The sequence below is a fragment of the Bradyrhizobium sp. CCBAU 51753 genome (assembly GCF_015291565.1).
GTDB classification, from domain to species: Bacteria; Pseudomonadota; Alphaproteobacteria; order Rhizobiales; family Xanthobacteraceae; genus Bradyrhizobium; species Bradyrhizobium ivorense.
Genome location: NZ_CP030037.1, coordinates 3,606,218 through 3,663,888, shown reverse-complemented (window position 1 = coordinate 3,663,888; position 57,671 = coordinate 3,606,218). Strand labels below are relative to the sequence as shown.

Annotated in this window: 46 protein-coding genes (1 of these 46 cut by a window edge); 15 read left to right on the top strand and 31 right to left on the bottom strand. The window is 65.3% G+C overall.

Going from position 1 to position 57,671, the window contains the following annotated elements; translation table 11 throughout:
- A protein-coding gene (locus XH93_RS16145; RefSeq protein WP_194474277.1) for a glycosyltransferase family 87 protein crosses the window boundary here: on the top strand, window positions 1-356 show its final stretch. It extends 916 nt beyond the left edge of the window; 356 of the gene's 1,272 nt are visible here — the last part of the coding sequence; its start codon lies off the left edge, out of view; the stop codon is at window positions 354-356.
- A 399-nt stretch (window positions 357-755) separates the two neighbouring features.
- Here XH93_RS16145 and XH93_RS16140 read toward each other — a convergent pair whose 3' ends face one another.
- Window positions 756-1,589 carry an inositol monophosphatase gene (locus XH93_RS16140; protein ID WP_246799635.1) on the bottom strand — a complete coding sequence of 278 codons (834 nt, stop codon included), beginning with the start codon at window positions 1,587-1,589 and terminating at the stop codon, window positions 756-758.
- 256 nt (window positions 1,590-1,845) lie between these two features.
- Here XH93_RS16140 and XH93_RS16135 point away from each other — a divergent pair, with 256 nt between their 5' ends.
- Window positions 1,846-4,107 (top strand): TonB-dependent siderophore receptor, encoded by a 2,262-nt coding sequence (locus XH93_RS16135; RefSeq protein WP_246799634.1) that lies wholly within the window; start codon window positions 1,846-1,848, stop codon window positions 4,105-4,107.
- 63 nt (window positions 4,108-4,170) lie between these two features.
- Here the strand turns inward: XH93_RS16135 and mmsB are convergent, their stop codons facing one another.
- From mmsB to XH93_RS16080, 11 genes are all read right to left on the bottom strand, one after another.
- Window positions 4,171-5,361 carry a multiple monosaccharide ABC transporter permease gene (mmsB, locus tag XH93_RS16130; protein WP_139863682.1) on the bottom strand — a complete coding sequence of 397 codons (1,191 nt, stop codon included), beginning with the start codon at window positions 5,359-5,361 and terminating at the stop codon, window positions 4,171-4,173.
- On the bottom strand, window positions 5,361-6,917 hold the full coding sequence (mmsA, locus tag XH93_RS16125) for a multiple monosaccharide ABC transporter ATP-binding protein (RefSeq protein ID WP_194474275.1): 1,557 nt from the start codon (window positions 6,915-6,917) through the stop codon (window positions 5,361-5,363). Before mmsA ends, mmsB begins: the two co-directional genes overlap by 1 nt.
- Before the next feature lie 145 nt (window positions 6,918-7,062).
- Window positions 7,063-8,133 (bottom strand): multiple monosaccharide ABC transporter substrate-binding protein, encoded by a 1,071-nt coding sequence (chvE, locus tag XH93_RS16120; RefSeq protein WP_305825967.1) that lies wholly within the window; start codon window positions 8,131-8,133, stop codon window positions 7,063-7,065.
- An 831-nt stretch (window positions 8,134-8,964) separates the two neighbouring features.
- Window positions 8,965-9,681, bottom strand: coding sequence for an HAD family hydrolase (locus XH93_RS16115; protein ID WP_194474274.1), 717 nt, complete (start codon window positions 9,679-9,681; stop codon window positions 8,965-8,967).
- Window positions 9,678-10,604 (bottom strand): CbbX protein, encoded by a 927-nt coding sequence (gene cbbX, locus XH93_RS16110; RefSeq protein WP_194474273.1) that lies wholly within the window; start codon window positions 10,602-10,604, stop codon window positions 9,678-9,680. Before cbbX ends, XH93_RS16115 begins: the two co-directional genes overlap by 4 nt.
- Window positions 10,605-10,715: 111 nt before the next feature.
- Complete coding sequence (locus XH93_RS16105; protein ID WP_194474272.1) at window positions 10,716-11,141, bottom strand: ribulose bisphosphate carboxylase small subunit; 426 nt, start codon at window positions 11,139-11,141, stop codon at window positions 10,716-10,718.
- A gap of 12 nt (window positions 11,142-11,153) precedes the next feature.
- Entirely contained in the window at window positions 11,154-12,617 is a 1,464-nt protein-coding gene (locus XH93_RS16100; protein WP_194474271.1) for a form I ribulose bisphosphate carboxylase large subunit, read from the bottom strand.
- Between the two features lie 30 nt (window positions 12,618-12,647).
- Window positions 12,648-13,730: a class II fructose-bisphosphate aldolase gene (gene fba, locus XH93_RS16095; protein WP_139482455.1), complete on the bottom strand. Its 1,083-nt coding sequence runs from the start codon at window positions 13,728-13,730 to the stop codon at window positions 12,648-12,650.
- Between the two features lie 15 nt (window positions 13,731-13,745).
- Window positions 13,746-15,764, bottom strand: coding sequence for a transketolase (tkt, locus tag XH93_RS16090; protein WP_194474270.1), 2,019 nt, complete (start codon window positions 15,762-15,764; stop codon window positions 13,746-13,748).
- Window positions 15,761-16,636, bottom strand: a complete 876-nt coding sequence (locus XH93_RS16085) for a phosphoribulokinase (RefSeq protein WP_194474269.1) — start codon at window positions 16,634-16,636, stop codon at window positions 15,761-15,763. The genes tkt and XH93_RS16085 overlap by 4 nt, the downstream gene beginning before the upstream one ends.
- A gap of 9 nt (window positions 16,637-16,645) precedes the next feature.
- A complete protein-coding gene (locus XH93_RS16080; protein ID WP_246799712.1) occupies window positions 16,646-17,626 on the bottom strand; it encodes a class 1 fructose-bisphosphatase in 981 nt (326 codons plus the stop codon).
- Between the two features lie 211 nt (window positions 17,627-17,837).
- Here XH93_RS16080 and XH93_RS16075 point away from each other — a divergent pair, with 211 nt between their 5' ends.
- Complete coding sequence (locus tag XH93_RS16075; protein ID WP_194474268.1) at window positions 17,838-18,764, top strand: LysR family transcriptional regulator; 927 nt, start codon at window positions 17,838-17,840, stop codon at window positions 18,762-18,764.
- A 332-nt stretch (window positions 18,765-19,096) separates the two neighbouring features.
- The gene (locus tag XH93_RS16070; protein WP_246799633.1) at window positions 19,097-20,791 is read left to right on the top strand and encodes an ATP-binding protein; all 1,695 of its coding nucleotides are present in this window, start codon (window positions 19,097-19,099) and stop codon (window positions 20,789-20,791) included.
- A gap of 234 nt (window positions 20,792-21,025) precedes the next feature.
- Here the strand turns inward: XH93_RS16070 and XH93_RS16065 are convergent, their stop codons facing one another.
- Together XH93_RS16065 and XH93_RS16060 are read right to left on the bottom strand one after the other, a co-directional pair.
- Window positions 21,026-21,448, bottom strand: a complete 423-nt coding sequence (locus XH93_RS16065; protein WP_194474267.1) for a hypothetical protein — start codon at window positions 21,446-21,448, stop codon at window positions 21,026-21,028.
- Window positions 21,448-22,056 (bottom strand): TetR/AcrR family transcriptional regulator, encoded by a 609-nt coding sequence (locus XH93_RS16060; RefSeq protein WP_246799632.1) that lies wholly within the window; start codon window positions 22,054-22,056, stop codon window positions 21,448-21,450. Before XH93_RS16060 ends, XH93_RS16065 begins: the two co-directional genes overlap by 1 nt.
- 257 nt (window positions 22,057-22,313) lie before the next feature.
- Between XH93_RS16060 and XH93_RS16055 the strand changes: the two genes are divergently transcribed.
- Both XH93_RS16055 and XH93_RS16050 read left to right on the top strand, forming a co-directional pair.
- Window positions 22,314-23,516 (top strand): HlyD family secretion protein, encoded by a 1,203-nt coding sequence (locus tag XH93_RS16055; RefSeq protein ID WP_194474266.1) that lies wholly within the window; start codon window positions 22,314-22,316, stop codon window positions 23,514-23,516.
- Between the two features lie 8 nt (window positions 23,517-23,524).
- Window positions 23,525-25,135: a DHA2 family efflux MFS transporter permease subunit gene (locus XH93_RS16050; protein ID WP_371815054.1), complete on the top strand. Its 1,611-nt coding sequence runs from the start codon at window positions 23,525-23,527 to the stop codon at window positions 25,133-25,135.
- A gap of 20 nt (window positions 25,136-25,155) precedes the next feature.
- Here XH93_RS16050 and XH93_RS16045 read toward each other — a convergent pair whose 3' ends face one another.
- Both XH93_RS16045 and XH93_RS16040 read right to left on the bottom strand, forming a co-directional pair.
- A complete protein-coding gene (locus XH93_RS16045) occupies window positions 25,156-26,799 on the bottom strand; it encodes a benzoate-CoA ligase family protein (RefSeq protein WP_194474265.1) in 1,644 nt (547 codons plus the stop codon).
- A gap of 179 nt (window positions 26,800-26,978) precedes the next feature.
- Window positions 26,979-27,473: a MarR family winged helix-turn-helix transcriptional regulator gene (locus tag XH93_RS16040; protein WP_194474264.1), complete on the bottom strand. Its 495-nt coding sequence runs from the start codon at window positions 27,471-27,473 to the stop codon at window positions 26,979-26,981.
- Window positions 27,474-27,755: 282 nt separating this feature from the next.
- Here XH93_RS16040 and XH93_RS16035 point away from each other — a divergent pair, with 282 nt between their 5' ends.
- On the top strand, window positions 27,756-28,922 hold the full coding sequence (locus tag XH93_RS16035) for an ABC transporter substrate-binding protein (protein ID WP_139482447.1): 1,167 nt from the start codon (window positions 27,756-27,758) through the stop codon (window positions 28,920-28,922).
- 51 nt (window positions 28,923-28,973) lie between these two features.
- Window positions 28,974-29,426 (top strand): cupin domain-containing protein, encoded by a 453-nt coding sequence (locus XH93_RS16030; protein ID WP_139863755.1) that lies wholly within the window; start codon window positions 28,974-28,976, stop codon window positions 29,424-29,426.
- A 330-nt stretch (window positions 29,427-29,756) separates the two neighbouring features.
- Here XH93_RS16030 and XH93_RS16025 read toward each other — a convergent pair whose 3' ends face one another.
- The 5 genes from XH93_RS16025 to XH93_RS16005 form a co-directional block, all read right to left on the bottom strand.
- Window positions 29,757-30,998 (bottom strand): flavin-dependent oxidoreductase, encoded by a 1,242-nt coding sequence (locus XH93_RS16025; protein ID WP_194474263.1) that lies wholly within the window; start codon window positions 30,996-30,998, stop codon window positions 29,757-29,759.
- A 599-nt stretch (window positions 30,999-31,597) separates the two neighbouring features.
- Window positions 31,598-31,993, bottom strand: coding sequence for a RidA family protein (locus tag XH93_RS16020; protein WP_194474262.1), 396 nt, complete (start codon window positions 31,991-31,993; stop codon window positions 31,598-31,600).
- Window position 31,994: 1 nt separating this feature from the next.
- Window positions 31,995-32,834 carry an enoyl-CoA hydratase family protein gene (locus XH93_RS16015; protein WP_194474261.1) on the bottom strand — a complete coding sequence of 280 codons (840 nt, stop codon included), beginning with the start codon at window positions 32,832-32,834 and terminating at the stop codon, window positions 31,995-31,997.
- A gap of 11 nt (window positions 32,835-32,845) precedes the next feature.
- Window positions 32,846-33,625, bottom strand: coding sequence for an SDR family NAD(P)-dependent oxidoreductase (locus XH93_RS16010; RefSeq protein ID WP_194474260.1), 780 nt, complete (start codon window positions 33,623-33,625; stop codon window positions 32,846-32,848).
- Complete coding sequence (locus tag XH93_RS16005) at window positions 33,622-35,934, bottom strand: bifunctional salicylyl-CoA 5-hydroxylase/oxidoreductase (RefSeq protein ID WP_194474259.1); 2,313 nt, start codon at window positions 35,932-35,934, stop codon at window positions 33,622-33,624. The genes XH93_RS16010 and XH93_RS16005 overlap by 4 nt, the downstream gene beginning before the upstream one ends.
- A gap of 533 nt (window positions 35,935-36,467) precedes the next feature.
- Here XH93_RS16005 and ilvD point away from each other — a divergent pair.
- Window positions 36,468-38,315: a dihydroxy-acid dehydratase gene (ilvD, locus tag XH93_RS16000; protein WP_194474258.1), complete on the top strand. Its 1,848-nt coding sequence runs from the start codon at window positions 36,468-36,470 to the stop codon at window positions 38,313-38,315.
- Window positions 38,316-38,321: 6 nt separating this feature from the next.
- Here the strand turns inward: ilvD and XH93_RS15995 are convergent, their stop codons facing one another.
- The 3 genes from XH93_RS15995 to XH93_RS15985 all read right to left on the bottom strand — a co-directional run bounded on the left by XH93_RS15995 (window position 38,322) and on the right by XH93_RS15985 (window position 41,519).
- On the bottom strand, window positions 38,322-38,537 hold the full coding sequence (locus XH93_RS15995) for a hypothetical protein (protein ID WP_194474257.1): 216 nt from the start codon (window positions 38,535-38,537) through the stop codon (window positions 38,322-38,324).
- Between the two features lie 917 nt (window positions 38,538-39,454).
- Window positions 39,455-40,504, bottom strand: coding sequence for a hydroxyacid dehydrogenase (locus tag XH93_RS15990; RefSeq protein ID WP_194474256.1), 1,050 nt, complete (start codon window positions 40,502-40,504; stop codon window positions 39,455-39,457).
- 49 nt (window positions 40,505-40,553) lie between these two features.
- Window positions 40,554-41,519, bottom strand: a complete 966-nt coding sequence (locus tag XH93_RS15985) for a tripartite tricarboxylate transporter substrate binding protein (RefSeq protein WP_194474255.1) — start codon at window positions 41,517-41,519, stop codon at window positions 40,554-40,556.
- Between the two features lie 169 nt (window positions 41,520-41,688).
- Between XH93_RS15985 and XH93_RS15980 the strand changes: the two genes are divergently transcribed.
- Both XH93_RS15980 and XH93_RS15975 read left to right on the top strand, forming a co-directional pair.
- On the top strand, window positions 41,689-42,222 hold the full coding sequence (locus XH93_RS15980; protein ID WP_194474254.1) for a thiamine pyrophosphate-binding protein: 534 nt from the start codon (window positions 41,689-41,691) through the stop codon (window positions 42,220-42,222).
- Between the two features lie 8 nt (window positions 42,223-42,230).
- Complete coding sequence (locus XH93_RS15975) at window positions 42,231-42,830, top strand: thiamine pyrophosphate-dependent enzyme (RefSeq protein WP_139861079.1); 600 nt, start codon at window positions 42,231-42,233, stop codon at window positions 42,828-42,830.
- Window positions 42,831-43,279: 449 nt separating this feature from the next.
- On the opposite strand, the gene XH93_RS15970 is transcribed toward XH93_RS15975, so the two are convergent.
- The 5 genes from XH93_RS15970 to XH93_RS15950 form a co-directional block, all read right to left on the bottom strand.
- Window positions 43,280-44,341: a ketopantoate reductase family protein gene (locus tag XH93_RS15970; RefSeq protein ID WP_194474253.1), complete on the bottom strand. Its 1,062-nt coding sequence runs from the start codon at window positions 44,339-44,341 to the stop codon at window positions 43,280-43,282.
- 294 nt (window positions 44,342-44,635) lie between these two features.
- Window positions 44,636-45,022: a DUF1236 domain-containing protein gene (locus XH93_RS15965; RefSeq protein ID WP_194474252.1), complete on the bottom strand. Its 387-nt coding sequence runs from the start codon at window positions 45,020-45,022 to the stop codon at window positions 44,636-44,638.
- A gap of 197 nt (window positions 45,023-45,219) precedes the next feature.
- Complete coding sequence (locus XH93_RS15960; RefSeq protein WP_194474251.1) at window positions 45,220-45,999, bottom strand: NYN domain-containing protein; 780 nt, start codon at window positions 45,997-45,999, stop codon at window positions 45,220-45,222.
- Window positions 46,000-46,119: 120 nt separating this feature from the next.
- Window positions 46,120-46,584 carry a hypothetical protein gene (locus XH93_RS15955; protein WP_244626599.1) on the bottom strand — a complete coding sequence of 155 codons (465 nt, stop codon included), beginning with the start codon at window positions 46,582-46,584 and terminating at the stop codon, window positions 46,120-46,122.
- A 139-nt stretch (window positions 46,585-46,723) separates the two neighbouring features.
- A complete protein-coding gene (locus XH93_RS15950; protein ID WP_139861076.1) occupies window positions 46,724-48,853 on the bottom strand; it encodes an acetate--CoA ligase family protein in 2,130 nt (709 codons plus the stop codon).
- Between the two features lie 217 nt (window positions 48,854-49,070).
- On the opposite strand from XH93_RS15950, the gene XH93_RS15945 reads away from it, so the two are divergent.
- The 3 genes from XH93_RS15945 (at window position 49,071) to frc (ending at window position 52,902) form a co-directional block, all read left to right on the top strand.
- On the top strand, window positions 49,071-49,766 hold the full coding sequence (locus XH93_RS15945; RefSeq protein ID WP_139482776.1) for a GntR family transcriptional regulator: 696 nt from the start codon (window positions 49,071-49,073) through the stop codon (window positions 49,764-49,766).
- A gap of 61 nt (window positions 49,767-49,827) precedes the next feature.
- Window positions 49,828-51,558, top strand: coding sequence for an oxalyl-CoA decarboxylase (gene oxc / locus XH93_RS15940; protein ID WP_194474250.1), 1,731 nt, complete (start codon window positions 49,828-49,830; stop codon window positions 51,556-51,558).
- Between the two features lie 66 nt (window positions 51,559-51,624).
- Window positions 51,625-52,902 carry a formyl-CoA transferase gene (gene frc / locus XH93_RS15935; protein ID WP_139482430.1) on the top strand — a complete coding sequence of 426 codons (1,278 nt, stop codon included), beginning with the start codon at window positions 51,625-51,627 and terminating at the stop codon, window positions 52,900-52,902.
- Between the two features lie 116 nt (window positions 52,903-53,018).
- Here the strand turns inward: frc and XH93_RS15930 are convergent, their stop codons facing one another.
- Window positions 53,019-54,134 carry a GNAT family N-acetyltransferase gene (locus XH93_RS15930; protein ID WP_246799631.1) on the bottom strand — a complete coding sequence of 372 codons (1,116 nt, stop codon included), beginning with the start codon at window positions 54,132-54,134 and terminating at the stop codon, window positions 53,019-53,021.
- A 233-nt stretch (window positions 54,135-54,367) separates the two neighbouring features.
- Here XH93_RS15930 and XH93_RS15925 point away from each other — a divergent pair, with 233 nt between their 5' ends.
- Window positions 54,368-55,180, top strand: a complete 813-nt coding sequence (locus XH93_RS15925; RefSeq protein WP_194474249.1) for an aminoglycoside phosphotransferase family protein — start codon at window positions 54,368-54,370, stop codon at window positions 55,178-55,180.
- A gap of 55 nt (window positions 55,181-55,235) precedes the next feature.
- Here the strand turns inward: XH93_RS15925 and XH93_RS15920 are convergent, their stop codons facing one another.
- Window positions 55,236-57,437, bottom strand: a complete 2,202-nt coding sequence (locus XH93_RS15920; protein WP_194474248.1) for an Ig-like domain-containing protein — start codon at window positions 57,435-57,437, stop codon at window positions 55,236-55,238.
- Between the last annotated feature and the right edge of the window lie 234 nt (window positions 57,438-57,671).

The window sequence follows — 57,671 nt, the reverse complement described above, 5'->3', positions numbered from 1 at the left end:
CCTGGATCGTTCAGTTGGCCGCGGCCGCAATCGCCGTCGCCGTTCTCGCCGTCATCTTGCGAACGCGGCCGGGCGGCGCCGCCGAGATCGCGCTGATGGTGGCGGTGACCGGCCTGTGCGTGCCGTTCTTCGGCAATTACGAACTGGTGATCCTGGCAATCCCGGGCGCCTGGCTGGCCGCGCAGGCGCTCGCTCGGGGTTGGCTGCCCTATGAGCGGCTGACGCTCGCCGCGCTCTATCTGACGCCGTTCATCATGGTGCCCGCCGGCGCCAACAGCATCCCGCTCGGGCCGTTCGCGGTCACGGCACTGATTGCGGTGGTCGTGAGGCGCATCAGGCACTTGCCGCAGTTCTGAGCACTTGTAGCCCGGATGAAGCGCAGCGTAATCCGGGGCAGCTTTATCCGTTGATATAGCGGCCCCGGATTACGCTTCGCTCCATCCGGGCTACGCGCTGCGTCCCCATCCACAACTGTCATCGCCCGGCTCGACCGGGCGATCCAGTACGCCGCGGCCTCTCGATTCAGCACTGCAGTCTCTGGAATACTGGATCACCGCTTTCGCGGGTGATGACGACTGAACAAGCTGTTTGACGCTTGCATCAGACCAACACCAGCCCCGTCATCCTGAGGTGCTCGCCTCTTCGGCGAGCCTCGAAGGATGAATCGGCCCGGCTGGTGGCCGTCGATCCTTCGAGGCTCGCAAGAGCTCGCACCTCAGGATGACGGGACTGAGAAGTGCCGCATGCGAAAGCGCCTACGCCGCCGCCGTCAAGATCGCCTGCCGCGCCGCGTGCCAGCTCGCTTCGTCCGGCGCGCAGAGCAGGCCGCCGGTCAGGTTGACCGGCCGGTACGGCGAGCCGTCGAAATGCGCGCTGTAGCCGCCGGCCTCGCGATGCAGCAGCCAGCCGGCGGCGTGATCCCACGGCATCAGCTTGTTGTAGAACAGCAAGTGGCAATGGCCCGACGCCGCCATGCGGTATTCATGCGCGGCGCAGCGCAGCCACGCGCTCATGCCGAGTTTTGCGACATTGCCGGCCACGACCGCCCGCAGATGTTCGGGCAGGAAGTTGATGCCGATGATCGCATCCATCTGCTTCACCGGCACGGCGGGCGCGACCTTCAGGTCGTGGCGCTTGCCGTCCGGCAGCGCGAGCCAGGCGCCCTCGCCGCGTAACGCGAACGCGGTGTCACTGCAGACCGGATCGTGGATCGCGCCGAACACGATCTCGCCGCGGATGGTGGCAGCGACCATGGCGCCGAACAGCGGCAGGCCTGAGGTGAAATTTCGCGTGCCGTCGATCGGGTCGATGATGAAGGCAAGCTCCGCGGTGCCGATCTGGTCGAGCGCGGACGGATCACGCGAGGTGCCCTCCTCGCCGATCACGACGGCGCCGGGAAAGGCGCGCAGCAGCGCCGCCGAGATCGCCTGCTCGGCGGCCTCGTCGGCCTCGGTGACCACATCGAAGGCGGAGGTCTTGGTGCGGACCTCGATCTCCCGCACCCGGCGGAACCGCGGCATGATTTCGGCGACGCCGGCCTCGGCAAGAATGTTCCCGATGGTCAGCGCATCGGCATGGGACAGTTTCACGCGGCGTTCTCCTGCGTTGCTTGCCGAATCATACACCAGAATCCGCAACTGCATTTGACAGACCGGCGACATGATCGACGCATCGCGCTGCGCGGAGCGCGCGCGGCATGATCGCGATCGCTGGTGCGACAATCTGGATCTGGCTAGACAAATACTAATTCCAAACTCGTGGTTGAAGCCCTGTTCTGGCCGGTCGCGTGCTTCTACGCAACGGTCGCGCTTGTTAGTGGTCCCCGCGCAAGACATGGGACCATTGATGCCGATCACACCTGCAAGAGCCACCAATCCGTTCGTTGCCATGCTGCCGATGCTGGCGACGATGATGACGATCACACCGGTAGAGGCGCAATCACCGCCGCAGGAATTGCCACCAGTCATGGTCGAGCAATCGCAACGACAGACGGCGCGATCGCGTCCCGCGCGCCATCGCCAGACCGCAGCCGCGACGCAGCGGCGTACGGCGCAACGCGCGGCCACACGATCCGGTGCCGCCGCTGCCGCTGCCACCGGTCCGAGCGAGCGCGCGGAGAGTGCGACAGGTCCGGTGCGTGGCTATCTCGCCAATCAGAGCGCGACCGGCACCAAGACCGACACGCCGCTGCGCGAGACCCCGCAATCGATCACGGTGGTCACCGCCGACCGCATCACCGATCAGGGCGCGACCACCGTTCAGGAGACGCTGCGTTACGTGCCCGGCGTCTACGCCGATGCTTACGGCCCGGATTCCCGCGGCGACTTTCCGCGCTTCCGCGGCCAGGATCCCAACATCTATCTCGACGGCACCAGGGTCAACAACACCTCCTCGTTCAACGAATGGCGGCCGGATCCCTACACGCTCGAACGCATCGAGGTGCTGCGCGGCCCGTCGTCGGTGCTGTACGGCGACACCTCGACGGCGGGGCTGTTGAACCTGATCTCGAAGCGTCCGCAGGCGGAGGCCGCGAGCGAGATCGGCCTGCAATATGGCAGCTTCAACCGCAAGCAGACCCAGTTCGATACCACCGGCAAGCTAACCAAGGACGGCGAGTGGCTGTACCGCTTCATCGGCGTGTTCCGCGACAGCGACTCGCAGACCGACTACGTCAAGGACAACCGCATCGTGCTGGCGCCGTCGCTGACCTGGCGGCCGACCAACGGCACCAGCTGGACCGTGCTCGGCACCTACCAGAAGGACACCACGGGATCGTCGACCGCGTTCCTGCCGCATGAGGGCACGCTCTATCCCGGCCCCAACGGCCTGATCCCGGTGCAGCGCTTTGCCAGCGATCCGAGCTGGGACTATTACAAGACCGAGACCGGCGCGATCTCGAGCCTGTTCGAGCACCGGTTCAGCGACGGCCTGACGGTGCGGCAGAACCTGCGCTACGCCCATGTCGAGGGCATCTATCGCACGATGTATCCGGACGTCTATTCGAATCCCGAAAATCCGTTCCTCGACGCCGAGCGGCGCACGGTGGCGCGCTTCATCTACGGCCGTGAGACCGCCAAGGACATCTTCACCTCGGACAGCAATGCCGAACTGAAATTCGCAACCGGCGCGCTGACCCACAAGGCGCTGTTCGGCGCCGACTACCGCACCCAGAAGGAGCGCGCCTCCTCCGGCACCGGCTACGACGATCGGCCGTTCGATCTCTATGCGCCGGTCTATAACGGCGTGGTGCCGCCGGCGCTGGCGGCGGAGCCGGACGTGCGGCAGAGCCAGCTCGGGCTCTACGCGCAGGACCAGATCCGGCTCGGGCGCTGGCTCGCGGTGCTCGGCATCCGCCACGACTTCGTCACCAACGATCTACAGGGCGCGCCGCAGGAGAACCTGCAGGCCACCACCGGACGCGCCGGACTGATGTACGAGCTGCCGTTCGGCCTGACGCCCTACGTCACCTACGCGCAATCGTTCAACCCGATCTTCGGCAGCGCCGTCTGTAGCACCGGCATCTGCGCGCCGCAGCGCGGCGAGATGGTCGAAGTCGGCTTCAAGTACAATCCGCTGCCGGGCACCGCGATCAACGGCGCAATCTACGACACCATCGAACGCAACCGGCTAACCAGCGATCCGGACAATCCGCTGCTGTCGATCCAGACCGGCAAGGTGCGGATCCGCGGCGCCGAGCTGGAGGTGCTGACCCGCGTCACGCCCGAGCTCGATCTGATCGGCGCCTATTCCTATGTCGACGCCCGCGTCGAAAGCGGCGACAACGCCGGCAAGCATGTCGAGGTCGTGCCGGAGCACCAGGCGTCGCTGTGGGCAAAATATCGCCTCACCTGGTTCGGCCTGCCCGGCGTCACCGTCGGCGGCGGCGTGCGTTATGTCGGCCAATCGTGGGACGGCGCCGACATCATCCGCACGCCTGATTACACGCTGTTCGACGCCATGGTCCGCTACGAGAACGGCCCCTGGCGCTTCCAGGTCAATGCCAGCAACCTCGCCGACCGCCGCCACGTCACCACGTGCCTGGCGCGCGGCGACTGCTTCTACGGCATCGGCCGCACGGTGCTGAGCAGCCTCACCTACAGATTCTAGAGCATGATCCGGAAAAGTGTGGAGCGGTTTTCCGACAAGATCATGCTCAAACAAAGAGCATGATCAGCGGCGTTGGTTGTAGACGTCGATGCAGACGGCGCCGAGCAGCACGAGGCCCTTGATCACCTGCTGATAATCGATGCCGATGCCGAGGATCGACATGCCGTTGTTCATCACGCCCATGATCATGGCGCCGACCACCGCGCCGCCGACCCGGCCGACGCCGCCATAGGCCGAGGCGCCGCCGATGAAGCAGGCCGCGATCACGTCGAGCTCGAAGCCGAGCCCGGCCTTCGGCGTCGCCGTGTTGAGCCGCGCGGCGAACACGAGGCCCGCCAGCGCCGCGAGTACGCCCATGTTGACGAAGGTGAAGAAGGTCAGCCGCTCCGTCTTCACCCCCGACAGTTTGGCCGCCTTGGCGTTGCCGCCGACCGCATAGACCTGCCGGCCGAGCACGGTGCGCCGCGTGACGAAGGCGTAGAGCGCGATCAGCGCCGTCATGATCACGAGCACGTTCGGCAGGCCGCGATGCGAGGCGATCAGATAGGTGAAGTAGAGCACCGCGCCGGCCAGCGCTATGCTCTTGAGGATGAAGAACGCGTAGGGCTCGACCTCTATGCCGTGGGCCTGCTCGCGCGCCCGGCCCTTGGCGCTCGCCAGCACCAGCACGAACGCCAGCACGATGCCGATCAACAGCGAGGTCGGGTAGAGCGTGCCGGCGCTCGGGAACAGTTCCGGGATGAAGCCCGACGACAGCTTTTGGAAGGTCGGCGGGAACGGCCCGACCGACTTGCCCTGCAGCACCGCGAGCGCCAGCCCCTTGAACACCAGCATGCCGGCCAATGTCACGATGAAGGACGGAATGCCGAAGTACGCCACCCAATAGCCCTGCGCCGCGCCGATCGCGGCGCCGACCAGAAGGCAGGCGACGAAGGCGACGGGATAGCTGACGTGGTACTGCACCATCAGCACCGCGGCGACCGCGCCGACGAAGCCCGCGACCGAGCCGACCGAGAGGTCGATATGCCCGGTGACGATCACCAGCAGCATGCCGAGCGCCATGATCACGATGTAGCTGTTCTGCAGCACGAGGTTGGTGAGGTTGAGCGGCTGCAGCAGCGTGCCGTCGGTGACGATCTCGAAGAACAGCATGATCGCGAGCAGCGACAGCAGCATGCCGTAATTGCGCAGATTGTTCTTGATGAAGCCGGAATGCTTGGGCGCCTCGGGGAGTGACACCGTCTTGTCGGTCATTACGCCGCTCCTTCCCGCACCGCGCCGGGCATCCTGACGTTGCGCATGATGGCGCGCATGATGTTCTCCTGGGTCGCGTCTTCCCTGGCGAACTCGCCGACGAAGGCGCCGTCATTCATCACACAGATCCGGTCGCAGATGCCGAGCAGCTCGGGCATTTCCGACGAGATCACCACGACGCCCTTGCCGGCCTCCGCCAGCTCGTTGATGATACAATAAATCTCGTATTTTGCCCCGACGTCGATGCCTCGCGTGGGCTCGTCCAGCAGCAAGACCTTCGGGTCGGTCATCAGCCATTTCGACAGCACCACCTTCTGCTGGTTGCCGCCGGAGAGCTGGCCGGTCTCCTGGTAGACGTCGGAGCAGCGGATCCGCATCCGGTTGCGGTAGTCGCTGGCGGCCTTCAGCTCGACGACGTCGTCGATCACGCCGCGCCCGGCGACCTGGCGCAGGCTCGCCAGCGTCACGTTCTTGCGGACGTCGTCGGCCAGGATCAGCCCGAGCTGCTTGCGGTCCTCGGTGACATAGGCAAGGCCGGCATCGATCGCGGCCGGGACGCTGGAGAGCACGACCTCCCGCCCGTCGAGCCGGACCTTGCCGGAGATATCGTAGCCCCAGGCCCGGCCGAACAGGCTCATCGCGAACTCGGTGCGGCCGGCGCCCATCAGGCCGGCGATCCCGACCACCTCGCCGCGGCGCACGGTGAAGTCGACATTCTTGATCACCTGCCGCGTGGTGTGCAGCGGGTGATGCACCGACCAGTTCTCGACCGTCATGACGGGGTCGCCGATCGCGACGTTGCGCTCGGGGAAGCGATGCGCGAGGTCGCGGTTGACCATGCTGCGGATGATGCGGTCCTCCTCGATCCGCTCGCTGCGGCAATTGAGGCTGTCGACGGTGCGGCCGTCGCGCAGCACCGTGATGCGGTCGGCGACGCGGGCGACCTCGTTCAGCTTGTGCGAGATCAGGATCGAGGCGATGCCCTGCTCGCGGAAGGCACGGAGACGCTCGAGCAGCGCCTCGCTGTCGGCCTCGTTGAGGCTCGCGGTCGGCTCGTCGAGAATCAGGAGCCGCACCCGCTTGGACAGCGCCTTGGCGATCTCGACCAGCTGCTGCTTGCCGACACCGAGATCGGTCACCAGCGTATCGGGCGATTCCCGCAGGCCGACCTGCGCCAGCAGCTGCGCGGTCCGCCGGTACACCATATTGCGGTCGATGACGCCGAACCGCGACGGCGGATGCGATAGAAAGATGTTCTCGGCAATCGACATCAGCGGGATCAGCGCCAGTTCCTGGTGGATGATGATGATCCCGAGCGCTTCGGAGTCGTTGATGTCGCGGAAGCGGCGCTCCTCGCCGTCGAACACGATCGCCCCCTCGTAGCTGCCGGCGGGGTAGACCCCGCTCAGCACCTTCATCAGGGTCGACTTGCCGGCGCCGTTCTCGCCGACCAGCGCGTGGATCTGGCCGGCCTCCACGGTGAAGTTGACGTCACGCAACGCCTGCACGCCGGCAAAGCTCTTGCTGACGCCGCGCATTTCAAGCATTGCCGTCATCGGATCAGATCCCGCAGCGCTGGCCGGGCTCGGCGCGCCCTAGAGCTATTTCCATTCCGATGGAATCGGAACGGATATAGCTCTAGATTCCTGTTTTGACGCGTTTTCTTCACGCGAACCGGTATCCACTTCGCTGGAAAACGCGCTAGTCGAATTGCGCGCGCTTGTAGTAGCCGCTGTCAATCAGGACTTTCTCCCAATTGGTCTTGTCCACCACAACCGGCTTGAGCAGATAGGACGGAACCACCTTGACCCCGTTATTATAGGTCTTGGTATCGTTGACGGTGACGTCCTTCTTGCTCAGCACCGCGTCGACCATGTCGGCCGTCACCTTGGCGAGGTCGCGGGTGTCCTTGAAGATGGTCGAGTACTGCTCGCCGCGCAGCATCGCCTTGATCGAGGGCACCTCGGCATCCTGCCCGCTGACAAACGGCATCGGCTGCTCCTTGCTGCCATAGCCGACGCCCTTCAGCGAGGAGATGATGCCGATCGACAGGCCGTCATAGGGCGACAGCACCGCATCGACCCGCTTCTTGCCGTAGAAGGCGCTGAGCAGGTTGTCCATGCGGGCCTGCGCGGTCGCGCCGTCCCAGCGCAGGGTCGCGACCTTGTCCATGCCCATCTGCCCGCTGGCGACCACAAGCTTGCCGCTGTCGATGTAGGGCTTCAGCACCGACATCGCGCCGTCGTAGAAGAAGTAGGCGTTGTTGTCGTCGGGCGAGCCGCCGAACAGCTCGATGTTGAAGGGCCCCTTGCCCTCCTTCAGCCCAAGCGCGTTCTCGATCGACTGCGCCTGCAGCACGCCGACCTGGAAATTGTCGAAAGTCGCATAATAGTCGACGTTGGGGGTGCCGCGGATCAGGCGGTCATAGGCGATGACCGTGATGCCCTGGGCTTTGGCCTGCTTCAGCACGTCGGACAGTGTGGTGCCGTCGATCGCCGCGATCACCAGCACCTTGGCGCCCTTGGTCACCATGTTCTCGACCTGGGACAGCTGGTTCGGGATGTCGTCCTCGGCATATTGCAGATCGGTGCCGTAGCCGCGCTCCTTCAGCACTTTGACCATGTTGTTGCCGTCGTCGATCCAGCGCGCCGACGACTTGGTCGGCATCGCGATCCCGATGGTCGGCTTGCTCTGGGCGAGCGCGTCCGACGCGGCGGCAGCGCCGAGACCGGCCAGCGCGAGCGCGAACAAAGTGGCCTTCAACCTGAACATGCGTCACTCCCTTTCTTCTTGAATTGTTTCTGCGTTGCAGACGGCATCACCATCGCGCAGGCCGGTTACCCGGCCGGGCACGACGTCGCAGCGGCGTCCGCCACCATTGCGATCGGAAATTGCGGGATTCTCGATGCAGCCCAAGATGCACCCATGGTCAGGCCACCCCTCGCTCGTACAACCAGTCCCAATCCACGAACTGCCGGCCAGATTCACCCGCACGCGATGGGACGGATCGAAGGAGGCACAGGGATGGCGATGGGGATCATGAGGCGCAGTCTCCCGAAATCGTTCGTGCGTGCCATCCACCGGGGATATGGTGTTATGGCACCGCCTGGCGACCCTCTTGCGGGGTACGGCGCGACTATCTCACGGAAGGAATGCCGCGACTAGTCATATTATTTGACTATTTGCCGGGGCGGGGGCCCCACGCCGGCTGAACAAGCGCCGCGGTTCAACCCATCATCCTGAGAGATTGTGAAGCTTTGTCCTCATCTACCGTTGTCATCGCCCGGCTTGACCGGGCGATCCAGTACGCCGCGGCCTCTCGCTTCTATCACCGGCGTCTCTGGAATACTGGATCACCCGGTCAAGCCGGGTGATGACACCGAGCAAGCTGAGCAAACCAACACCGTCACCCTGCGAGGGTGTGAAGCTTTGTCCTCACCCACCGCTGTCATCGCCCGGCTTGTGCGCAATTGCGCACATGGACCGGGCGATCCAGTACGCCGCGGCCTCTCGCTTCTATCACTGGCGTCTCTGGAATACTGGATCACCCGGTCAAGCCGGGTGATGACACCGAGCACGCTGAGCAAACCAACACTGTCACCCTCAGGTATCGATCTCCGAGAGATCATCCACGACCAGCAGCGCCCCGTTCCAGTCATCGTCGCTGAAATAGGCGCTGCGGGTGATGACGACGGGAATGCCGGCCCGCGACGCGGAGACCAGGCCGTTGCCGGAATCCTCGATGGCGATGCAGTCGGCCGGCGCCAGCTGCAGCCGCGCTAGCACCTCGACATAGACATCGGGCGCCGGCTTCTTGCGCGGAACGTCGTCGCCGGCGACGATCGTCTCGAACAGGCCGGCCCAGTCACGGCCGAGCGCGACCGAGAGCAGCGCATCGATATTGCCGTGCGAGGTCGTCGTGGCGATCGCGAGGCGCTGGCCGCGCTCGCGCGCGCCGGCGAGGCAGGCCCCGACGCCCGGCCGAAGCGGGCAATCGCCGGCTGCGATCAGCGCGGCGTAGCGCGCGGTCTTGGCCCGGTGCAGGTCGGCGATCTCGGCAAAGCTCAGCCTGGAGACGGCGTTGCGCTGGTCGTAGGCGCGGATGCGCTCCTTGCCGCCGGCGACCCGCAGCAGTCGCGCATAGGTCGGCCGATCCCAATGCCAGCCGAGGCCGGCCTCGACGAAGGCCTCGTTGAAGGCACGGCGGTGCACCTCCTCGGTTTCGGCGAGCGTGCCGTCGACGTCGAAGATCAGCGCGCGGGCGTTCGCAATGATGTGGCGCATTCCACCGGTGCGAATGGCTGCGAGCGCCTGGTTCATCGCTCCTCGCCCGCACCGGTGCCCTTGGAGAATACGCGGCTTGCGAGCACGTCACCCGCCTCGATCGACATCACGTCGTCGGCGGTCAGCGTGCGGTCGAGTTTGGCGACGATCCGGTTGGCCTGACGCAGCCGGATGCGGTCGAGCGCGTTGCGGATCGAGCGCGCGTTGGAGAACAACGGCTGCAGCTTGCGTGCAGCGATGTAGCGGATGAAAGCGTCGCGCGCTTCCGGAGAGAAACGATAGTTCTGCTGCTGCAGCATCAGTTCGGCGATCCAGAGCAACTCGGCGTCCGAATAGTCGGGAAAGTCGACATGGTGCGCGATCCGCGAGCGAAAGCCCGGATTGCTCTGGAAGAACTTTTCCATCCGGTCGCCGTAGCCCGCCAGGATCACCACCATGTCCTCGCGCTGCTGCTCCATCACCTGCAGCAGGATCTCGATCGCCTCCTGGCCGTAGTCGCGCTCGTTCTCGGGGCGATAGAGATAATAGGCCTCGTCGATGAACAGCACGCCGCCCATCGCCTTCTTCAATATCTCCTTGGTCTTCGGCGCGGTGTGGCCGATATATTGCCCGACCAGATCGTCGCGCGTGACGCTGATGACATGACCGCGGCGCACGAACCCGAGCTTGTGCAAAATGCCGGCCATCCGCAGCGCGACGGTGGTCTTGCCGGTGCCGGGATTGCCGGTGAACGACATGTGCAGGGTCGGAAACGTCGTCGCCAGCGCCATCTTCTGCCTGATGCGCTCGACCAGCAGCAGCGAGGCGATCTCGCGGATGCGGGTCTTCACGGGCTTCAGCCCGATCAGTTCGGAATCGAGCTGATCGAGCACGGCGCCGACGCCGAGGTCGGCGAATTCATGCCGGAGGTCCACGGTCTCGAGCGGGGCTTCGCGGGTCTGCTCTTGCGGTTGCGTCATCGTGCTCTCGTATCGAAAAAAGCTCCGTCGCCGCGGCGGCGACGACGGAGAAGTGCATCCGGACCAGGACGGTCGAGGGAGCAACCCGCCTGGTGTTTGAGCCGGACGCGGTCAGTGATCGGTGTAGCGCTCGCCTTCGGGCCGCGTGGCCGCATAGGCGCGCGTCGAATAGCGGATGTTGCGGCCGACGGATTCCTGGCGATCGAGCCCGAAGCCGGGTTCCTCACGCGGCCGGTTGACGATGAAGGAGATGCGGACCGACTCCCAGCCATGGCTGGAATCGAAGCCGGAGATCCGGATGTAGCGATCGCCATAGACCCGCCGGCAGTCGGTGAGCTCCTTCATGATCCCTGCGGCGTCGCGCAGGTCGAACATCGGCAGGCCCCACATCTCCCAGTAGGTGTTACGGGGATGCGGGTCGTCGGTGAACTCGATGTTCACCGCAAAGCCCTTGTCGAGACAGTACTGCACCTGCGCCGCGATCTGCTCGTCGGTGAGATCGGGCAGGAACGAAAAGCAACCTTGAGTGACGCGCATGAGAAACTCCTGTCAGACCGCCATGCTCGGCGTGGGAACGAAGTCGGGGGCGTCCGTCGACTCGTAATTGAAGGTGACGTCCTTCCAGACATCGAGCGCCTCGCGCAGCGGCGTGCAGGTCTGCGCCGCCCTGGCCAGGATCTCCGGCCCTTCATGGACGTAGTCGCGGCCCTCGTTGCGGGCGAGGATCATCGCCTCCAGCGCGACGCGGTTGGCGGTGGCGCCGGCCTGGATGCCACGCGGATGGCCGATGGTGCCGCCGCCGAACTGCAGCACGACATCCTCGCCGAGCAGGTCGAGCAGCTGGTGCATCTGGCCGGCATGGATGCCGCCTGATGCCACCGGCATCAGCTTGTTGAGGCTCGCCCAGTGCTGGTCGAAGAACACGCCGTGCTCGAGCTGCAACGGGTTGAAGTCCTCGCGGCAGATGTCGTAGTAGCCGCGCGTCGTGTTCGGATCGCCCTCGAGCTTGCCGACCACGGTGCCGGCATGGATGTGATCGACGCCGGCGAGCCGCATCCATTTTGCGATGACGCGGAACGACACGCCGTGGCTGCGCTGGCGGGTGTAGGTCGAGTGGCCGGCGCGATGCAAATGCAGGATCATGTCGTGCTTGCGCGCCCACTTCGCCATCGACTGGATCGCGGTGTAGCCGATCACGAGATCGATCATGACAATGTTGGAGCCGATCTCGTGCGCGAACTCGGCACGCTCGTACATGTCCTCCATGGTCGCGGCGGTGACGTTGAGATAGGTGCCCTTGATCTCGCCGGTCGCGGCCTGGGCGCGGTTGACCGCCTCCATGCAGTAGAGGAAGCGCTCGCGCCAGTGCATGAAGGGCTGCGAGTTGATGTTCTCGTCGTCCTTGGTGAAGTCGAGCCCGCCCTTCAGCGCCTCGTAGACCACGCGGCCGTAGTTGCGGCCGGACAGGCCGAGCTTCGGCTTGACGGTGGCGCCGAGCAGTGGCCGGCCGAACTTGTCGAGCCGCTCGCGCTCGACCACGATGCCGGTCGCCGGGCCCTGAAACGTCTTCACATAGGCGGTCGGCAGCCGCATGTCCTCGAGCCGCAGCGCCTTCAGCGGCTTGAAGCCGAACACGTTGCCGATGATCGACGCGGTGAGGTTGGCGATCGAGCCCGGCTCGAACAGATCGAGGTCGTAGGCGATGTAGGCAAAGTAGCTGCCCGGCGAGTTCGGCACCGGATCGACCCGGTAGCACTTCGCCCGGTATTTCTCCGCGGCGGTCAGGCGGTCGGTCCACACCACGGTCCAGGTCGCGGTCGAGGATTCGCCCGCCACCGCGGCGCAGGCCTCGGTCGGATCGACGCCGTCCTGCGGCGTAACGCGGAACAGCGCGATCACGTCGGTGTCCTTGGGCTCGTAGTTCGGCTCCCAATAGCCCATCCGCTTGTATTCCATCACGCCGGACTTGTAGCGATCCTTGCCGCGCACGGTCATCGATTGCTGCACATTCATGTCAATCTCCTGTCGTTCGTGGCGGCCGGCTCAGGCGGCCTGGGTCATGCTTCCAATCTGCGGATCGAGCGCGCCGGCCCGATAGCGCTTTGCCATCTCCGGCAGCGGCACCACCTTGATCTTCGCGGCGTTGCCTGCCGTGCCGAACTGCTCGAAGCGGTCGCGGCAGAGCTCGCGCAGCGCGTCCATCGCCGGCTTGAGGAACTTGCGCGGGTCGAACTCGCTCTTCGACTGCGTAGCGACCTTGCGGAAGGCGGCGGCCATCGCGAGCCGGCAATCGGTATCGATGTTAACCTTGCGCACGCCGTGCCTGATACCGCGGACGATCTCCTCGACCGGGACGCCCCAGGTCTGCGGCATCTCGCCACCGAATGCGTTGAACATGTCCTGCAGCGGCTGCGGCACCGAGGACGAGCCGTGCATCACCAGATGCGTGTTGGGCAGCCGCGAATGAATCTCCTCGACCACGCGCATCGCCAGGATCTCGCCATCGGGGCGGCGGGTGAACTTGTAGGCGCCGTGCGAGGTGCCCATCGCGATCGCCAGCGCATCGACCTTGGTGGCGCGGACGAAATCGACGGCCTGGCCGGGATCGGTCAGCAACTGGTCGTGGCTGAGCGTGCCCTCGACGCCGTGGCCATCTTCCTGCTCGCCGCCGCCATGCTCGAGCGAGCCGAGCACGCCGAGCTCGCCCTCGACCGAGGCGCCGACCCAATGCGCCATGTCGACGACGCGGCGGGTGATGTCGACGTTGTAGTCATAATCCGCCGCGGTCTTGGCGTCGGCCTTGAGCGAGCCGTCCATCATCACCGAGGTGAAACCGTAGCGGATCGCGGTGGCGCAGGTCGCCTCCTCGTTGCCGTGGTCGAGATGCAGGCAGAGCGGGATCTGCGGATACATCTCCTCCAGCGCATCGATCATCTTCGCCAGCATGATGTCGTTGGCATAGGCACGCGCGCCGCGCGAGGCCTGGATGATGACCGGCGCATCGCACGAGGCCGCGGCCTCCATGATGGCAAGCCCCTGCTCCATATTGTTGATGTTGAAAGCCGGCACGCCGTAGCCGCGCTCGGCGGCGTGATCCAGCAACTGCCTCAGGGTAATCCGCGCCATGCTGACGTCCTCCTTTCAGTTCGATCGTTGCATCACACGCTGCGCCGCGGCCGCGACCGCCGCCGGCGTGATGCCGAATTCGCGGTAGAGCACGTCGGCCGGGGCCGACGCGCCGAAGCCGGTCATGCCGACGAACTCGCCGCCGTCGCCGAGCCAGCGCGCCCAGTCGCCTTCGACCGCGGCTTCGACGCCGACGCGCGGTGCGCTGCCCAGCACCTTGGCGCGATAGTCGCGCGGCTGCTGGCGGAACAGGTCGAAGCACGGGGCCGAGACCACCGCGGCCTTCACCCTTGCTTCCGCCAGCAGCTTTGCGGCTTCGAGCGCTATCGCCACCTCCGAACCCGTTGCAATCAGGGTGACGTCACGCCCGAAGGCCGGCTCGACGAGTACGTAGGCGCCGAGCGCGACCTGGTTGTTCTTAGGGACCTCGCGGACCGTCGGTAGCGCCTGCCGCGACAGGCAGAGGATCGACGGCGAGGTTTCGGCGCGCAGCGCGCAATCCCAGGCTTCCGCGGTCTCGACGGCGTCGGCCGGGCGGAACACCAGCAGGTTCGGAATCGCCCGCAATGCCGCAAGGTGTTCGACCGGCTGATGCGTCGGCCCGTCCTCGCCGAGCCCGATCGAGTCATGGGTCATCACATGGATGACGCGGATGCCCATCAGCGCCGCGAGGCGGATCGCCGGCCGATTGTAATCGGCGAAGGAGAGGAAGGTGCCGCCATAGGGGATGAAGCCGCCATGCAGCGCGATGCCGTTCATCGCCGCCGCCATGCCGTGCTCGCGGATGCCGTAATGGATGTAGCTGCCGTCGAGCGTATCCGGCCGCACCGGCACCTGGGTCTTCGCCAATGTGAGATTGGAGTGCGTGAGATCGGCCGAGCCGCCGAGCAGGTTCGGCAGGGCTTCCGCGATCACGTCGATGACCTGCTGCGAAGCCTGCCGCGTCGCGAGCTTTGGCTGCTCCGTCGCGAACCGCGCCTGCAGCCTCGCCATCGCATCGACATAGGCGCACGGCAATTTCCGGTTCAGCGCGTCATGGAACGGTGAACGTTCGCCGTTGCAGGCGCGCCGCGAGCGCTCGATCCAGGCGCGGCGCGCCTCGCGGCCGCGCGCGCCGATCTCGCGCCACTCGGTCAGCACGGCCTCGGGAATCTCGAACGCCGGATACGGCCAGCCCAGCGCGGCGCGGGTCTTCTGCACCTCGTCGGTGCCAAGCGGCGCGCCGTGCACCTTCTCGCTGCCCTGCCGGTTCGGCGCGCCGAACCCGATCACGGTGCGGCAGGCGATCAGCGACGGACGGTCGCTCGCCTTGGCCTGCCTGATCGCGGCGGCGATCGCCTGCGGGTCGTGGCCGTCGATGCGGCAGACATCCCAGCCGCTCGCCTTGAAGCGCGCGACCTGGTCGTCCGAGCAGGACAGCGAGGTGGCGCCGTCGATCGAGATCTGGTTGTCGTCGAACAGCACGATCAGCCGGTTCAACCGCAGATGGCCGGCGAGCGAGATCGCCTCCTGGCTGATGCCCTCCATCAGGCAACCATCGCCGGCAATGACATAAGTGAAGTGATCGACGAGGTCGTCGCCGAAGCGTGCGTTCATCAGCCGCTCGGCGAGCGCCATGCCGACCGCGGTCGCGATCCCCTGCCCGAGCGGCCCGGTCGTGGTCTCGACGCCGGGCGTGTGGCCGTACTCCGGATGTCCGGGAGTCTTCGAGCCCCATTGCCGGAACGCCTTGAGCTGATCGAGCGTCATGCTCTCGTAGCCGGTCAGATGCAGCAGCGCGTAGAGCAGCATCGAGCCGTGACCGGCCGACAGCACAAAGCGGTCGCGGTCGGGCCAGGCCGGATCGGCCGGGTCGAACTTCAGGAAATCGGCGAACAGCACGGTGGCGACGTCGGCCATGCCCATCGGCATACCGGGATGGCCGGATTTCGCCTGCTCGACCGCATCGATGGCAAGGAAGCGGATGGCGTTGGCCATCTCGGCAAAGCTGATTTCGGCGCGGGGGCTGCTGGCTATGGACGCAAGTGCGGTCATATCGTTCGCCTCTTTCGTTCGATCAGTTGCAGGATCAGCGGAGTGAGGATGAGCTGCATCGCGAGGTCGAGCTTGGCGCCGTGAATCACGATCGAGTTGGCGCGCGACATGAAGCTGCCGGGGATCATCGACAGCAAATACGGGAAGTCGATGCCGCGCGGATTCTTCAGCCGGATCACCACCATCGATTCGTCCGGCGTCGGGATCCAGCGCGCGATGAACGGGTTCGACGTGTCGACCGTCGGCACGCGCTGGAAGTTGATGTCGGTCTCGGTGAACTGCGGGCAGATGAAGTTCACGTAATCAGGCATGCGGCGCAGGATGGTGTCGGTCACCGCCTCGGTGGAGTAGCCGCGGTGACTGCGGTCGCGGTGCAGCTTCTGGATCCATTCGAGGTTGATCACCGGGACGACGCCGATCTTGAGGTCGGCGTGCTGCGCGACGTTCACGGTGTCGGTGATCACGGCGCCGTGCAGGCCCTCGTAGAACAACAAATCGGAGTTTTCCGGCAGCGGCTCCCATGCGGTGAAGGTGCCGGGCTTGGCGCCGTACAGCCGCGCCTCCTCCTCGTCATGGACATAGTGCCGCGTCGTTCCGGTGCCGGTCTCGGCATAGTCGCGGAACAGCTTTTCTAGCTCCTCGAACAGGTTGGTTTCGGGGCTGAAATGGCTGAAATGCTTGTTGCCGCGTTCCGCCTCCTCCACCATCTTGCTGCGCATCTCGGCGCGGTCGTAGCGGTGGAACGCGTCGCCCTCGACGTAAGCCGCGACCACGTTCTCGCGGCGGAAGATATTTTCAAACGTCTTCCGCACCGAGGTGGTGCCGGCGCCGGACGAGCCGGCGATCGAGATGATGGGATGTCGACGAGACATGCGCCCTCCTCAGCGGAACAGGCCGCGCCGCGCGAACAGCGGGGCATCGCTGCTTTCGAACAACGGCTCGACGGTCAGGTGGACTGCATCGACGTCGCGCACCGCGCGGGTCGATCCCATGATCAGGGGTACGCGCTGATGCGGCGAGCGTGCCGACAATTCGAGAATCCGCGCGCGGCCGCTCGAGGCGGCGCCGCCCGCCCATTCCATGATCAGCGCTATCGGATGCGCCTCGTACAACAGCCGCAGCCGGCCCTCGCGATAGCCCTGGCGCGCATCGGCCGGATAGAGGAACACGCCGCCGCGCATCAGGATGCGATAGGCCTCGGCGACCAACGAGCCGATCCAGCGCATGTTGTAGTCCTGCCCGCGCTCGCCGTTCACCCCGGCCAGGCACTGGTCGATGTAGCCGCGCACAGCGCCGCTCCAGTGCCGGCGGTTCGAGGCGTTGATGGCGAATTCCGCCGTGTCCGGCGGCACCTGCAGATCGCGTCCGGTCAGCACGAACTCTCCCGTGCGCGGGTCGAGCGTGAAGCAATCGACGCACTGATCGAACGCCAGCACCAGCACGGTCTGCGGGCCGTAGATGAAGCAGCCCGCGGCGTTTTGCGCCGTGCCGGGCTCGAAGAAGGTCGAGATGGCGTCGCGGGTCTTCGGCCGGATCGAGAAGATGGTACCGACCGAGATGTTGTTCTCCAGATTGGCCGAACCGTCGAGCGGATCGATCGCGACGCAGAGCGGCGCATCGGCATCGAGCACTTCGGGCAGTTCCACCTCCTCCGACACCACGGCAGCGACCGGCGCCGTGCGCAGCGCGTCGCGCATCAGGCGGTCGGCAATGATGTCGATGGTCTTCTGACGATCTCCGTCGGGATTGATGCCGCCGCTCTCGCCGCCGATCGCGGCAAGGGAACCGGCGGCAATGGTGCGCGCGAGTTCGATGGCGGCGCCGGCGAGCGCCTCGATCACGGCGACCGTGGCGGCACGCATCGGGTTCTGCTGCGCCGGCCACTCCAGATAGGCATGCAATGCAGGACGAATCTCCACGGGTCTCTCCCTTTGATCACGCCCTCTGTGCCGAGGCTGTTTCGATCGACGACCCGCATTGGAGTCGCCGTCGCCACTATCAACGCGCGAATTGCCGAATTAGGGAAATTTCTTTATCTTTGGCGACGCCAAAGTTTTCCTTATGGAGCCCGCGATGGCCGGCCACTTCACGCGAGACCTCACCATCCGCCAGCTGCGCGCGCTGTCCGCCGTGCACGAGGCGGGCTCGATCACCTCGGCAGCCAATCGCCTCAACCTGACGCAGCCCGCGGTGACGCTGCAGCTGCGCAACCTGCAGGCGCTCGCCGAGCTGCCGCTGATCCAGCGCACCGGCGACGGCATGGCGCTGACCGATGCCGGCGCGCACGTGCTGGCGCTGATCGAGCGGATCGAGGCGGCGCTGAAGGATTGCGAGCAGTCGCTCGACATGATCGCGGGCCGCAGCGGCGGCCGCGTCGCGATGGGCGCAGTCTCCACCGCGAAATACTTCGTGCCGTTTGCGATCGCCGCGTTCTCGCGCCGCTTTCCCAAGATCGAGGTCACGCTCAGGATCGGCAACCGCGAGGAGATCCGCGACGCGCTGCGCGGCTACGATCTCGATATTGCGGTGATGGGCGCGCCGCCGGCCGACCTCGAGGTCGAGATGAAGCCGCTCGGCCGGCATCCGCACTACATCGTCGCCGCCGCCGATCACCGGCTGGCACGGCGCCGGCACGTCGAGATATCCGAGCTCACCGGTGAGACCTTCATCACCCGCGAGCAGGGATCCGGCACGCGGATGCTGATGCAGCAGTTCTTCGAGCGTGTCGGCCTGGCGCCGAAGATCGGCATGGCGATGGACAGCAACGAGACCATCAAGCAGGCGGTGATGGCCGGGCTCGGCATCGCCTTCATCTCCCAGCACACCATCCATCACGAGCTGGAGGACGGCCGGCTGGTGGTGCTCAAGGTCCGGGGCCTGCCGATCGTTCGGCAGTGGCACGCGATCCGGCGCGCCGACAAGATCCTGCTGCCGCCGGCGAAAGCCATGCTGGATTTCCTCGGCAAGGACGGCTGGCGCTACCTGCCGAACACACGCTAGGCGCCATGAGCATCACAGCGTGCATATGATCGCCGGCGCGCAGGCGGCGATCACCGCAGGTTCCGGATTGCGCGCAACACGGTCGGATTCACCCGCGTTCGCGGGTTGGTTGCTGCCGCAACGGGGGCCTCGCCCCATCCTCGCCGGCACGTTGCACTTGCCCGCGATTGAGCTTGCCCGCCGCGCGCTATCGCGGTGTTTACGCAGAAGCGAAAAAGGCGAGCCAGTGCCAACCGTTAGGCATTGCGCTCGGCCAAAACGCGTGTCAAATCTTCTTGGTGGACCGCGCGTATCGCTGCAAGGAGGATAACCTGCAGACCCCGTCCCCGCCCATGCCTGACTTCAAGGCGTTGTTCGAGGCGGCGCCCGGCCTCTATTTGGTGCTGACGCCACCCGAATTTCGCATCGCGGCGGCGAGCGACGCCTATTTGCGCGCCACGAAGACCGAGCGCGCCGCGATACTTGGACGCGCGCTGTTCGACGTGTTCCCCGACAATCCCGACGATCCCGCCGCCGACGGCGTGCGGAACCTGCGCGCCTCGCTGGAGCGCGTGGTCCAGTTCCGACGTCCGGACACGATGTCGGTGCAGAAATACGATATCCGCAAGCCCGAGGCGGAAGGCGGCGGCTTCGAGGAACGCTACTGGAGCCCGCGCAACTCGCCGGTGTTCGGACCGGGCGGGCAGCTCAGCTACATCATCCATCGCGTCGAGGACGTCACCCAGTTCATCCATCTGAAGCGCCGTGGCGTCGAGCAGGACAAGCTGGCGGACCAGCTGCGCGAGCGCACCGAGCAGATGGAAGCCGAGATTTTCATGCGCGCCCGCGAGGTCGAGGCGGCGCGCGAGCAGCTCGAGGCCGAGCAGAAGCTGCGCCAGGTGCAGAAGATGGAAGCGGTCGGGCACCTCACCGGCGGCATCGCGCACGACTTCAACAACATCCTGACCGTGATCACCGGTCTGATCGACATCCTCGCGGAGGCCGTCGAGCACGATGCCGCGCTGTCATCCGTCACCAAGATGATCAGCGACGCCGCCTCGCGCGGCGCCGAGGTGACAAAACATCTGCTCGCCTTCTCGCGGCAGCAGCCGCTGCAGCCGCGCGAGGCCGACCTCAACACGCTGGTGCAGGACACCGCGCGGCTGCTGCGCCCCTCGCTCGGCGAGCAGATCGAGATCGAGACTTCGCTCGAGCCCGACGCCTGGCCGGCCTTCATCGATCCCAATCACATGGCGACCGCGCTGCTCAATCTCGCGGTCAATGCCCGCGATGCGATGCCCGACGGTGGCAAGCTGATGCTGGAGACCAGCAACGTCATCCTCGACGAGACCTACGCCGCCTCCAATCTGGATGTGCGGGCCGGCGAATATGTCATGGTCGCGGTCAGCGACACCGGCGCCGGCATCCCGGAAACGATCCGGGAAAAGGTGTTCGAGCCGTTCTTCACCACCAAGGACACCGGCAAGGGCACCGGCCTTGGCCTGAGCATGGTCTACGGCTTCATCAAGCAGTCCGACGGGCACCTCAAGATCTATTCCGAGGAGGGCCACGGCACCTCGATCAAGCTGTATCTGCCACGCTCGAGCGGCGACATGGAAGAGGCCGAGCCGCCGGCCGTGGTCGACGCGCGCGGCGGCAACGAGACCATCCTGGTTGTCGAGGACGATCCGCTGGTGCGCAACTACGTCAGCGCCCAGCTCGAACAGCTTGGCTACCGCACTTTGGTCACCGCCAACGGCCCCGAAGCGCTGGCGGCGATCGACAAGGGGTTTGTCTGCGACGTGCTGTTCACTGACGTCATCATGTCCGGCGGCATGAATGGCCGGCAGGTCGCCGACGCGGTGCTGGCAAAACTGCCGTCGGTGCGGGTGCTGTTCACCTCCGGCTACACCGAGGATGCGATCTTCCACCACGGCCGGCTCGATCCCGACGTGACCTTGCTGGCAAAGCCCTACCGCAAATCCGATCTGGCGCGGATGATCCGCCAGGTGCTGACCCAGCCGCCCGCGCCAGTATCGGCGAAGTGAGTAACCTGAGCGACGCGATCAGCTAAAGCCGGTCGTCTTTCGGTTGAATCCATTCGCCGCGCTTTCGGTTCACCTCTCCCCGTCGGGGAGAGGTCGGCGCGCAGCGCCGGGTGAGGGCTCTTGCGCTCTCGATAGACCGGAACCCCTCACCCGATTTGCTGCGCAAATCGACCTCTCCCAAGGGAGAGGTGAACCTTTAGTGCCGCTCCCAGCTCAACCTAATCTAACCAAACTCTAAGGCCCGAAGCTGGAGCGGCTTTGGATCTTCCATTCGCCGTTAAGCAGGCTCAGCACGTAAAGCGAATCGTAGACGCCGATCACCGAGCCGTCCGCGCGAAAGCGGGTGTACCGCAGCGCGTAGTGCGCCTTCACCGGCGAGGACTGCACCAGCCTGATCTCGTCCCAGGCGCTGTGGTGCCAGCCATCCTGCTTGCGCAGCCGCTCGAACAAATCCATCGGATTGCTGCCGGCCTGCTGGTAGATGGTGACCGCGCCGCCGGCGAGCCGCACATGCGGGAAATGCATCAGCCCGTCCATCGCCGCGGCGTCGTAGCGATTGAGCGCCGCCATCCAGCGCGTCAGCACATCCTCGCATCTCGCCCGGTCGTCGGGCGAGATCTGCGCCTCGACGCTGTAGGTTGCGGCCGGCTCCGGCATCATGCATCTCCGCCTTGCTTGTTGCTGGTGTCGGCGCGCACGGCGGCGCCCGAGAGGAACAGCGCCGCGCAGGCCTTGGCGCGGGCTTCGAGCTCCTGCCGCGACGGCGCCGGCCTGCGTCCGTACATGACGTCGCGCTGCGGCTGGAACACGAGCATGCCGAGCATCATGCCGGCCGCGGCCTGCACGTCGTCCACCGCGATCCGCCCTCGCCGCTGCTGCACGCCCAGCCACGCCGCCAGCGCAGCAAGGGTCCGCTGCATCGCCTTCTCGTAGAACGTCTCGGCGATATCGGGGAATTTGTCGCTCTCGGCCAGGATGATGCGCTGGAGCGCGATGACCTCGCCATCGAGGATCAGCTCGGCACAGGTCAGCAGCGCGGCCTCCAGCGCCGCCGCGATGTCGCGGCCGTCGCAGGCGCCGAGATTCACGATCGAGACGAAGCGGTCCATGCGGTCCGTCAGCGTGCTCTCGAACAGCGCGAACTTGGTCGGCACCAGCCGATAGAGCGTCTTGGTGGAAACGCCGGCGCGGCAGGCCACGTCGGCCATGCTGGTCACGGCGAAGCCGCGCGTCGCGAATTCATGCCGCGCAGCGTCATAGATCAAAGCGCGCGTCTCATCGTCGGAGCGCAGCTGCGGCCGCCCGCGGCCACGCCGCGCCGGCGCGCCCCCCTCTGCTTGAGCTTTGTCCTTCACACTCTTGCGCCGATCCAAGCCATGCTTTTACATGATGCCTGTCATTCCATTGACAGTCCCAATATGCCCTCTATTTTGGAAAACATCAAGTTTCCTAATTAGCCAGCGATCGCAAAGCGGAATTAGCGAGACTTTCCAACGGGATACGACATCGGGAGCGCCTGCCAATGAGCCAGCACGAAACGTCATTCAAGGCCGAGAGCAAGGTTCCGGCCGACACCGCCAAGCAGTTGATCACCACTGCTGAAATCGCCTCCCCGCCGGCGCCTGCCGGTGTGAAGAGCAAGCTTCGCCGCCTGCTGCTCGCCGGCGCCGCAGTCGCGGCACTCGCAGGCGCTAGCTGGTACGGCTGGAATTACTGGACCGTCGGCCGCTTCCAGGTGTCCACCGACGACGCCTATGTGAAGGCCGATAACACCACGATCGCGCCAAAGGTGTCCGGCTATCTCAGCGCCGTGCTGGTCGGTGACAACGAGCATGTCCGCGCCGGTCAGGTGCTGGCACGGATCGACGATCGCGACTTCAAGGTCGCGCTCGACCAGACCAAGGCCGACGTCGCCGCCGCCGAGGCCGCGATCGCGAGCAAGCACGCCCAGCTCGATGTGCAGCAGTCCGTGATCGAAGCGGCACGCGCGACGCTGGCGGTCGATACCGCGACCCAGACTTTTGCCGCACAGGAGAACAAGCGCTACACCGACCTCGCCGGCACCGGCTATGGCAGCGTGCAGAACGCGCAGCAGGCGCAGTCGCGCTACGCCAGCGCGCAGGCCGCAATTGCCCGCGACACCGCGAACCTCGCCTCAGCGCTGCGTCAGGTCGAGCTGCTCAAGGCCGACATCGCCCAGGCGGTCGCGGCGCAGGCCCGCGCGACCGCGCTGCAGCACCAGGCCGAGCTCAATCTCGGCTACACCACGATCACTGCGCCGATCAACGGCGTGGTCGGCAACCGCACGCTGCGCACCGGCCAGTTCGTCCAGGCCGGCACGCAATTGATGTCGCTGGTGCCGGCCATCGGCGCCTATGTGATCGCGAATTACAAGGAGACGCAGCTCACCAACGTCCGCAAGGGCCAGCCGGTCGAGATCGAAGTCGACATGTTCCCGGGACAGGTGGTGCGCGGCCATGTCGACAGCCTGGCGCCGGCGAGTGGCCAGGAGTTCGCGCTGCTGCCGCCCGATAACGCAACCGGCAACTTCACCAAGGTAGTGCAGCGCATCCCCGTGAAGATCGTGCTCGACGCGACGGAGGTCGAGCTGCGGCCCGGCATGTCCGTGATCCCGACCATCGCGACGCTGTCGCAGCCGGCCGAGCCGGCTCCGTCCGCCAGGACCAAGACCACGCCGAAACTTGCTGTCGCCTCGTCCAAATAGGTGATGCCATGTCCGACCTCGCGCTCTCCTCCCCCGCCGCCGCGCCGCTCCCCGCAGCCGTAGCCGATCCCAACCGCGCCAGCATGACCGTCTGGATCTCGATCCTCGCGGCCATGATCGGCGCCTTCATGGCGATCCTCAACATCCAGATCACCAACGCCTCGCTGCTCAACATCGAGGGCGGCATCGGCACCGGCGTCGACAACGGCTCCTGGATCTCGACGTCGTATCTGATCGGCGAGATCGTGGTGATCCCGCTCACCGATTATCTCAGCCGGGTGTTCTCGTTCCGCAGGATCATGATCGGCCATGCCACGCTGTTTGCGATCTTCTCGGTGGCCTGCGCCTTCACCCACGACCTGCCGTCGATGATCGCGATGCGCGGCCTGCAGGGTTATTTCGGCGGCGTGCTGATCCCGATGGCGTTCACGCTGGTGTTCACCAAGCTGCCGAAGCCGCAGCAGCCGATTGGCCTTGCGATGTTCGCGCTGGCCGTGACCTTCGCGCCGGCGATCGGCCCGACCATCGGCGGCTACCTCACCGAGAATTACGGCTGGCAGACCATCTTCTTCGTCAACGTGATCCCGACCGTGGTGATGGTCGTCACGCTCTACTTCACGCTGGAGCGGCAACCGATGCAGCTGCATCTGCTCCGCGAGGGCGACTGGCTCGGCATCGCGACGATGGCGATCGGTCTTTCCTCGCTGCAGGCGGTGCTGGAGGAGGGCAACAAGGACGACTGGTTCGGTTCGCCCTTCATCGTCAAGCTCGCGGTGATCGCGGCGGTCAGCCTGACGCTGTTCGTCTGGATCGAGCTCGTGGTCGAGAAGCCGCTGATCCGGCTGCGCCTGCTCACCCAGCGCAGCTTCGGCTTCGGCACCATCTCGGCGGTGTTCGTCGGTTTTGCGCTGTTCGGCTCGGTCTACCTGCTGCCGGCCTATCTCGGCCAGGTGCAGCGCTACAATGCCGAGCAGATCGGCCAGGTGCTGGCCTGGACCGGTCTGCCGCAGCTGATCCTGATCCCGCTGGTGCCGAAGCTGATGCAGCGCTTCGATGCCCGCCTGATCGCGTTCACCGGGATGGTGCTGTTCGCGAGCTCCTCCTTCATGAACATCGCGATGTCGGTCGATTATTCCGGCGACCAGTTCTTCGTGCCGAACATCGTCCGCGCCATCGGCCAGGCGATCATGCTGGCGCCGCTGTCCGCGGTCAGCCTCGGCAGCGTCGCGCCGCAGGACGCGCCGGCGGCGTCAGGCATTTCCAACATGATGCGCAACCTCGGCGGCGCGATCGGCACCGCGCTGCTGTCGACCATCGTCACCAAGCGCGAGCAGTTCCACTCCAACATCATCGGCCAGTCCGTCGACCTCGGCCGCGAGGAGGTGCGCAGCCGGATTGCCCAGGTCACCGACTACTTCCTGAGCCACGGCATCTCCGACCCCGCCACCGCGCATCACCAGGCGATCGTGGCGATCGGCAACATCGTCAAGCGCCAGGCGCTGGTGCTCGGCTTTAGCGACGCCTTTGCCGTGATCGGCATCGTGCTGGTGCTGGCCGCGATCGCGATCGCGTTGACCGGCAAGCCGAAGAGCGCGGCGGGTGGTGCCGGCGCGCACTAGAGCCGCGCGCTGTCGCCTCCTCAGCTCGCCTCGCGCAGCCTAAAGCGCTGGATCTTTCCGGTCTGCGTCTTCGGCAACGCCTCGACGAAGGAGATCGCGCGCGGATATTTGTACGGCGCGATCGTCGCCTTGACGTGATCCTGCAGCAGCTTGACCTCGAGCTCGTCGCTGCGCGCACCCGGCTTCAGCACGATGAACGCCGCGACGATCTGCCCGCGTTCCTCGTCTGCCGTGCCGACCACGGCGCATTCGGCGACGTCGGGATGCCCGAGCAGCGCCGCCTCGACCTCGGGGCCGGCGATGTTGTAGCCCGCCGAAATGATCATGTCGTCGGCGCGGGCGACGAACGACAGCCGGCCGCTGGCGTCGCGGACGAAGGCGTCGCCGGTGATGTTCCAGCCGTCGCGCACATAGTTGGTCTGCCTGGAGTCGGCGAGGTAACGGCAGCCGGTCGGGCCGCGCACCGCGAGCTTGCCGACTTCGCCCGGCGGCAGCTCATTCATATCGGCGTCGACCACCTTGGCCTCATAGCCCGCGACCGGCGTGCCGGTCGTGCCGGCCACCGCACTGCCGACGCGGTTGGTGATGAAGATGTGCAAGAGCTCGGTACTGCCGATGCCATCCAGGATCGGCTTGCCGGTCTTCTTGGTCCAGCTCTCGAACACCGGCGCCGGCAAGGTCTCGCCGGCCGAGACCGCAATCCGCAGCGACGACAGGTCGGCGCCGTTGTCCATCGCCGCCATCATCGCGCGATAGGCGGTCGGCGCGGTGAAGCAGATCGTCGCCTTGTAGGTCTCGATGATCCGGATCATCTCGCTCGGCGCCGCGTTCTCCAAGAGCGTCGCGGTGGCGCCGAAGCGCAGCGGAAAGATCGCGAGCCCGCCGAGGCCAAAGGTGAAGGCGAGCGGCGGCGAGCCGACGAACACGTCGTCCGGCGTCACCTTCAGCACCTCTTTCGCGTAGCCGTCCGCCACGATCAGGAGATCGCGGTGGAAATGCATCGTCGCCTTCGGCTCGCCGGTGGTGCCCGAGGTGAAGCCGAGCAGCGCGACGTCGTCGCGGCCGGTCTTCACCGCCTCGAACTTCACCGGCTTGTTCAGCGCGATCCGGTCGAGCTCGGCGTCGTGGTTCTGGGTGCCGTCGAAATTGACCACCTGCTTCAAAAATTTGCTGGTCTTGGCGCAGGCCACCAGCTCATCCGCGATGCGGCTGTCGGTCAGCGCCAGCGCGATCTCGGCCTTGTCGACGATCTTGGCCAGCTCGCCCGCGCGCAGCATCGGCATGGTGTTGACGACCACCGCGCCCGCCTTGGTCGCGGCGAGCCAGGCCGCCACCAGCGCCGGATTGTTGCCGGAGCGGATCAGCACGCGGTTGCCGGGCTTGACGCCGTAATTCTCCACCAGCGCATGCGCCAGGCGGTTCGACCAGTCGGTCAATTCCTTGTAGGTGCGCTGCCGGCCGTTGCCGATCAGCGCGATATTGTCGCCCAGTCCTCGCTCGACGATGCGGTCGGTCAGTTCGACCGCGGCGTTGAGGTAATCAGGATACTGGAATTCCGGCCGGTCGAGCAGCAGCTTTGGCCACAGCTCGGGCGGCGGCAGGTTGCGCCGCGCGAAATCGTCGACATGGCCCGATGGGCCGAGCCCGGGAAATTGATCCGACATTCGATCGCCCCTCGCTTTCCATCCAGAAAGGCCAAGGCTCTGGTCCGAAGAGCCTCTATCGAAACCACCGATATCGCGGACGCCCGGCAGCGTCCCGATCCGCCAATCATTTTATACTTAAAATAATTTGGCGCAAGGGTAGAAATCAGGCGCTGAAATGCCGCATCGCCGCCACGGCGCTATACCGACCTCGCCTTGGCGGAGCGCTGCGCCGAGCCCTTGGCCTTGCCGAGCAGCCGCATCAGCTCGCGGATGTCCTTTGGCGACAGATCGGCAAAGATGTCGGCGATCCACTTCTCGTGCTCGGCAGCCATCTTGCGGAATTCGGCGCGGCCGAGCTTGGTGAGCCGGATGAACTGCACGCGGCGGTCGGTCTCCGAGGTGCGGCGATCGAGATGGCCTGACTCGACCAGGCGTTCGACCAGGCCGGTGACGTTGCCGTTGGAGACCATCATGCGCTTCGACAGGTCCGACAGCGTCATGCCGTCGGCCACCTTGTCGAGCTGGGCCATCAGGTCGAAACGCGGCAGCGTGACGTCGAATTTTTCGCGCAGCTGGCTGCGCACCTCGCCCTCGATCAGGGTGGTGCAGGTCAGAAGGCGGAGCCACAGCCGCAGCTCGGTGCCGTGGTCGTCGGGCAGTTCGACGGCTTTGGTTTCAGAATCGAGGATCATGCGGCGATCGCGCCTCCGCGCGGCGGGTTCCCAGTCGGACCTGATGTTTTGAGCTTCAAACAATTTGCGGCGCGCCGCAAGGACAATTGCGAATCGATACGCCGCCGCCGGCGCGATCCTGCAATTTCTTTAACCTTCAAGCAATTGGCGCGGCGCTTGCATGGAGCAAGATGATTGCCTTGGCGCGACGCCGCATCGCTTGCGGCAGTCGCGCCCGCCAGAATAAGCTGCGGCCCAAGGCATCGAGAGACGAGCCATCAAGAAACCGGTCGGGGAGCTAAGATGAAGCAAGTGACAATGTGGGCGGGACTGGCGGCGCTGCTCAGCGTCGCGATCACCCCGGCAAACGCGCAGGAAAAAATCAAGATCGGCGTGCTGGTGACGACGTCAGGTCCGGCGGCGGCGCTCGGCCAGCAGGTCCGCGACGGCTTTGCGCTCGCGATCAAGGACCTCGGCGGCAAGATGGCCGGCCGCGACGTCGAGGTGGTCAACGCCGACGACGAGCTCAAGCCCGACGGCGCGGTGGTCAAGGTGCGCGGGCTCCTGGAGCGCGACAAGGTCGATTTCGTGGTCGGCCCGATCTTCTCCAACATCCTGCTCGCGATCCACCGCCCGGTCACTGACAGCAAGACCTTTCTGATCAGCCCGAATGCCGGCCCGTCCAGCTATGCCGGCAAGGAGTGCAACCCGTTCTTCTATGTGACGTCGTACCAGAACGACCAGGTGCACGAGATCCTCGGCAAAGTGGCGCAGGACCGCGGCTACAAGCGGGTCTATTTGCTGGTGCCGAACTATCAGGCTGGCCGTGACTCGGTCGCCGGCTTCAAGCTCGACTACAAGGGCGAGGTCGTCGAAGAATCCTACACGCCGCTGAACACGCTGGATTTCCAGCCCGAGCTTTCCAAGATCGCCTCGCTGAAGCCGGATGCGCTGTTCACCTTCATGCCCGGCGGCATGGGCGTCAATCTGGTCAAGCAGTACAAGCAGGCCGGCGCGACCGTGCCGGTGCTCTCGGCCTTCACTGTCGACGAATCCACATTGCCCGCGCAGCAGGACGCCGCGGTCGGCATGTTCGGCGGCGCCAACTGGGCGCCAAATCTCGACAATCCCCAGAACAAGAAGTTCGTCGCCGCCTATGAGGCGGCCTTTGGCGGCGTGCCCGGCACCTATGCCATGCAGGCCTACGACACGGCGCTCCTGATCGACAGTGCGGTCAGGGCCGTAAAGGGCGATCTCGCCAACAAGGACGCGGTCGCCGCCGCGCTGAAGAAAGCCGAGTTCACCTCGCTGCGCGGTCAATTCAAGTTCAACAACAACGGCTATCCGATCCAGGACTTCTATCTCACCAAGGTCGCGAAGCGGCCGGACGGCAAGTTCCAGACCGAGGTCGTCGAAAAGGTGTTTTCGAATTACGGCGACCGCTACGCCAAGGACTGCGCGGCCAAGTGAAAAGGCCAGGTAAATCCCAGGACAAGTCAATCCCAGGAGGAAAACATGACGATGAAAGACGAGATCGCCGGCATCACCCGCGCCAATGAAGGCATTCAAGGCATTACCTGGAGCATCCTCGGCCAGACCTACGTGCCGAAGAGCCGCACCGAGCATTCCTTCTCCTGGCACGCGACCTTCCCGCCCGGCACCTTCGTGCCGCCGCATATCCATCCCGACCAGGACGAGTATCTCTACATCCTCGAGGGCAAGCTCGACTTCATGCTCGACGGCGCCGACGAATCCGCAACGCCGGGCGATCTCGTGCGCCTGCCGATGGGCAAGCCGCACGGCATCTTCAACAAGTCGCAGCAGCCGGCGAAGACGCTGTTCTGGGTGTCGCCGACGCGCAGGCTCTACGACCTGTTCTGGGCGATCCACAACATGAAGGAGCAGAACCCGGACGACGTGGTGCGGCTCGCTGCCGAGCACAACATCCACTTCCTGCCGCCGCCTCCCGGCTAGGGCGGGATGAAGTTAGGTTGAATCGAACCGACCGCGTGTTCGGTCCACCTCTCCCCGACGGGGAGAGGTCGATTTGCGCCAGCAAATCGGGTGAGGGGCTGCAGCTCTAACGAGAGACCTTAACCCCTCACCCGGCGCTGCGCGCCGACCTCTCCCAAGGGAGAGGTGAACCTTCGCTGCCGCTCCAACCTAACCTAATCTCATCATGCTCGAGGACTCTCCCTCCCCGTCATTGCGAGCGGAGCGAAGCAATCCATCGCTCCGCATATGCGGACAGATGGATTGCTTCGCTAACGCTCGCAATGACGCGGACAGAGCGGCAGCTCCTCGCTACTGCCGCGCCACCACGCGCGCGGCAAAGCCGGCTTTTGCCGCATAGCCGCGCACGATGGCTTCGCGCGCTTCGTAATTCAAAATCGTGTCGACATCGGTAAAACCCTGCGGCGCGAGCTGCTCGACGGCGTCGATCACGCCTTCCGGGCCGCCGCGGCGGTTGGAGGCCACGATGTCGGCGGTCATCGGCAGGCGCTGCCGCTCATAGGCGACCAGCGCCTGGCGCGGATGCTCTGACCGCGCCAGCGCGTCGGCTAGGCAGCGCGCGTCGAGCACCGCCTGCGAGGCGCCGTTCGAGCCGACCGGATACATCGGATGCGCGGCATCGCCGAGCAGCGTGACGCGGCCGCTCGACCAGTACGGCAGGGGGTCGCGGTCGCAGCACGGATACTCCCAGAATTCCGGCGTCGCGTTGATCAGGCCGGCGAAGTCGACCTGCGGAATCGTAAAACTTGTGACATAGGGCATCATCTCCTCGCGCCGGCCGAGATTGGACCAGCCCTCGCGGCGCGGCGGCGGCGACGATCCGTCGCCGATCCGCACCAGCACCGCCCAGTTGGTGAGGCGACTTGCCGGGCTCGATCCCGGCGCGATCGGATAGATCACGGCTTTTGCATTCAGCCCACCGGCGATGATCATCGAGCGCCCGGTCAGGAACGCCGGCCAGTCGGTGGCGCCGCGCCACAGCATCAGTCCGTTCCAGCACGGCCCGCCCTCGTCTGGGAACAACGTCTGCCGCACCTTTGAGTGAATGCCGTCGGCGCCGATCAAAATGTCGCCGCGCGCGGTGTGGACATGGCAGCCAGCTCGATCGAAGAAATGGGCTGACACGCCGCCCTCGTCCTGGGTGAACGCGCCGAGCCGGCAGCCGGTGCGGATCGCCTCCGTGCCGAGACGCTCGACCACCGCCTGATGGATCACGCCCTGCAGGCGGCCGCGATGGATCGAGAATTGCGGCACGTCGTGCCCGGCATCGAGCCCGCGCTTCTCGTGCCAGACCTGCTGGCCGTGCCGCGTCAGATAGAACAGCTCTGAGGTGCGGATCGCGACCTCGTCGAGCCGGTCGAGCAGGCCAAGACCGGCGAGCTCGCGGATCGCATGCGGCAGCGTGTTGATGCCGACGCCGAGCTCGCGGATCGTCTCCGACTGCTCGTACAATTCGCATTGAATGCCGCGCGACCGCAGCATCAGCGCCGTGGTGAGGCCGCCGATGCCGCCTCCGACGATAATCGCTTTCATCGTCCTTTACTCCAATCACAACAGGACGGTTAACCAGCAAGGCCTAGGGTCGCACGCGCCCGCGCCCGGCCGCAAGCCGGTTTGTTGCCCGGGTCTTCGGCGCGCCGGCGCTGATTTGGCTTAGGATTAACATTCTTGCAGCGGCTCCCTCCATCAGCGTCACCCTGAGAGGGTGTGAAGCTTTGTCCTCACCCACCGCCGTCATCGCCCGGCTTGACCGGGCGATCCAGTACGCCGCGGCCTCTCGCTTCTATCACCGGCGTCTCTGGAATACTGGATCACCCGGTCAAGCCGGGTGATGACACCGAGCAAGCTGAGCAAACCAACCCGTCACCCTGAGGCGGCCGCTTCTTTAGCGGCCCTCGAAGGGTCGACGGCCCCACTGGTGGCCGATTCATCCTTCGAGGCTCGCAAGAGCTCGCACCTCAGGATGACGGGTCTGGCAATGCATTCCCCCATCACCGTCACCCTGAGGCGGCCGCTTCTTCAGCGGCCCTCGAAGGGTCGACGGCCCGGCTGGTGGCCGATTCATCCTTCGAGGCTCGCCGAAGAGGCTCGCACCTCAGGATGACGGGTTAGGCAGGACTGCAGACCACCCATCAATCCGGCACCACCGCGATCGCCTGGATCTCCACCTTGGCGCGGTCCTCGATCAGGCCGGACACCTGGATCGCGGTCATCGCCGGGAAGCGGCGGCCCATGGCGTCGCGGTAGACGACGCCGATCTCCTTCAGCCGGGCCGAGTATTCCTTGCGGTCGAGCAGGAACCAGGTCATCGACACGATGTGCTCGGGCCCGGCGCCGCCGGCCGCGGCGACCGCGACGATGTTGCGCAGGGTCTGGCCGATCTGCGCGACCAGATCGTCAGTCTCGAACACGCACTGCCCGTTCCAGCCGATCTGGCCGGCGATGAAAATCTGCTTGCCACGCGCGGCGACGCCGTTGGCGTAGCCGATCGGTTTTGCCCATCCGTCGGGCTGCAGGATCTCGCTCATCTCAATTGCCCTCGAACACCGGTTTCTGCTTGGCGGCGAACGCATCGAAGGCGCGGCGGAAATCGCCGGTCACCATGCAGATCGCCTGCGCCTGCGCTTCCGACTCGATCATCTCGTCGACGCCCATCGCCCATTCCTGGTTGAACATGGTTTTTGTCACGCCATGCGCGAACCACGGACCGTCGGCGAGCGAGCGCGCCAGCTCATGCGCGGCGCCGGCAAGCTCGGCCGGCGGCACCAGGCGGTTGTGAAAACCCCAGGCCAGCCCCTCGTCGGCGCTCATCGCCCGCCCGGTGTAGAGCAGATCGGCGGCGCGGCCCTGCCCGATCACGCGCGGCAGCAGCCCGCAGGCGCCCATGTCGGCGCCGGCAAGGCCGACGCGGGTGAACAGGAACGCGGTCTTGGCCTGCGGCGTCGCCAGCCGCAAATCGGAGGCGAGCGCCAGCATCGCGCCGGCGCCGGCGCAGACGCCGTCGATCGCGGCGACGATGATCTGCGGACATTTGCGCATCGCGCGCACCACCTCGCCGGTCATGCGGGTGAAGGCGAGCAGGTCCGGCATCGTCATCCGGGTCAGCGGCTCGATGATCTCGAACACGTCGCCGCCGGAGCAGAAATTGCCGTCGGCGCCGGTCAGCACGATGGTGCGGACGTCGGAGGCGTATTTGAGATTGGTGAAGAGATCGCGCAGCTCCTCGTAGGACTCGAAGGTCAGCGGGTTCTTCTTGTCCGGCCGGTTCAGCGTGATGGTCGCGACGCGGCCGCTGGCGTCGGTCTGCCAGCGAAAATGCTTGGCGGGATAATCCTTGAATGGACGGAGCTTGGCTTTCATCTCGGACATGCTGTGTTCCTTCACCCGGTAAAGACTTCGCCGCCGGCAATCGCGACGGCTTGTCCGTTGATCGATGCGGCGCCTTCCGATGCCAGCCAGAGGACGGCGTCGGCCACCTCCTCCGGCGTCACCAGCCGCTGCATCGGATTGACCTTTGCCAGTGCGGCGCGTGCTTCCGCTTCGCTGCGTCCGGTCTTGGCGACGATGTTGGCGGCGGCCTCCGCGACCAGCGGCGTGTCGGTGTAGCCTGGGCAGACCGCGTTCACGGTAACGCCGCGCCGCGCATATTCCAGCGCCAGCGACCGCGTCAGGCCGACGACGCCGTGCTTGGCCGCGACATAGGCCGAGACATAGGCGTAGCCGGTGAGGCCCGCGGTCGAGGCGACGTTGATCACGCGTCCGCGGCCGCGCTTGGCCATGCCCGGAAGCACGGCCTGCGTCACCAGGAACACGCTGGACAGATTGCTCGCCAGCATGTCCGCCCACAGCGCCGCATCGGTCTTGTCGAACGGTGCACTGCCGGCCTTGCCGGCATTGTTGACGAGAATGTCGATCGAACCCGCGGCCGCCTCGATCTGCGCGATCCCCTTGGTCACCGCGGCAGGGTCGGTGACATCGATCGCGACGACCGCACCGACGTGATCACCGAGCGATGCGGCGGTCGCCTGCAACACCTCGATGCGGCGTCCGGCGAGGCTGACGCGGACGCCGGCCTTTGCCAGCGCAATCGCGGTCGCCGCGCCGATGCCGGAGCCGGCGCCGGTGACGAGGGCGTGAGCGTTGGGCCAGAACCGCGTCATGATTTTGCTCCGGCGGCGCGTTCGAGGTTGGCCTCGTATTGCGGCTTGCCCGACAGATATTGCTTGGGCCAGGCGATCGACTTCACGCCGATCTTGGCCGCCTCGTGCAGGGTCCAGGCGGGATCGGCGAGATGCGGCCGGGCGATGGCGCAGAGGTCGGCGCGGCCGGCGGCGATGATCGAGTTGGCATGGTCGGCCTCCGAGATCGCGCCGACCGCGATGGTGGCGATGCCGAGCTCGTTGCGGATCTTGTCGGCGAACGGCGTCTGGTAGAGCCGGCCATAGACCGGATGGTCGTCGGCCCAGACCTGGCCCGACGAGCAGTCGACCAGATCTGCGCCGGCCTCCTTGAACAGTCTGGCGAAGGCCAGCGCATCCTCGGGCGTGTTGCCGCCCTCGGCCCAGTCGTGACAGGACAGACGCACCGACATCGGCTTCTCCTCCGGCCACACCGCGCGGATGGCGCGGAACACTTCCAGCGGATAGCGCGCGCGGTTTTCGATCGATCCGCCATATTCGTCGCTGCGGCGGTTGGTCAGCGGCGAGAGAAAACTCGACAGCAGATAGCCGTGGGCGCAGTGCAGCTCCAGGATGTCGAAGCCGGCGCTCGCGCCGCGTTTTGCGGCGGCCACGAATTGATCCCGCACCTCGTCCATCTCGGCGCGTGTCATCGGCTCCGGCAACTGGCCGTCCGGCAGATAGGGCACCGCCGACGCCGAGACCAGCGGCCAGTTGCCGTCCGGCAGCCGCTCGTCCATGCCCTCCCACGCGACGCGGGTCGAGCCCTTGCGGCCGGCATGGCCGAGCTGGATGCCGATCCGCGCCTGCGAATTGCGGTGCACGAAGTCGACGATGCGCTTGTAGGCGGCGGCCTGCTCGTCGTTCCACAGCCCGCAACAGCCGGGCGTGATCCGCGCCTCCGGCGACACGCAGGTCATCTCGGTGAACAACAGCCCGGCGCCGCCGAGCGCGCGGGAGCCGAAATGCACCAGATGAAAATCGTTCGGCACGCCCTCCTCGGCGGAATACATCGCCATCGGCGAGACGATGATGCGGTTGCTGAGCGACAGGCCGCGGATATGGAACGGCGTCAGCATCGGCGGCGTGACGCGGTCGTTGGTGGCAGGCACGCCGCTCTGCTCGGCGAACCAGCGCTCATAACCTTCGAGCCAGGTCTTGTCGCGCAGCCGCAGATTCTCGTGGCTGATGCGCTGCGAGCGGGTCAGCAGCGAATACATGAACTGCTCCGGCTCCAGCGTGTCGGCATAGCGCGAGCCGACCACCTCGAACCATTCCATCGCGTTGCGCGCCGCGTTCTGGATCCGCGCCACGTCGACCCGGCGCAGTTCTTCATAGGCGGCGAGCACCGCGGGAATGTTCTCCCTGACAGCGCCGTGGAGCTTGAACTGGTTGGTCAGCTCGATCGCATCCTCCAGCGCCAGCTTGGTGCCCGAGCCGATCGCGAAATGCGCGGTGTGCGCGGCATCGCCCATCAGCACGACATGGCTGTTGCCGTTGAACGCGGTCCACTTGCCGCAGATCAGCCGCGGGAACGAGAGCCAGGCCGAGCCGCGCAGATGCCGCGCGTTGGAGACCAGGTGATGGCCCTCGAGGATTTCGGCGAACACGTTCTCGCAGAATGCGATCGACGCGTCCTGCTCCATCTTGTCGAGACCGTGGGCGAGATAGGCCTCCTCGGTGGTCTCGATGATGAAGGTCGCTGCGCCCTCCTCGAACTTGTAGATGTGGGCCTGGAACCAGCCGTGCTCGGTCTTGCGAAAGTCGAAGGTGAAGGCGTCGAACGGACGCTTGGTGCCGAGCCAGATGTAGCGGTTCGGCCGCATCTGCATGTCGGGCTGGAATTCCTTCGCGTACTTGACGCGGAGCTTCGAATTGACGCCGTCGGAGGCGACGATCAGGTCGGCGTCGGGGAACTCGAGATCGGAATTCACCTCGCGCTCGAAGATCAGCTCGACGCCGAGCTCCTCGGCGCGCGCCTGCAGGATATTGAGCAGCCGCTTGCGGCCGATGCCGACAAAGCCGTGGCCGGTGGTGCGCATGCGGCGGCCCTTGATCAGGACCTCGATGTCGTCCCAGTGGTTGAAGGCCTGCTCGATGATGTCGGCGGTCTTCGGGTCCCATTTGCGCATGTTGTCCATGGTCGCATCGGAAAACACCACGCCGAAGCCGAAGGTGTCGTAGGGCCGGTTGCGCTCGACCACGGAGATCTGATGCGCGGGGTCCAGCATCTTCATCAGGATGCCGAAATAGAGCCCGGCCGGCCCGCCTCCAATGCAAACGATGCGCATGGCGCTCTCCCGTTGGGCGGCGGCTGGGCAGTGGTTTCCAGCGTGCCGATGCGGGATATTATTTTATACTTAAAATAATTGTCAAGGGGCGGCGGCTCTTCCTCCACCGTCGTCCCTGGGCATGCGCTGCCATCCGTCCCGTCATCCTGAGGCGCGAGCTCTTGCGAGCCTCGAAGGATCGACGGCCACCGGCCGGGCCGTTTCATCCTTCGAGGCTCGCCGAAGAGGCTCGCACCTCAGGATGACGGGGTTGGTGCTGGTCTGATTCACATTTCAACCAGCCAGTTCGGTGTCATCACCCGCGAAAGCGGGTGATCCAGTATTCCAGAGACGGTGGTTGTTGAGCCGATAGGCCGCGGCGTACTGGATCGCCCGGTCCATGTGCGCAATTGCGCACAGGCCGGGCGATGACGGCGTGGGCGGGACGCCGAGCGGGGTTCAGCCATGCGGTTCCGCGCTTGAATCCACTGCCGCGGGCGGGCATAAGGAACGCCGCCTCCCTTAAAAAAGCGCACAGACCCCAAGGATTTGTCATGCCCGCCTATCGCTCCCGCACCACCACCCACGGCCGCAACATGGCGGGTGCTCGCGGCCTCTGGCGCGCCACCGGCATGAAGAACGAGGATTTTGGCAAGCCGATCATCGCGGTGGTCAATTCCTTCACGCAGTTCGTCCCCGGTCACGTCCATTTGCAGAACCTCGGCCAGCTCGTGGCGCGCGAGATCGAGAAGGCCGGCGGCGTGGCGAAGGAGTTCAACACCATCGCGGTCGACGACGGCATCGCGATGGGCCATGACGGCATGCTCTACAGCCTGCCCTCGCGCGAGCTGATTGCCGACAGCGTCGAATACATGGTCAATGCGCATTGCGCCGACGCGATGGTCTGCATCTCCAACTGCGACAAGATCACCCCCGGCATGCTGATGGCGACCTTGCGCCTCAACATCCCGACCGTGTTCGTCTCGGGCGGCCCGATGGAGTCGGGCAAGATCCAGCTCAAGGGCAAGAAGCGCGCGGTCGATCTGATCGACGCCATGGTGGCGGCCGCCGATTCCAACGTCACCGACGAAGAGGTCGAAGTGATCGAGCGCTCGGCCTGCCCGACCTGCGGCTCCTGCTCCGGCATGTTCACCGCCAATTCGATGAACTGCCTGACCGAGGCGCTCGGGCTTGCGCTGCCCGGCAACGGCTCGGTGCTGGCGACCCATGCCGACCGCAAGAGCCTGTTCGTCGAGGCCGGCCATCTGATCGTCGACCTCGCCCGCCGCTATTACGAGCAGGACGACGCAAAGGTGCTGCCGCGCAATATCGCGAGCTTCAAGTCGTTCGAGAACGCGATGACGCTCGACATTGCGATGGGCGGCTCGACCAACACCGTGCTGCATCTGCTCGCCGCCGCGCGCGAGGGCGAGGTGCCGTTCACGATGGCCGACATCGACCGGCTCTCGCGCAAGGTGCCGGTGCTCTGCAAGGTCGCGCCCTCGGTACAGGACGTCCATATGGAGGACGTGCACCACGCCGGCGGCATCATGGCGATCCTCGGCGAGCTCGATCGCGCAAAACTGCTCACCACCGACGGCCCGACCGTGCACAGCGCAACCCTCGACGATGCGCTGAACCGCTGGGACGTGGTGCGGACCACGAGCGACAAGGTGCGCAACTTCTACCGCGCCGCCCCCGGCGGCGTGCCGACCCAGGAAGCCTTCAGCCAGGATCGCCGCTTCGACGAGGTCGATCTCGACCGCGCCAAGGGCTGCATCCGCGACGCAGAGCATGCCTATTCCAAGGACGGCGGCCTCGCCGTGCTGTTCGGCAACCTTGCGGAAGACGGCTGCATCGTGAAGACCGCCGGCGTCGACGAGAGCATTTTGAAATTCTCGGGCCCTGCCCGCATCTTCGAGAGCCAGGACGCATCGGTCGACGCCATCCTCGGCAACAAGGTGAAGGCCGGCGATGTCGTGCTGATCCGCTACGAGGGTCCGCGCGGCGGCCCGGGCATGCAGGAGATGCTGTATCCGACCAGCTATCTGAAGTCGAAAGGCCTCGGCAAGGCCTGCGCGCTGATCACCGACGGCCGCTTCTCCGGCGGCTCATCGGGCCTGTCGATCGGCCACGTCTCGCCGGAAGCTGCTGAAGGCGGCCTGATCGGTCTCGTCGAGGAAGGCGACATCATCGAGTTCGACATCCCGAACCGCAAGGTCAATCTCAAGGTCGACGACGCCGAACTGAAGCGCCGCCGCGAAGCGATGCTCGCCAAGGGCAAGGCCGCGTGGAAGCCGGCCGCGCCGCGCAAGCGCGCGGTCTCGACCGCGCTGAAGGCCTACGCGGCATTCGCCAGCAGCGCCGCCAAGGGCGCGGTGCGCATCCTGCCTGAGGAGTAATTGACGTCAGGTCACGTGCAGGTCGGCCGGTTCGATCCGGATGCGGTCGGCGTGCAGCGACCAGTCGCACAGCGATTGTTCCTGACAAAATTTCAGCTTGGCCATCTCGGTGGCCTGGCCTTCGCTCGACGCATCGATCTCGAGCAGGCCCTGACAGACCTCGCGCTGGCGGCCGTTGCCGCCGAGCACGTCCTTCATGAAGTGGACGACGAAGCGTGACATGGAACCCTCCCTGCTGAACCGGCAGAGCCCGGGGTTCACGCGATAGCACTGGCGCGGGATGAGGGCGAGTTAATTCGAACGCCGCCGCATGCGGCTGTTCGCAGCGGGGACAACTAGGCGCCGGCCAGCGGCAGGCTGGCGGCCGCGATCGCGACGATCTGCGCCAGCCGGCGGCCGATCTTGGCGGGCGCGTTGCGGAGCAATGACCGGACCTGTCGCATGTTGGGTTCCTTCCGTGCCGGGATTGGCCGGGCACGCAGGGAACATGGCGGCAGCGGGCAAAGCCGTCGACATGTCGCGGGAAATAACAACGGGCGCTTCGCGGAGCCGCGGTCTGGCAGTGGATTTGTTGCCGTGATCGGGGCCGCGACGACGCAGATTTTCTCCGGCGTTTTGGGAGTGCCTGCGCCTCTCCGCTTCCAAGCAAGGGACGCACCAGCGGTAGGGTTCCCTCTCCCCTTGCGGGAGAGGGTTAGGGAGAGGGGTGCCACACGGCACACTCTCACCTTCACACCCGAACTAAATTTCGGAATATTGGAATAATACCGGTGAGTTGCCCGACGTGTCAAGCCGCCCGGGCGAACGTGCCGCCCGGGCGAACGCCGCCAGCCGCCGGCTACTTTGCATGGGGTTGTTTTTCCAGTTTTGGCTTGGCGCCTCGCAATGGCAGCTGCGACGGAAGTGAGGGACGCACCACCGGCAGGGTTCCCTCCCCCTTGCGGGGGAGGGTTAGGGAGAGGGGTACCACACGGGTGGTCTATCGATGTGCGGGTGGGCTGCGCGTGCGACTTTGCGAGATCGACTTTCACGTCAATCATCTCGCCCGGGGCCACCCCTCACCCCCAACCCTCTCCCACAAGGGGAGAGGGAGCCTGAGATGCGTGCACACCTCACGTCGCGGGCGGCAATCCCATCACCTAGCCCGGCGCGAACCCAAACGCCTTCTCGAACCGTCTTGCATATACCGGCCACACCTCGGGATTGATGATGCGCGGCGGGCGCTTGCCGTCGAGGGCATCGAGCAGCTGTTCGGCGGCGATGCGGCCCATGTTGATGCGGGCCTCGCGGGTGACGCCGGCGGTGTGCGGGCTCGCCAGCACGTTGTCGAACTGCAGCAGCGGATGGTCCGGCGGCGGCGGTTCCTTGGACCAGACGTCGAGACCGGCGCCGGCGATGCGCTTGTCGCGCAGCGCTTCCTCCAGCGCCTTCTCGTCATGAATGAAGCCGCGCGCGGTGGTGACGAAGAAGGCGTGCGGCTGCATCAGCGCGAACTCGCGGGTCGAGATCATGCCCCGGCTCTTGCTGTCCAGCGGACACGAGATCGAGACGAAGTCCGAACGGCGCAGGAGATCGTCGAGCTCGACCTTCTCCCCGCCCCGCTTCGTCATCTCCTCCGCGGTGAGATAGGGATCGTAGGCGATCACCTTCATGTGCAGCAGGCCACGGCACAGCTCGGCGATGCGGCGGCCGACATTGCCGAGGCCGACGATGCCGACGGTCTTCTCCTGCAGCTCGTTGCCGATCAATTCGTTGCGGTTGACGTTGGCCTCGCGCCGCAGCCGGCGGTCCGACTGGATGATCCGCTTCGACAGCGTGAGCATCATGGCGAGCGCATGCTCGGCAACCGAATTGGCGTTGCCGCCGGACTGGTTGACCACCAGCACGCCGGCCGCCGTGCAGGCGTCGACATCGACGGGATCGAAGCCCGCACCGTTCGAGGACACGATCAGCAAATTCGGCGCGCGCTTGAGCAGATCGGCGTGAGCGTGGAAATGCGGCGCCAGCTCGTCGCGCGCGGCGCCGATCTGGTAGGCATGCGCCTCGCCGAGGATCGGTGCGAACTGCGCCTCCGGCGTCTCGTTCTCGAGCCGGTCGAGCCGGACATCCGGCCGCTTCTTCATGATGTCGATGTAGATCTCGTGGGCGAGGTATTTGACGTAGAACACGCGCTTGTTGTTGACGGTCATATCTCGGAGCAGCTCTCAGTTGGGGAAGTTTGCGGGATTGTCGATCAGCTCATTCCGCCTTCATGCCGGCGGCCTTGATGATCGGCTCCCATTTGTCGTAGTCGGCCCTGATCTTGGCCACGAATGCCGCCGGCGCGCTGCCGATCGGGATCGCGCCGAGCTTGCCGAGCCGCTCCTTCACCGCATCGGTGTTGAGCGCTGTGACGAAATCGCCGGAGATCTTGGTCACGAGATCGGCCGGCATGCCGCCCGGACCGAGCAGGCCCCACCACACCTCAGTGTCGTAATCCGGCACGGTCTCGGACATGCTCGGCACATTGGGCAGGAACGGCGCGCGCGTCGCGGTCGTCACCGCCAGCGCGCGGACCGTGCCGGCCTGCAACTGCCCGACCGATTCCGGTCCGTTGTTGAACGACATCGGAATCTGGCCGCCGAGCAGATCGTTGATCGCCGGCGCGCCGCCCTTATAGGGGATCGCGTTGAGATCGATCCTGGCCAGGCTGTTGAGCAGGGCACCGGCGAGATGCGTCGAGGTGCCGTTGCCGGCATGGCCATAGGACAGGACGCCCGGCCTGGTCTTCGCCGCGGTGATGATGTCGGCCACCGTCTTGAACGGTGAATCGCTTCGCACCAGCAGCACGTTCGGCGACGACGCCAGCAGCGAGATCGGCGAAAAGTCCGTGAACGTGTCGTAAGGCAGTTTTGGATAGAGGAATGGATTGGTGGCATGGCCGCTCGCCACCATGATCAGCGTGTAGCCATCGGGCGCGGCGGTCGCGATCGCCTGCGAGGCGATCACTCCGCCGGCGCCGGGCCGGTTCTCGACCACGATCGACTGGCCCCAGTTCTTCGACACCACGTCGGCCAGCGTCCGCGTCAGCACGTCGACGCCGCCACCGGGCGGATACGGGACAAAAATGTGAACGGCTTTTGCCGGGAACGTCTGGGCGGAAGCGACGCCGGCCGCGATGATCGCAGCCAGTCCAATGGCCGTCCGCCAGATCCATCCGGCCATGCACGCCTCCCCTTTATCGTTGCCGTCTGTATCGCATGTCGAACCGGCGGGTGGGACCGCCGAATTGCGCAGATCGCGTTGCGGACGGGGCATGTTGACAATCGCATGCACCGCGTCAAGTTTTGGCTCCGCAAGCGGCCATCAGCGTCGCGCGTCGAGGGAGAACAGGATGGCGGCCACGGAACAAGCAACGACCTGGCACGGCATCGTGCAGCAGACGTTGAAGCGCAACGAGATCCGCCTCGTGCCCTACGTGCCCGACAAGGTGCTGACGCCGCTGATCAAGAGCCTGCACGCCGACGCCTATTTCTCGACGTTTCCGACCGCGCGCGAGGAAGAGGCGGTCGGCATCGTCTCGGGCGCCTGGATGGCCGGGATGCGCGGCGCGGTGCTGATGCAGACCTCGGGCTTTGCCACGCTCGCCAACGTGCTGGCCTCGCTCGCGGTGCCCTACCAGATTCCGCTGATCATGGTCGTCTCCGAGCGCGGCACGCTCGGCGAGTTCAATTACGGCCAGGCGCTGGTCTGCCGCACCATGCGCCCGGTGCTGGATTCGCTGGCGCTGGAGCATCACACCATCACCCGGCTCGACGAGCTCGAATTCATCGCCGACCGCTCGATCAAGCAGGCCATCACCACCCAGGCGCCGGTGGCGCTGATCCTCAATCCGCTGCTCACCGGCGGCAAAGTGTTCGACAAGTGAGACCGGCCATGAGCAACCCGCAGCGCAACACCAAGGTGATGAACCGCTTCGATCTCACCCAGCGGCTCGTCACAAAGCTGAAGGACGAGGCCGTGATCGGCGGCATCGGCAACACCAATTTCGACCTCTGGGCCGCCGGCCACCGGCCCGAGAATTTCTACATGCTGGGCAGCATGGGCCTCGCCTTCCCGATCGCGCTCGGGGTGGCGCTGGCGCAGCCGCAGCGGCGGGTGTTCGCGCTCGAGGGCGACGGCTCGCTATTGATGCAGCTCGGTTGTCTCGCGACGATCGCGACGCTGGCGCCGAAAAACCTCACCATGGTCGTGATGGACAACGGCATCTACCAGATCACCGGCAGCCAGCCGACGCCCGCGGCCGGTCATACCGACCTCATCGCGGTCGCGGTGGCGAGCGGCATCGCGAACAGCTCCTGGGCCGCCGACGAGGACGATTTCGAGCGCCTGATCGCGCAGTCGATGACCGCCACCGTGCCGACCCTGATCGGCGTCCGCATCGACGACAAGCCCGGCACGGGCACGACCCGGCGCGACCCCGTGCAGATCCGCGAGCGGTTCATGCACGGGATGGGAGTGAGACAGCCGCTGTAGAGCCGAGCGCATATATTCCCTCCGTCATTGCGAGCGAAGCGAAGCAATCCATCGGCCCGCATATGCGGAGCTATGGATTGCTTCGCTCTGCTCGCAATGACGTGGGGATAGACCTGCCGTCTCCCCGCTGTCTCGCCCGGCCTTGACCGGGCGATCCAGTATTCCAGAGGCGCCTGTGCTTGAATCGAGAGGTCCCGGCGTACTGGATTCCCCCGCCTTCGCGGGGAATGACACTGAGTGTGGGGCGAGTTGTTCCGCTCGCAATGACGGAGGAGAAAGCCTGCCGTCTCCCCGCTGTCATCGCCCGGCTTGACCGGGCGATCCAGTATTCCAGAGGCGCCTGTGCTTGAATCGAGAGGTCTCGGCGTACTGGATTCCCCGCCTTCGCGGGGAATGACACGGAGTGTGGGGCGGGTCGCTCCGCGCGCAATACGGCGCTGGATGCAACGTCAATTCATCCGCAGCTCGGTAATATGCCGCGGGTCCGGCTTCAGCTCGCCGCGTTCGACGCGCTTGACGATGTCGGTCAGCGCGGCGTTGGCGGTGCAGGCGATGCCGAGCCTTTCGCCCTCGCGCACCACAAAACCGTTGAGGAATTCGATCTCGGTGCGGCGGCCCTTCTGCATGTCCTGGCCCATCGAGGGGCGCTGCGCGGACGAGGTGCGTTTTGCGTCCTTGAAGCGCTGCTCGTCGCAGGCGCGCATCGCGGCCGCGTCGCCCTCGCCGGCGCGGGCGATGGTCTCGGGCTCAAGATGCAGAATTTCCTCGAGCTGGTAGCCGTTCGCCTGGCCGACCCGGATCGCCTCGCTGCCGAGCCGGGTCGAGAAGCGGCGCAGCGGCTCGCTTTGCAGGATCTCGCCGCCCGGCAGCCCGGTGCAGGCAGAGAGCCCATTTTGCATCACATTGGCGACCAGCTTCGACCAGCGCTCGCCCCAGAGGTTGGCAGTGACTTTCGCGCTGTCGGAATAGCCGACCAGGCGGCACACCTCCTCGGCGCGCGCGGTGATGCGGCCATGCACCTCGCCGGCGCGAAACACGGTATGCGCCGCCCCGCCCTTGCCGGCGCCGCGGTGGATGTGGCCGGGCTCGGGCAAATTGACCGTGATGCTGCTGGCGATGCAGCCGAGCGTCTTGCCCCAGCCGACCACGCCGGCAATAGTCTCCTCGTTCATGCAGTTCTGCAGCGACACCACATAGCCGTCGGCCGCCAGATATTGCCGGATCAGCACGGTGGCCCAGGCGGTGTCGTACGACTTCATGCAGACGAAGGCGATGTCGACCGGCTGCTCCTTTGCCAGCTGCTGCGCGTCGGTGACGTGCAGCGCGCGGACCGGGACGGTGAACTCCGGAACATCCATCGCATGCGTCACGCGCAGCCCGTGCTTGCGCATGTGATCGACATGCTCGGGCCAGGGATCGATGAAGGTGACGTCCTCGCCGGCCTGCGCCATGTGCGCGCCGGCGTAGCCGCCAACGGCCCCTGCCCCGACGATCGCGATCTTCCGGCCCATGTTGTACTCCCCAGATTTTTTCGGCGGACGCGGGCTGCGTCCTTATCGTTAGGGAGCAGTCTAGGGGATCGGGAAATCAGGCCAAGCGCGCGCTTCATGCCAAAAGCGCGGCCGTGCCATGCCTGGAGTCATGAGCAGAACTAACAAATAATCCCCGCGGGCGACGCGCCCGCGAGGATCACTGCCATCTCCTCTCGTCGTTGCGAGCCAAGCAATCCATCTCACGGCAAGCGGAGGAATGGATTGCTTCGTCGCTTCGCTCCTCGCAATGACGGGGGATAGTGTCTAGCTGGATCAGTCGATGACCCTGATCACCCGGCGGGTGCGCGGTTCGACGATCACGCGGCGATCATTGACAACAGCATAGCGATACTGCGTGTAGCGCGGCACCGGGTGCAGCACGACGGTGTCGGGCAGCGGCTCGCCGACCACGACGCGCTCGCGAACCACGACCGACGGCTCGTCGCGCGGGATCGATCCGATCACCGCGTTCGGAATCTCGAGCCCGGCGCCGACCGCGGCGCCCACCGTGCCGCCGACGATCTCGCCCACCGGGCCTGCGATGTCGTGACCTGCCCGCGCGCCGTTGGCGGCGCCGGTGGCGGTGGTGGACTGCGCAAAGGCCGAGCCGGACGCGAGCAGCGACGCGGCGACAAGGGAAGCGGTAAGACGCTTGTTCATGATTCTCCTCCTCCGAGTTGAACGACGCCTCTCAACATCCGGAGGTAGGAGAACGTTCCGGTTCCAACGCGGCGGCATCATGCGCGAAACGCAGTTCCGCCGGTTCCGCGCATCTGAAAAATGCCGCTCGAATCCTCTCCGATGCGGCATTCATCACTGGTTCACATCGGGATTGAATCAGGCGCGTTGCGCGCCGTTCACTCCGGCGGCTTTTGTGCGGCCCGCCGTCTCCTCGACGGTTTTGGCTGCGGCGCGGCCGCCGGCTTGATGCGGATGCGCATCGCGCCGCCCTTGGGTTGATCGATCTCGAATGCATTTGTCTTGCGCACCAGATCGCTCAGGGTGCGGAAGCCGTAAGTCCGCTGATCGAAATCCGACGCGAGGTTGGCAAGCTGCCGCCCGACCTCGCCAAGCGTCACCCAGCCGTCTTCGCTTGCCATCTGGCTGAGCACGTTCTTGATGATCGGCGTCGCCGCCTCGGGCGGCTGCAGCGGCTGGGCACGGACGGCCGTCTCCGGACTGCTGGTCGCGCCACCACGCAGATTCTCGGTATAGACGAACCTGCGGCAGGCCTGCCGAAAACTCTCCGGCGTCTTCTGCTCGCCGAACCCAAACACGTCGATGCCGTGCTCGCGGATCCGCGCGGCGAGACGGGTGAAATCGCTGTCCGACGACACCAGGCAGAAGCCATCGAACCGGCCGCTGTGCAGCAGGTCCATCGCGTCGATCACCAGCGTGATGTCGGACGCGTTCTTTCCGGTCGTGTAGGCGAATTGCTGCTGCGGGATGATGGCGTGCTTGGAGAGAATATCGGCCCAGGCCCTGGACCGCGGATTGGAGAAGTCGCCGTAGATCCGGCGCACGCTGGCTTCGCCGATCTTGGCGATCTCCTCGAACAGCCCGTCCGCGATCTTCGCGGAGGCATTGTCGGCATCGATCAGGACGGCAAGACGGGGCGAGCGGAGTTCGGCAGGCATGGCGTCCCCCATCGTTGAACCGGAGCACATCGCTCGCGGCGCGGCGATGGACGGGTATAGCGATGTCGAGGCGCTCGCCGCCAGTCTTATTTCCCGGGAACCACGGCCGCGCGGCCGGGCTCAGATCACCTCGCCGGCGTCGATTGCCATCCTGGCAAACTCGACCGCCTTCTCGGCGGTGATTGCGTCGGACGTGGTGGTGGCCTCGTCGCGCACTGAAGGCGGAAAGGCGATCCGGATTTTCTTGCCGTTGGCGCGACGAATCGTGGCGCGCCAACGATCGACATCGCGCCGGTAGGCATCGATCACGAAATCCCGATAGGTCACGCCAGTCATGGGCGACCTGTTCGATGCGGTGTCGGAGTGAGGCGACCGGCCTGCGACGCCGCGAACCATTTCGACAATGGCCTCGACGGCATGGTCGCGTGCCGCGCCGCTGGTGTCCCTGAGCAGATAGCTCACGGCCGCGTCGATCTGCGCCCTTGCGTGATCGTCGCTGGCAAAATCCAGATCGAGTTGAGCTGACATCATGGGGAAAACGCCTCCTCCGGACGCGACATCTGACGCCGTCCAGGCATCCAGCATGTTGCAGGAGACGGTCTAGTCGGCCCCCCGTTAAAGCCGAATTATCCGACAGGCCCCGATTTCTCGGATGCCGTTAACGGTTCGATGCCGCTCCGGATCGTCTCCGGAGCGGCATCGTTCAGTTCACTTCAGGGTTAAATCAGAGCAGGCCCGCGCCGCGCGCCCACTTGTACTTGGCACCGAGCACCTCGACCGGCAGTTCGGTCGAGTACGCATAGGCCGGGATGCCGTTCTGGTAGAGATATTCGGCGGCCTCCTCGACTTCGACGTCGCCGGCGAGCGAGGCGACCATCGGCTTCACAAAGCCCTTGGCCTCCATCTCCTTCTTCACCTCGACCATGTTGCGCGCGAACACCATCGGCGGCGTCACGATGGTGTGCCAATAGCCGAGGATCAGCGCGTGGATGCGCTCATCCGACAGACCGAGCTTCACGGTGTTGACATAGGTGATCGGCGGCTCGCCGCCGGTGATATCCACAGGATTTCCAGCCGCGCCGAACGGCGGGATGAATTTTCTGAAGGCCGCATCGAGATCCGGCGGCATCTGCATCAGCGACAGGCCGTTGTCGACCACGGAGTCGGAGAGCAGCACGCCGGAGCCGCCGGCGCCGGTGATGATCAGCACGTTCTCGCCCTTCGGCGTCGGCAGCACCGGCACGCCGCGGGCGAATTCGAGCAGCTGCCGCAGGCTGCGGGCCCGGATCACGCCGGACTGCTTGAACACGTCCTCATAGATCTTGTCGTTGCCGGCGAGCGCGCCGGTGTGCGACGAGGCCGCTTTCGCACCCGCTGAAGTGCGGCCGGCCTTGAGCACGACCACCGGCTTCTTCTTGGCGACGCGCTTGGCGGCTTCCGCGAAGGCGCGGCCGTCCTTGAGGTCTTCGCAGTGCTGCGCGATCAGATTGGTGTTCGGATCCTGCTCGAAGAAGGCGAGCAGATCGTCCTCGTCGATATCCGACTTGTTGCCGAGGCCGACGATCGCCGACACGCCCATCTTGGCCGAGCGCGAGAAGCCGATGATCGCCATGCCGATGCCGCCCGACTGTGACGACAGCGCGGCGTGGCCCTTGACGTCGTAGGCGGTGCAGAAGGTCGCGCAGAGGTTGGCCGGGGTGTAGTAGAAGCCGTAGATGTTCGGCCCCATCAGGCGGATGTTGTATTTCTTGCCGACCTCGACGATCTCGGCCTGCAGCTCGGGCGCGCCGGCTTCGGCAAAGCCCGACGGAATCAGAACCGCGCCGGGGATCTTCTTCTCGCCGCACTCGGCGAGCGCGCCGGCGACGAACTTCGCCGGGATCGCGAACACCGCGGTGTCGATCACGCCGGGTACGTCCTTAACGCTCTTATAGGCCTTGTAGCCGAGAATCTCGGGGGCCTTGGGGTGGATCGGGTAGATCTCGCCCTTGTAGCCGCCGTTGATCAGGTTCTTCATCACCGAGTTGCCGATCTTGCCGTCCTCGGCGGAGGCGCCGATCACGGCGACGCCCTTCGGCTGCATGATGCGGCTCATTGCCGCGACGATCTCTTCGGTCGGGCGCGGCGCCGGGCGCGGCTTGTAGTCGAAGTCGACGACGATGCGGACGTCGGCGGCGATCGCATTCTTGGCTGTCGCGAACACCGGGTTGAGGTCGAGCTCGACGATTTCGGGGAAATCGCTGACCAGTTGCGACACCTTGACGATGACGTCGGCCAGCGCCTCGCGGTTGACGGGCTCACCGCCACGCACGCCCTTCAGCATCTCATGGGCCTGGATGCCGTCGAGCATCGAAAGCGCGTCGTCCTTGGTCGCCGGCGCGAGGCGGAAGGTGATGTCCTTGAGGACTTCGACCAGCACGCCGCCGAGGCCGAAGGCCACCAGCTTGCCGAACGAGCCGTCGGTGATCGAGCCGACGATCACCTCGGTGCCGCCGCCCAGCATTTGCTGCACCTGGATGCCGTCGATCTTGGCGTCGGCCTTGTACTTCTTGGCGTTGGCCAGAATGGTCGCGTAGCTCTTCTCGGCGTCTTCAGCGCTCTTGACGCCGACCACGACACCGCCGGCCTCGGTCTTGTGCAGGATGTCCGGCGAGACGATCTTCATCACGACCGGGAACCCCATGTCGGAGGCGATCCGGGCGGCCTCGGAGGCCGACTTGGCGACGCCTTCCTTCGGCACCGGAATGCCGTAGGCGTCGCACACCACCTTGCCTTCAGGCGCGGTGAGGCTCGTGCGCTTGTCGGCCTTGACCGCATCGAGAACTTTGCGGACCGCATCCTTAGAATTTGACATTGGCTTCCTCCTGGGACAGATTTTATGGCATTTGGTATGCCAGAGAAGCAATTGTCAAGATCGATCAGCACCCAAAAATGCCGAAAAAATGGGTGTCTTGACATCCTGGTATTTGGCATGCCAAAAATCTAAGGTAATTTCTTCTGCTAAGAAGACGTCTCCAACGAGGAGGAGACGAGTCGTGCCCGAACCAACGCAGACCAAGGCGTCGCCCAACATGGCTGACACAGATATCGCCATCGTCCGGATCGCGCCCGAGACGAGCTTCAAGAACAAGGCCTACGAGGCCTTGAAGGAAGCGATTCTGAAAATGGACATCTACGCGACGCCGGAGCCGGTGATGCTCGACGAGCGCGCGCTGTCCGAGCGACTCGGCGTCAGCCGCACGCCGATCCGCGAAGCGATCGCGATGCTTGAGCAAGACGGCTTCGTGAAGACCGTGCCGCGCCGCGGCATCGTGGTGGTCCGCCGCACCAAGGCGGAGATCGTCGACATGATCCGCGCCTGGGCGGCGCTGGAGAGCATGGCGGCGCGGCTGATCACCACCACCGCGCGCAAGAAGGACATCTCGGCGCTGCGCGACTTCTTCAAGGATTTCGGCGACGACCGGCTGCCGCAGGATCACATCGAGGAATATTCCAAGGCCAACATCGCCTTCCACCAGGCGCTGATCTCGCTGTCGGAATCCCCTGTGCTGGTCGATCTCACCAACGACCTGCTCCTGCACGTGCGCGGCTATCGCCAGCTCACGATCGGGCGCAAGGACCGCACCGCGACCTCGCTGCCCGAGCATCTCGGGATCATCGAGGCGCTGGAAGCACGCGATACCGAGCTCGCGGAAAAACGCGCGCGCGACCACACCCTTGGCCTTGCGGCTTATGTCGAGGCGCACGGCCAAGAACTATTCACTTAGTCCACTCGTTTCAGACGACAACAGATCGTCCGAACAAGAACGTCCAAGGGAGACGATGCCGATGCTGAATACCGCCACCAAGTCCGAGGCACCGGGCACCGAGCAGGAGCTCACCGATGGCTTCCATCTCGTCATCGATGCGCTGAAGCTCAACGGCATCAACACCATCTACGGCGTGCCGGGTATCCCGATCACGGACCTGGGCCGCATGGCCCAGGCGGAAGGCATTCGCGTGGTGTCGTTCCGCCACGAGCAGAACGCCGGCTATGCGGCCTCGATCGCCGGCTTCCTGACCAAGCGGCCCGGCGTCTGCCTTACGGTGTCGGCGCCCGGATTCCTCAACGGCCTCACCGCCCTCGCTCATGCCACCACCAACTGCTTCCCGATGATCCTGATCTCGGGTTCCTCCGAGCGCGAGATCGTCGACCTGCAGCAGGGCGACTATGAGGAAATGGACCAGCTCGCAATTGCAAAACCGCTGTGCAAGGCGGCGTTCCGGGTGCTGCACGCCCAGGACATCGGCATCGGCCTCGCCCGCGCGATCCGCGCCGCGGTGTCCGGCCGTCCGGGCGGCGTTTATCTCGACCTGCCGGCAAAATTGTTCGGCCAGGTGATGAACGCCGACGCCGGCCAGAAGTCGCTGGTCAAGGTGATCGACGCGGCGCCCGAGCAGATCCCCTCCCCGTCGGCGGTCAAGCGCGCGCTCGAGGTTTTGAAGGGCGCCAAGCGTCCGCTGGTGATCCTCGGCAAGGGCGCGGCCTATGCGCAGGCCGACCAGCAGATCAAGGCCTTCATCGAAAAGAGCGGCGTGCCGTTCCTCCCCATGAGCATGGCCAAGGGCCTGTTGCCCGACCTGCACCCGCAGTGCGCCGGTGCGGCGCGCTCGACCGTGCTGAAGGACGCCGACGTCGTGATGCTGATCGGGGCCCGCCTCAACTGGCTGCTGTCGCACGGCAAGGGCAAGACCTGGGGCGATGCCCCGAAGAAGTTCATCCAGGTCGACATCGAGCCGAAGGAAATGGATTCCAACGTCGAGATCGTGGCCCCCGTGGTCGGCGATATCGGCTCCTGCGTCACCGCCCTGCTCGACGGCATGGGCGCGAACTGGTCGGCGGCGCCGAGCGAGTGGCTCGCCACCGTAGCCAAGAAGCGTGACGACAACGTCGCCAAGATGGCGCCGAAGCTGATGAGCAACGCCTCGCCGATGGACTATCACGGTGCGCTCGGCGCGCTGCGCGCCATCGTCGCGGAGCGTCCCGAGACCATCTTCGTCAACGAAGGCGCCAACACGCTCGACCTCGCCCGCGGCGTCGTCGACATGCACAAGCCGCGCAAGCGGCTCGACGTCGGCACCTGGGGCGTGATGGGCATCGGCATGGGCTATTCGATCGCCGCCGCGATCGAGACCGGCCACCCGGTGCTTGCGATCGAAGGCGACAGCGCCTTCGGTTTCTCGGGCATGGAGGTCGAGACCATCTGCCGCTACAAGCTGCCGGTCTGCGTCGTGATCTTCAACAATGACGGCATCTATCGCGGCACCGACGTCAACAATGTCAGCGAGGATCCGGCGACCACGGTGTTCGTCAAGGGCTCGCGCTACGACAAGATGATGGAGGCGTTCGGCGGTGTCGGCATCAACGCCACCTCGCCCGACGAGCTGAAGCGCGCGGTCAACGCCGCGCTGGATTCCGGCAAGCCGACCCTGATCAACGCCGTGATCGATCCGGCGGCGGGCTCGGAGAGCGGCCGCATCGGCAACCTCAATCCGCAGAGCGTTCTTAAGAAGAAGTAAGTCCCCCTTAAACCCAACACTCCCTGCGGGTGCAGGGGCAGACAGACAGAGTACGGAGCAAACGATATGACCAAGGCGCTCAAGGGCGTTCGCATTCTCGATTTCACCCACGTCCAGTCGGGGCCGACGTGCACGCAATTGCTGGCCTGGTTCGGCGCCGACGTGATCAAGGTCGAGCGTCCCGGCGTCGGCGACATCACGCGCGGCCAGCTGCAGGACATCCCGAACGTGGACAGCCTGTATTTCACCATGCTGAACCACAACAAGCGCTCGATCACGCTCGACACCAAGAACCCGAAGGGCAAAGAGGTGCTGACCGCGCTGATCAAGAACTGCGACGTGCTGGTCGAGAATTTCGGCCCCGGCGTGCTCGACCGCATGGGCTTCCCCTGGGAGAAGATCCACAGCCTCAACCCGAAGATGATCGTCGCCTCGATCAAGGGTTTCGGCCCCGGCCCGTATGAGGATTGCAAGGTTTACGAGAACGTCGCGCAGTGCACCGGCGGCGCCGCCTCCACCACCGGCTTCCGCGACGGCCTGCCGCTCGTCACCGGCGCCCAGATCGGCGACACCGGCACCGGCCTGCATCTCGCGATCGGTATCTTGGCCGCGCTCCACCAGCGCACCAGTACCGGCAAGGGCCAAAAGGTCACCGCCGCGATGCAGGACGGCGTGCTCAACCTCGCCCGCGTCAAGCTGCGCGACCAGCAGCGCCTCGCCCACGGTCCGCTCAAGGAATACAGCCAGTTCGGCGAAGGCATTCCGTTCGGCGACGCCGTGCCGCGCGCCGGCAACGATTCCGGCGGCGGCCAGCCCGGCCGCATCTTGAAGTGCAAGGGCTGGGAGACCGACCCGAACGCCTACATCTACTTCATCACCCAGGCGCAGGTTTGGGAGAAGATCTGCGACGTGATCGGCGAGCCGACCTGGAAGACCGATCCGAACTACGCCAAGCCGCCGGCCCGCCTGCCGCGCCTCAACGAGATCTTTGCGCGCATCGAACAGTGGACGATGACCAAGACCAAGTTCGAGGCGATGGAGATCCTCAACAAGGACGACATCCCCTGCGGCCCGATCCTGTCGATGAAGGAGATCGCCGAGGACCAGTCGCTGCGCGCCACCGGCACTGTGGTCGAGGTCGATCATCCGACCCGCGGCAAGTACATCTCGGTCGGCAACCCGATCAAGCTGTCGGATTCGCCGAGCGAGGTCACCCGCTCGCCGCTGCTCGGCGAGCACACCGACGAGATCCTGCGCCAGGTGCTCGGCTTCTCCGACCACCAGGTCGCCGAGATCCACGACTCCGGCGCGCTCGACCCGCCGCGGAAGCAGGCCGCCGAGTAACAGCCAGGCTTTAGACAAGACGCAAATGGCCGCGGGAAACCGCGGCCATTTTGTTTTGGAGGACAAGGCGCTTCAGATCATGGTTGCGGCGAACCGCCCCTCGCCGCGCACACCCGCTACCAGAGATCGCGATAATTCGCGAACCGTCGCAGCGTCTTGTCGTAGCGGGCCGGCACGATCCAGGGCAGCAGCAACCTGAAGATCGCGTTCGGCAGCGGCGAGCGCAGCCGCACATAGAGGTCGAGCGGATCGAGATCGTGCCGCATCCGGAATTTCGGCTCATAGCTGAGGCCGGTGCTGCGCAGCCACTTGTAGCCGTTGGCGATCGCCCAGTTCATCATGTCGCGAATGGTGTAGTAGTAGAGATGCAGGTCGAGCGCGACGGCATAGTCCAGCCCGACATATTCCCAGAACAGGCTGTCGCCTTCGACCATGCAGAGGCTGAAGGCGACCACCTTGCCGCCGCGGCGCCAGATGAAGAACTGGATCTTGTCCTTCATGTCGCTGCCGAGCCGGCGGAAATAATCGGCGGTCAGCTTCTCGAAGCGGAATTTCGAACGGTCGAAGACCTGCAAATAGAGCGGATAGATGTCGTCGACGGCATCCTTCGCGTCAGCGGTGACGGTGAGCGCAAGGCGTTCGCCGTCGGCCGCCTTGAGTTTCTTGCGCAGTTGCCACCTTGCTGATCGCGGCAGCGCATTGCGCATGTAAGCATCGAAGTCGTCGTGCTCGATGTTGAGTGCCGTCATCGGCATGCTCGGCGCGCGGGCAAAGCCGCGCCGCACGAAGCAATCCAGCGCCGGGCGGTAGCGCGCCGGGAATTCCTTGAGGACGATGAGCTGCGCGCGGCACGACCTTGCGAGATCGACGATCTCGCGGCAGAGAATTTCCGCCATCTCGCCTGACGGCACCGTGCCCGATCCGGCGAGGTGTCCCTCGCCGGCGAAGCATCCAACCATCAGGGTGCGGGTCTTGAAGAACCGCGGCGCGACGCGCCGGATGCGCGCAAGCCACGGCTGCCAGGTCTCGCCAAGTCCCTCGAGAATGTCCTGGTCGAGCAGAAAAAACGGCTGCACCGCCTGGATGCAGCCGGCGCGGTCGATGATCGCGAAGTAGCGGTAGTCGACGCCGTCCCCGAGCGTATCCTCGAGGATTTCGTAGTAGCGGCGATCCTTGCGCAGGTCGGCAAAGCTGGCCGCCCAGGCGGGGCAACCGGCGATGTCGCCACGCATCATGATCTTCACGCAAAACCGCGCTGGAGCGGCGGCCGCGTCGGCTGCACTTGGAGTGTCAGTCAGGCTGACGACGTCTAAAGTCACGCATTGCCCCCACTGCGATGCTTAACTTTCCAAGTCCGGCTCGAATGTAGTTGATTTGGCCGGGGGACTCTGTGCCATCCTCGCAACAAGGGAACTTTTTAGGCGGCGTTCGCCGACGTTAGCTGTTCGGGGCGGGAGGACGGACGATGCGGGGGTCCCTGGGGGAGAAGCTCGGCGAAGGCGCCTTTGCGGACATCCACGCCTGGGCGCCCGCTCAGGTCGTCAAACTGCTCAAGGCCGGTGTATCGAAGCAGTCGTGCCGGTGGGAGGCGCGGATGACCCGCGCCGTCTTCGCCGCCGGCTGCGCGGCGCCGGAGGTGCTTGGCGAGGTGACTGTGGAGGGGCGCTTCGGCATCGTGCTCACCCGCCTCGACGGCCCCACCCTGCTGCAGCAAACCCGCAGCGGCGCGATCAGCCTCGGGGAAGCGGGCGCGATCCTCGCCTCGCTCTGCCTCGCCGTGCACAACACGCACCCGCCGCCGGACATCCTGTCGCTGCGCGACCTGATGGGCGGCATGCTGCGGCTCTCCGACGACGCCGTTCCACACCGCATCGCCGCGGGCATTCTTGCCCTGATCGACCGGCTGGAGCCGGGCGACGGACTGTGCCATTCCGACGTCCACCCCGGCAACGTGATCATGACGGCGGATGGTCCGAGGCTCATCGACTGGGGCAGCGTGGTCCGCGCACCCGCCGCCTTCGAGCTTGCGAGATGCCACGTGTCGCTGTCCGAGATGGCGCCTGAAGTCGTCGACAATCCGGCGCGGCCGCGCGCCGTCAATGCCGCCGCGCAGTCCGAGTACGCGCGGCTGACCGGCATGTCCGAAGCGGCGCTGGCGACGGCGATCGAGCCCTATCTGCCGATTGCCCGCGCCTTTGTCCTGTTCAGCGACGCAATGCCCGCCCTGCGCGACAAACTGATCCAGCGGATCGAGACGGCGCTCGATCCGCCGGATTGAATCTCGATGCGCGCGGCTGTCGCCCCGGTCGGGTGACAGCCGCACTAGGCAACGGCTACGCGGAGAACAGATAGTCCTGCGAGTTGAAGTCCAGTCCGAACGTGTTGGTATAGATCGGAATTTCGCCGACGGGGAAATCGCCGCCGAGGCTGACCAGCGTTCCCACCGGGTCCGGGAATTTCAGCAGATCGAGCGACGCGCCGACATTGAATCCAATTCCCGTGTTGTTGGTCAGTTGAGCGTTCGGCGTCAGCAGCAAGTCCATGCCGATCAATCCGTCATGATTGGTGTCATGGCTCGAGGCGTTGTGGATGACGTCCAGCGGCGTGCCGAACGTCACCGGAATGATGGTGTTGTCCTCCAGCTTCAGCGAGGCGTCGAGACCGAGCGAGGTGAGATCGAAGTGCTGGGTCATGTTGACGCCGCCGTCGACCGTCAGGCTGAGCAGGTCGACGAACCCGAGGTCGAGCGGGTTCGGGCTGATGCCAAGCGCAGCCAGCGCCAGCGCGACCATGTCGACATTGAGGTTGACGATGTCGGCGCTGGCCCCGTCCGAGTGCAGGCTGTTCGGCCCGTTCTGGGACCCGACCGTATCGACCTGCGGCCACTGCAGCGTCAGCGTCGCCACCGGGTTGAGCGGCGGGATATCGATGGTGTCGCTGAAGGTCGCGCTGTCGATGCCGAAGATGTTGAAGCCGAGATCCAGCGGCCCGACGGTCGCACTGCCCCCGATCAGGCCGAGCACATCGACATGCGCCGACAGCAAGGCATGGAAGATGAAGTCGAGGCTGTACGAGCCGCCGGGACCGGTTGTGTTGAACGTCCCGCCCGCCGCCAGGGCGTCGTTGGGCGTAATCAGCAGCGAGTCGGTGGTTCTGTTGTAGGCGGTGTCGATCGTGATGTCGTAGGGCAGCGTCGCGTCGATATCGCCCAGCGTGGCGTGCAGGGTCGACTGAAAGCCGACCCTCAGCTCGTAATGGCCGCCGGCCGATCCAAGCGGATCGAGGTCGACGCCGGGATCGCCCGAGACGTCGATGCCGAGGAAGCGACTGTCGTCGATGCCGCCTGGAAGGCTGGGGTCCCAGATGCTCTGGTTGATCGCGTTGAATGTCTCCTGCGTCGCATTATGCGCGACATCCAGCTGAATGTGCTGCGACGCCGAGACCGAGGCCGTGTCGGGATCGCCGTTACCGTTCTCGTCGGCCGTCGCCGTCACCGCGAAATCGAAATTGCTCGAGTGATCGGTCGGCAGGAACAGCTGAACGTCCTCGGAGGCCGAATCGCGCACGCCGTCGACCAGCGCGTGGGTGATGGCTCCGGCGTTGATGGTCACGCCGGCCGGCAAGGTGCCGAAGACGAGACTGCTGAGCAGCTCGGAGCCGTCGATGTCGGCGGTCGTGGCGGTGACATGAAGCCGGATCTCGTTGACGGGGTCGCCGTCCTGCGGCGCCAGCACCTCGAAGCTGATCTGCGGCTGGTCGGCGACCGGAATGATGTGCATGTTGACGGTGGCGTGGTCCTCGCCGCCGTTGGCATCGGTGACGCAGTAGACGAATGAATCGTCGATGCTGTTGGGATCGGTATTGAGCCCGGCGAAATCGTGGTTCGGCGTGTAGAACAGGCTCTTGCCGTCGGCGGCGATCGTCACCGTGCCGTGGGCGCCGGGATCCTGATGGATTTCGGTGATCTTCAGCGAGCTCGTGCCGTCCGCATCGGTATCATTGCCGAGCACGAACAGCTGGATCGGCGTGTCCTCATGCGTGGTGCCGTTGTCGTCCTGCGCGTCGGGCGCGGCAGGCGCGAACGCGGTGATCTTGTCGCCGACGCTGGTCAGCCGCGCGCCGAATTGCAGATGCGCGATGTCGTCGAGCGTAATGTCCTGCGTCGCATCGAGCGTGAAGTGCACTGGGCCGGTGATGAGATCATGCCCCTTGCCGGGCGTGCCGAAAGCGATACCGACGTCGAACGGCGACGCCGCGCCGTTCATGTTGACGCCGCCTCCGAGGTTGCTCACGCCGTTTGCTTTGATCTGCTCGTCCGTAACGACGCCGTCGTGGTCGATGATCTGCATTCCGGGAAGATCGAGCTCGTTAAAGTGAAAAAACAAACCGCGAAGGTCGGCCGTCTTGCTCGGCGATCCCAGCACTTCAACGGAGAAGTCGATATTGCCTGCATTTTCGGTCGCCGTGATGTCGACGACGATGCCTTGCTTTGCAAATAGCTTGAAGTGAATGCTGCGTGGACAGAACTCGGCCATGGAAAATCCTCCGATCTTGGCGGTTGGGGGCACGCGATTTCGAAGAGGACTGAGAGGCGTGGATTCGAAAAAATAACTTAAAATTGCCTATATTTACGACACAACCTAGCCTAGTCGACGCATCCGGCGTCTGCAATCGTTTCCCGATATTTCCTGGAATTGGGACAGCCTTGCTATCCGATGCCGCAAATCTGGACGCGCACCGAGAACTGTCTGTTTGACGCGCAGCGTTGC

Coding starts and splice junctions, on each gene's coding strand:
- XH93_RS16135 (WP_246799634.1), top strand. CDS start 1,846: ATGCCGATCACACCTGCAAGAGCCACCAATCCGTTCGTTGCCATGCTG.
- mmsB (WP_139863682.1), bottom strand. CDS start 5,361: ATGACCGACAAGACGGTGTCACTCCCCGAGGCGCCCAAGCATTCCGGC.
- mmsA (WP_194474275.1), bottom strand. CDS start 6,917: ATGACGGCAATGCTTGAAATGCGCGGCGTCAGCAAGAGCTTTGCCGGC.
- chvE (WP_305825967.1), bottom strand. CDS start 8,133: ATGTTCAGGTTGAAGGCCACTTTGTTCGCGCTCGCGCTGGCCGGTCTC.
- XH93_RS16115 (WP_194474274.1), bottom strand. CDS start 9,681: ATGAACCAGGCGCTCGCAGCCATTCGCACCGGTGGAATGCGCCACATC.
- cbbX (WP_194474273.1), bottom strand. CDS start 10,604: ATGACGCAACCGCAAGAGCAGACCCGCGAAGCCCCGCTCGAGACCGTG.
- XH93_RS16105 (WP_194474272.1), bottom strand. CDS start 11,141: ATGCGCGTCACTCAAGGTTGCTTTTCGTTCCTGCCCGATCTCACCGAC.
- XH93_RS16100 (WP_194474271.1), bottom strand. CDS start 12,617: ATGAATGTGCAGCAATCGATGACCGTGCGCGGCAAGGATCGCTACAAG.
- fba (WP_139482455.1), bottom strand. CDS start 13,730: ATGGCGCGGATTACCCTGAGGCAGTTGCTGGATCACGCCGCCGAGCGC.
- tkt (WP_194474270.1), bottom strand. CDS start 15,764: ATGACCGCACTTGCGTCCATAGCCAGCAGCCCCCGCGCCGAAATCAGC.
- XH93_RS16085 (WP_194474269.1), bottom strand. CDS start 16,636: ATGTCTCGTCGACATCCCATCATCTCGATCGCCGGCTCGTCCGGCGCC.
- XH93_RS16080 (WP_246799712.1), bottom strand. CDS start 17,626: ATGCGTGCCGCCACGGTCGCCGTGATCGAGGCGCTCGCCGGCGCCGCC.
- XH93_RS16075 (WP_194474268.1), top strand. CDS start 17,838: ATGGCCGGCCACTTCACGCGAGACCTCACCATCCGCCAGCTGCGCGCG.
- XH93_RS16070 (WP_246799633.1), top strand. CDS start 19,097: ATGCCTGACTTCAAGGCGTTGTTCGAGGCGGCGCCCGGCCTCTATTTG.
- XH93_RS16065 (WP_194474267.1), bottom strand. CDS start 21,448: ATGCCGGAGCCGGCCGCAACCTACAGCGTCGAGGCGCAGATCTCGCCC.
- XH93_RS16055 (WP_194474266.1), top strand. CDS start 22,314: ATGAGCCAGCACGAAACGTCATTCAAGGCCGAGAGCAAGGTTCCGGCC.
- XH93_RS16050 (WP_371815054.1), top strand. CDS start 23,525: ATGTCCGACCTCGCGCTCTCCTCCCCCGCCGCCGCGCCGCTCCCCGCA.
- XH93_RS16045 (WP_194474265.1), bottom strand. CDS start 26,799: ATGTCGGATCAATTTCCCGGGCTCGGCCCATCGGGCCATGTCGACGAT.
- XH93_RS16040 (WP_194474264.1), bottom strand. CDS start 27,473: ATGATCCTCGATTCTGAAACCAAAGCCGTCGAACTGCCCGACGACCAC.
- XH93_RS16035 (WP_139482447.1), top strand. CDS start 27,756: ATGAAGCAAGTGACAATGTGGGCGGGACTGGCGGCGCTGCTCAGCGTC.
- XH93_RS16030 (WP_139863755.1), top strand. CDS start 28,974: ATGAAAGACGAGATCGCCGGCATCACCCGCGCCAATGAAGGCATTCAA.
- XH93_RS16025 (WP_194474263.1), bottom strand. CDS start 30,998: ATGAAAGCGATTATCGTCGGAGGCGGCATCGGCGGCCTCACCACGGCG.
- XH93_RS16020 (WP_194474262.1), bottom strand. CDS start 31,993: ATGAGCGAGATCCTGCAGCCCGACGGATGGGCAAAACCGATCGGCTAC.
- XH93_RS16015 (WP_194474261.1), bottom strand. CDS start 32,834: ATGTCCGAGATGAAAGCCAAGCTCCGTCCATTCAAGGATTATCCCGCC.
- XH93_RS16010 (WP_194474260.1), bottom strand. CDS start 33,625: ATGACGCGGTTCTGGCCCAACGCTCACGCCCTCGTCACCGGCGCCGGC.
- XH93_RS16005 (WP_194474259.1), bottom strand. CDS start 35,934: ATGCGCATCGTTTGCATTGGAGGCGGGCCGGCCGGGCTCTATTTCGGC.
- ilvD (WP_194474258.1), top strand. CDS start 36,468: ATGCCCGCCTATCGCTCCCGCACCACCACCCACGGCCGCAACATGGCG.
- XH93_RS15995 (WP_194474257.1), bottom strand. CDS start 38,537: ATGTCACGCTTCGTCGTCCACTTCATGAAGGACGTGCTCGGCGGCAAC.
- XH93_RS15990 (WP_194474256.1), bottom strand. CDS start 40,504: ATGACCGTCAACAACAAGCGCGTGTTCTACGTCAAATACCTCGCCCAC.
- XH93_RS15985 (WP_194474255.1), bottom strand. CDS start 41,519: ATGGCCGGATGGATCTGGCGGACGGCCATTGGACTGGCTGCGATCATC.
- XH93_RS15980 (WP_194474254.1), top strand. CDS start 41,689: ATGGCGGCCACGGAACAAGCAACGACCTGGCACGGCATCGTGCAGCAG.
- XH93_RS15975 (WP_139861079.1), top strand. CDS start 42,231: ATGAGCAACCCGCAGCGCAACACCAAGGTGATGAACCGCTTCGATCTC.
- XH93_RS15970 (WP_194474253.1), bottom strand. CDS start 44,341: ATGGGCCGGAAGATCGCGATCGTCGGGGCAGGGGCCGTTGGCGGCTAC.
- XH93_RS15965 (WP_194474252.1), bottom strand. CDS start 45,022: ATGAACAAGCGTCTTACCGCTTCCCTTGTCGCCGCGTCGCTGCTCGCG.
- XH93_RS15960 (WP_194474251.1), bottom strand. CDS start 45,999: ATGCCTGCCGAACTCCGCTCGCCCCGTCTTGCCGTCCTGATCGATGCC.
- XH93_RS15955 (WP_244626599.1), bottom strand. CDS start 46,584: ATGCTGGATGCCTGGACGGCGTCAGATGTCGCGTCCGGAGGAGGCGTT.
- XH93_RS15950 (WP_139861076.1), bottom strand. CDS start 48,853: ATGTCAAATTCTAAGGATGCGGTCCGCAAAGTTCTCGATGCGGTCAAG.
- XH93_RS15945 (WP_139482776.1), top strand. CDS start 49,071: ATGGCTGACACAGATATCGCCATCGTCCGGATCGCGCCCGAGACGAGC.
- oxc (WP_194474250.1), top strand. CDS start 49,828: ATGCTGAATACCGCCACCAAGTCCGAGGCACCGGGCACCGAGCAGGAG.
- frc (WP_139482430.1), top strand. CDS start 51,625: ATGACCAAGGCGCTCAAGGGCGTTCGCATTCTCGATTTCACCCACGTC.
- XH93_RS15930 (WP_246799631.1), bottom strand. CDS start 54,134: ATGCGTGGCGACATCGCCGGTTGCCCCGCCTGGGCGGCCAGCTTTGCC.
- XH93_RS15925 (WP_194474249.1), top strand. CDS start 54,368: ATGCGGGGGTCCCTGGGGGAGAAGCTCGGCGAAGGCGCCTTTGCGGAC.
- XH93_RS15920 (WP_194474248.1), bottom strand. CDS start 57,437: ATGGCCGAGTTCTGTCCACGCAGCATTCACTTCAAGCTATTTGCAAAG.